This is a genomic window from Polynucleobacter sp. AP-Titi-500A-B4 (genome assembly GCF_018688095.1).
GTDB lineage: Bacteria > Pseudomonadota > Gammaproteobacteria > Burkholderiales > Burkholderiaceae > Polynucleobacter.
In genome coordinates this window covers 1,498,477-1,555,269 of record NZ_CP061311.1, presented here as the reverse complement: position 1 = coordinate 1,555,269, position 56,793 = coordinate 1,498,477, and the positions used below count along the sequence as shown (strand labels likewise).

General features: G+C 45.7%; 59 protein-coding genes and 1 other RNA gene (2 of these 60 cut by a window edge). 34 read left to right on the top strand and 26 right to left on the bottom strand.

What is annotated here, in order from left to right:
* The 6 genes in view from ccmI to FD968_RS07780 are tightly spaced (at most 48 nt apart) and all read left to right on the top strand, a layout consistent with a single transcriptional unit that may run on beyond the window.
* On the top strand, nt 1-466 hold the 3' end of the coding sequence (gene ccmI / locus FD968_RS07805; protein ID WP_215365306.1) for a c-type cytochrome biogenesis protein CcmI. It extends 725 nt beyond the left edge of the window; the window shows 466 of its 1,191 coding nt (coding positions 726-1,191); its start codon lies off the left edge, out of view; its stop codon occupies nt 464-466.
* 48 nt (nt 467-514) lie between these two features.
* Complete coding sequence (locus tag FD968_RS07800; protein WP_215365304.1) at nt 515-1,819, top strand: TAXI family TRAP transporter solute-binding subunit; 1,305 nt, start codon at nt 515-517, stop codon at nt 1,817-1,819.
* A 10-nt stretch (nt 1,820-1,829) separates the two neighbouring features.
* A complete protein-coding gene (locus FD968_RS07795) occupies nt 1,830-2,798 on the top strand; it encodes a tripartite tricarboxylate transporter substrate binding protein (protein WP_215365302.1) in 969 nt (322 codons plus the stop codon).
* A 32-nt stretch (nt 2,799-2,830) separates the two neighbouring features.
* Complete coding sequence (locus tag FD968_RS07790; RefSeq protein ID WP_215365300.1) at nt 2,831-3,586, top strand: 2OG-Fe dioxygenase family protein; 756 nt, start codon at nt 2,831-2,833, stop codon at nt 3,584-3,586.
* A 15-nt stretch (nt 3,587-3,601) separates the two neighbouring features.
* A complete protein-coding gene (locus FD968_RS07785; protein WP_215365297.1) occupies nt 3,602-4,975 on the top strand; it encodes an acyclic terpene utilization AtuA family protein in 1,374 nt (457 codons plus the stop codon).
* Nucleotides 4,972-5,295, top strand: a complete 324-nt coding sequence (locus FD968_RS07780) for a hypothetical protein (RefSeq protein WP_215365295.1) — start codon at nt 4,972-4,974, stop codon at nt 5,293-5,295. Before FD968_RS07785 ends, FD968_RS07780 begins: the two co-directional genes overlap by 4 nt.
* 5 nt (nt 5,296-5,300) lie before the next feature.
* Here FD968_RS07780 and FD968_RS07775 read toward each other — a convergent pair whose 3' ends face one another.
* The gene (locus FD968_RS07775) at nt 5,301-6,272 is read right to left on the bottom strand and encodes a tripartite tricarboxylate transporter substrate binding protein (RefSeq protein ID WP_215365294.1); all 972 of its coding nucleotides are present in this window, start codon (nt 6,270-6,272) and stop codon (nt 5,301-5,303) included.
* Between the two features lie 85 nt (nt 6,273-6,357).
* On the opposite strand from FD968_RS07775, the gene FD968_RS07770 reads away from it, so the two are divergent.
* The 10 genes from FD968_RS07770 to FD968_RS07730 all read left to right on the top strand — a co-directional run bounded on the left by FD968_RS07770 (nt 6,358) and on the right by FD968_RS07730 (nt 15,552).
* The gene (locus FD968_RS07770; RefSeq protein WP_215365292.1) at nt 6,358-7,593 is read left to right on the top strand and encodes a nitrate/nitrite transporter; all 1,236 of its coding nucleotides are present in this window, start codon (nt 6,358-6,360) and stop codon (nt 7,591-7,593) included.
* A gap of 3 nt (nt 7,594-7,596) precedes the next feature.
* Nucleotides 7,597-10,029, top strand: a complete 2,433-nt coding sequence (locus FD968_RS07765) for a heavy metal translocating P-type ATPase (protein WP_215365289.1) — start codon at nt 7,597-7,599, stop codon at nt 10,027-10,029.
* A gap of 9 nt (nt 10,030-10,038) precedes the next feature.
* Nucleotides 10,039-10,218 (top strand): cbb3-type cytochrome oxidase assembly protein CcoS, encoded by a 180-nt coding sequence (gene ccoS, locus FD968_RS07760; protein ID WP_215365287.1) that lies wholly within the window; start codon nt 10,039-10,041, stop codon nt 10,216-10,218.
* 167 nt (nt 10,219-10,385) lie between these two features.
* A complete protein-coding gene (gene ccoN, locus FD968_RS07755) occupies nt 10,386-11,828 on the top strand; it encodes a cytochrome-c oxidase, cbb3-type subunit I (RefSeq protein WP_215365285.1) in 1,443 nt (480 codons plus the stop codon).
* 10 nt (nt 11,829-11,838) lie between these two features.
* Nucleotides 11,839-12,489 (top strand): cytochrome-c oxidase, cbb3-type subunit II, encoded by a 651-nt coding sequence (ccoO, locus tag FD968_RS07750; protein ID WP_215365282.1) that lies wholly within the window; start codon nt 11,839-11,841, stop codon nt 12,487-12,489.
* A 20-nt stretch (nt 12,490-12,509) separates the two neighbouring features.
* Entirely contained in the window at nt 12,510-12,677 is a 168-nt protein-coding gene (locus tag FD968_RS10570; protein WP_071465248.1) for a cbb3-type cytochrome C oxidase subunit 3, read from the top strand.
* Nucleotides 12,674-13,600: a cytochrome-c oxidase, cbb3-type subunit III gene (ccoP, locus tag FD968_RS07745; protein WP_215365280.1), complete on the top strand. Its 927-nt coding sequence runs from the start codon at nt 12,674-12,676 to the stop codon at nt 13,598-13,600. Before FD968_RS10570 ends, ccoP begins: the two co-directional genes overlap by 4 nt.
* 3 nt (nt 13,601-13,603) lie before the next feature.
* Nucleotides 13,604-15,061, top strand: a complete 1,458-nt coding sequence (gene ccoG, locus FD968_RS07740) for a cytochrome c oxidase accessory protein CcoG (protein WP_215365277.1) — start codon at nt 13,604-13,606, stop codon at nt 15,059-15,061.
* Nucleotides 15,062-15,091: 30 nt separating this feature from the next.
* Nucleotides 15,092-15,295, top strand: a complete 204-nt coding sequence (locus FD968_RS07735; RefSeq protein ID WP_251367545.1) for a FixH family protein — start codon at nt 15,092-15,094, stop codon at nt 15,293-15,295.
* A complete protein-coding gene (locus tag FD968_RS07730; protein WP_215365273.1) occupies nt 15,292-15,552 on the top strand; it encodes a hypothetical protein in 261 nt (86 codons plus the stop codon). The genes FD968_RS07735 and FD968_RS07730 overlap by 4 nt, the downstream gene beginning before the upstream one ends.
* Before the next feature lie 2 nt (nt 15,553-15,554).
* Here FD968_RS07730 and fnr read toward each other — a convergent pair whose 3' ends face one another.
* Nucleotides 15,555-16,325 carry a fumarate/nitrate reduction transcriptional regulator Fnr gene (gene fnr, locus FD968_RS07725; RefSeq protein WP_215365270.1) on the bottom strand — a complete coding sequence of 257 codons (771 nt, stop codon included), beginning with the start codon at nt 16,323-16,325 and terminating at the stop codon, nt 15,555-15,557.
* A 74-nt stretch (nt 16,326-16,399) separates the two neighbouring features.
* Between fnr and FD968_RS07720 the strand changes: the two genes are divergently transcribed.
* Nucleotides 16,400-17,119, top strand: a complete 720-nt coding sequence (locus tag FD968_RS07720; protein ID WP_215365268.1) for a sulfite exporter TauE/SafE family protein — start codon at nt 16,400-16,402, stop codon at nt 17,117-17,119.
* On the opposite strand, the gene FD968_RS07715 is transcribed toward FD968_RS07720, so the two are convergent.
* Nucleotides 17,116-18,744: a SulP family inorganic anion transporter gene (locus FD968_RS07715; protein ID WP_215365266.1), complete on the bottom strand. Its 1,629-nt coding sequence runs from the start codon at nt 18,742-18,744 to the stop codon at nt 17,116-17,118. The genes FD968_RS07720 and FD968_RS07715 overlap by 4 nt on opposite strands.
* Before the next feature lie 7 nt (nt 18,745-18,751).
* Nucleotides 18,752-19,153: a DUF2177 family protein gene (locus FD968_RS07710; RefSeq protein WP_215365264.1), complete on the bottom strand. Its 402-nt coding sequence runs from the start codon at nt 19,151-19,153 to the stop codon at nt 18,752-18,754.
* 87 nt (nt 19,154-19,240) lie between these two features.
* Here FD968_RS07710 and FD968_RS07705 point away from each other — a divergent pair, with 87 nt between their 5' ends.
* Entirely contained in the window at nt 19,241-19,681 is a 441-nt protein-coding gene (locus FD968_RS07705) for a universal stress protein (RefSeq protein WP_215365261.1), read from the top strand.
* A 66-nt stretch (nt 19,682-19,747) separates the two neighbouring features.
* On the opposite strand, the gene FD968_RS07700 is transcribed toward FD968_RS07705, so the two are convergent.
* Nucleotides 19,748-21,196 (bottom strand): M23 family metallopeptidase, encoded by a 1,449-nt coding sequence (locus tag FD968_RS07700; protein ID WP_251367544.1) that lies wholly within the window; start codon nt 21,194-21,196, stop codon nt 19,748-19,750.
* A 130-nt stretch (nt 21,197-21,326) separates the two neighbouring features.
* Between FD968_RS07700 and FD968_RS07695 the strand changes: the two genes are divergently transcribed.
* The gene (locus FD968_RS07695) at nt 21,327-22,460 is read left to right on the top strand and encodes a mandelate racemase/muconate lactonizing enzyme family protein (protein ID WP_215365259.1); all 1,134 of its coding nucleotides are present in this window, start codon (nt 21,327-21,329) and stop codon (nt 22,458-22,460) included.
* Nucleotides 22,461-22,540: 80 nt separating this feature from the next.
* Here the strand turns inward: FD968_RS07695 and FD968_RS07690 are convergent, their stop codons facing one another.
* From FD968_RS07690 to FD968_RS07675, 4 genes are all read right to left on the bottom strand, one after another.
* Nucleotides 22,541-24,553 carry a TRAP transporter fused permease subunit gene (locus tag FD968_RS07690; protein WP_215365257.1) on the bottom strand — a complete coding sequence of 671 codons (2,013 nt, stop codon included), beginning with the start codon at nt 24,551-24,553 and terminating at the stop codon, nt 22,541-22,543.
* Nucleotides 24,554-24,625: 72 nt separating this feature from the next.
* A complete protein-coding gene (locus FD968_RS07685; RefSeq protein ID WP_215365255.1) occupies nt 24,626-25,576 on the bottom strand; it encodes a TAXI family TRAP transporter solute-binding subunit in 951 nt (316 codons plus the stop codon).
* Between the two features lie 31 nt (nt 25,577-25,607).
* Nucleotides 25,608-26,534 (bottom strand): dihydrodipicolinate synthase family protein, encoded by a 927-nt coding sequence (locus FD968_RS07680; protein WP_215365253.1) that lies wholly within the window; start codon nt 26,532-26,534, stop codon nt 25,608-25,610.
* 12 nt (nt 26,535-26,546) lie between these two features.
* Nucleotides 26,547-27,476: a 2-hydroxyacid dehydrogenase gene (locus FD968_RS07675; RefSeq protein ID WP_215365251.1), complete on the bottom strand. Its 930-nt coding sequence runs from the start codon at nt 27,474-27,476 to the stop codon at nt 26,547-26,549.
* Between the two features lie 84 nt (nt 27,477-27,560).
* On the opposite strand from FD968_RS07675, the gene FD968_RS07670 reads away from it, so the two are divergent.
* Nucleotides 27,561-28,502: a 3-hydroxyacyl-CoA dehydrogenase family protein gene (locus tag FD968_RS07670; RefSeq protein WP_215365249.1), complete on the top strand. Its 942-nt coding sequence runs from the start codon at nt 27,561-27,563 to the stop codon at nt 28,500-28,502.
* A 22-nt stretch (nt 28,503-28,524) separates the two neighbouring features.
* Here the strand turns inward: FD968_RS07670 and FD968_RS07665 are convergent, their stop codons facing one another.
* Complete coding sequence (locus FD968_RS07665; protein WP_215365247.1) at nt 28,525-29,730, bottom strand: MFS transporter; 1,206 nt, start codon at nt 29,728-29,730, stop codon at nt 28,525-28,527.
* Nucleotides 29,731-29,771: 41 nt separating this feature from the next.
* Here FD968_RS07665 and FD968_RS07660 point away from each other — a divergent pair, with 41 nt between their 5' ends.
* Nucleotides 29,772-30,452, top strand: a complete 681-nt coding sequence (locus FD968_RS07660; RefSeq protein WP_215365245.1) for a cytochrome b/b6 domain-containing protein — start codon at nt 29,772-29,774, stop codon at nt 30,450-30,452.
* Between the two features lie 5 nt (nt 30,453-30,457).
* On the opposite strand, the gene FD968_RS07655 is transcribed toward FD968_RS07660, so the two are convergent.
* The gene (locus FD968_RS07655) at nt 30,458-30,910 is read right to left on the bottom strand and encodes a cytochrome c (RefSeq protein WP_215365243.1); all 453 of its coding nucleotides are present in this window, start codon (nt 30,908-30,910) and stop codon (nt 30,458-30,460) included.
* Between the two features lie 89 nt (nt 30,911-30,999).
* A complete protein-coding gene (locus FD968_RS07650) occupies nt 31,000-31,662 on the bottom strand; it encodes a site-2 protease family protein (protein WP_215365240.1) in 663 nt (220 codons plus the stop codon).
* Nucleotides 31,663-31,690: 28 nt separating this feature from the next.
* Between FD968_RS07650 and FD968_RS07645 the strand changes: the two genes are divergently transcribed.
* The 4 genes from FD968_RS07645 to crcB are packed head-to-tail and all read left to right on the top strand — an operon-like array spanning nt 31,691 to nt 33,215.
* The gene (locus FD968_RS07645; protein ID WP_161484824.1) at nt 31,691-31,858 is read left to right on the top strand and encodes a hypothetical protein; all 168 of its coding nucleotides are present in this window, start codon (nt 31,691-31,693) and stop codon (nt 31,856-31,858) included.
* A gap of 42 nt (nt 31,859-31,900) precedes the next feature.
* Nucleotides 31,901-32,038: a hypothetical protein gene (locus FD968_RS07640; RefSeq protein ID WP_172793433.1), complete on the top strand. Its 138-nt coding sequence runs from the start codon at nt 31,901-31,903 to the stop codon at nt 32,036-32,038.
* 9 nt (nt 32,039-32,047) lie between these two features.
* Nucleotides 32,048-32,827 (top strand): 4,5-DOPA dioxygenase extradiol, encoded by a 780-nt coding sequence (gene ygiD / locus FD968_RS07635; RefSeq protein WP_215365238.1) that lies wholly within the window; start codon nt 32,048-32,050, stop codon nt 32,825-32,827.
* Between the two features lie 10 nt (nt 32,828-32,837).
* Nucleotides 32,838-33,215: a fluoride efflux transporter CrcB gene (gene crcB / locus FD968_RS07630; RefSeq protein WP_215365236.1), complete on the top strand. Its 378-nt coding sequence runs from the start codon at nt 32,838-32,840 to the stop codon at nt 33,213-33,215.
* Nucleotides 33,216-33,262: 47 nt separating this feature from the next.
* On the opposite strand, the gene FD968_RS07625 is transcribed toward crcB, so the two are convergent.
* The 7 genes from FD968_RS07625 to FD968_RS07595 form a co-directional block, all read right to left on the bottom strand.
* Nucleotides 33,263-34,240 (bottom strand): tripartite tricarboxylate transporter substrate binding protein, encoded by a 978-nt coding sequence (locus FD968_RS07625; RefSeq protein ID WP_215365234.1) that lies wholly within the window; start codon nt 34,238-34,240, stop codon nt 33,263-33,265.
* Between the two features lie 11 nt (nt 34,241-34,251).
* Entirely contained in the window at nt 34,252-34,773 is a 522-nt protein-coding gene (locus FD968_RS07620; protein WP_215365232.1) for a chromate transporter, read from the bottom strand.
* On the bottom strand, nt 34,770-35,309 hold the full coding sequence (locus FD968_RS07615) for a chromate transporter (protein ID WP_215365230.1): 540 nt from the start codon (nt 35,307-35,309) through the stop codon (nt 34,770-34,772). Before FD968_RS07615 ends, FD968_RS07620 begins: the two co-directional genes overlap by 4 nt.
* Before the next feature lie 2 nt (nt 35,310-35,311).
* The gene (locus FD968_RS07610; RefSeq protein WP_215365228.1) at nt 35,312-36,289 is read right to left on the bottom strand and encodes a D-2-hydroxyacid dehydrogenase family protein; all 978 of its coding nucleotides are present in this window, start codon (nt 36,287-36,289) and stop codon (nt 35,312-35,314) included.
* A gap of 22 nt (nt 36,290-36,311) precedes the next feature.
* Nucleotides 36,312-37,685 (bottom strand): MmgE/PrpD family protein, encoded by a 1,374-nt coding sequence (locus FD968_RS07605; protein ID WP_215365226.1) that lies wholly within the window; start codon nt 37,683-37,685, stop codon nt 36,312-36,314.
* Nucleotides 37,686-37,709: 24 nt separating this feature from the next.
* Entirely contained in the window at nt 37,710-38,705 is a 996-nt protein-coding gene (locus tag FD968_RS07600) for a tripartite tricarboxylate transporter substrate binding protein (protein WP_215365224.1), read from the bottom strand.
* An 82-nt stretch (nt 38,706-38,787) separates the two neighbouring features.
* Nucleotides 38,788-39,558: a sulfurtransferase gene (locus FD968_RS07595; RefSeq protein ID WP_215365222.1), complete on the bottom strand. Its 771-nt coding sequence runs from the start codon at nt 39,556-39,558 to the stop codon at nt 38,788-38,790.
* 88 nt (nt 39,559-39,646) lie between these two features.
* Between FD968_RS07595 and FD968_RS07590 the strand changes: the two genes are divergently transcribed.
* From FD968_RS07590 to FD968_RS07575, 4 genes are read left to right on the top strand one after another with little or no spacing between them, the layout of a single operon-like run.
* Nucleotides 39,647-40,660, top strand: coding sequence for a tripartite tricarboxylate transporter substrate binding protein (locus tag FD968_RS07590; RefSeq protein WP_215365219.1), 1,014 nt, complete (start codon nt 39,647-39,649; stop codon nt 40,658-40,660).
* Nucleotides 40,661-40,669: 9 nt separating this feature from the next.
* The gene (locus FD968_RS07585) at nt 40,670-41,221 is read left to right on the top strand and encodes a carboxymuconolactone decarboxylase family protein (RefSeq protein ID WP_215365217.1); all 552 of its coding nucleotides are present in this window, start codon (nt 40,670-40,672) and stop codon (nt 41,219-41,221) included.
* 13 nt (nt 41,222-41,234) lie between these two features.
* Nucleotides 41,235-42,089 (top strand): pirin family protein, encoded by an 855-nt coding sequence (locus FD968_RS07580; RefSeq protein ID WP_215365215.1) that lies wholly within the window; start codon nt 41,235-41,237, stop codon nt 42,087-42,089.
* A gap of 14 nt (nt 42,090-42,103) precedes the next feature.
* The gene (locus tag FD968_RS07575) at nt 42,104-43,261 is read left to right on the top strand and encodes a class I SAM-dependent methyltransferase (protein WP_215368108.1); all 1,158 of its coding nucleotides are present in this window, start codon (nt 42,104-42,106) and stop codon (nt 43,259-43,261) included.
* A gap of 5 nt (nt 43,262-43,266) precedes the next feature.
* Here the strand turns inward: FD968_RS07575 and FD968_RS07570 are convergent, their stop codons facing one another.
* The 3 genes from FD968_RS07570 to FD968_RS07560 are packed head-to-tail and all read right to left on the bottom strand — an operon-like array spanning nt 43,267 to nt 46,637.
* Entirely contained in the window at nt 43,267-44,964 is a 1,698-nt protein-coding gene (locus tag FD968_RS07570; RefSeq protein WP_215365213.1) for a thiamine pyrophosphate-binding protein, read from the bottom strand.
* Between the two features lies 1 nt (nt 44,965).
* The gene (locus FD968_RS07565) at nt 44,966-45,943 is read right to left on the bottom strand and encodes a tripartite tricarboxylate transporter substrate binding protein (protein WP_215365211.1); all 978 of its coding nucleotides are present in this window, start codon (nt 45,941-45,943) and stop codon (nt 44,966-44,968) included.
* A 10-nt stretch (nt 45,944-45,953) separates the two neighbouring features.
* Nucleotides 45,954-46,637: a VOC family protein gene (locus tag FD968_RS07560; protein ID WP_215365209.1), complete on the bottom strand. Its 684-nt coding sequence runs from the start codon at nt 46,635-46,637 to the stop codon at nt 45,954-45,956.
* A gap of 144 nt (nt 46,638-46,781) precedes the next feature.
* Here FD968_RS07560 and FD968_RS07555 point away from each other — a divergent pair, with 144 nt between their 5' ends.
* Nucleotides 46,782-48,431: a gamma-glutamyltransferase family protein gene (locus FD968_RS07555; RefSeq protein ID WP_215365207.1), complete on the top strand. Its 1,650-nt coding sequence runs from the start codon at nt 46,782-46,784 to the stop codon at nt 48,429-48,431.
* A gap of 140 nt (nt 48,432-48,571) precedes the next feature.
* On the opposite strand, the gene ssrA is transcribed toward FD968_RS07555, so the two are convergent.
* The 4 genes from ssrA to ompA all read right to left on the bottom strand — a co-directional run bounded on the left by ssrA (nt 48,572) and on the right by ompA (nt 51,050).
* Nucleotides 48,572-48,930: a transfer-messenger RNA gene (gene ssrA, locus FD968_RS07550) on the bottom strand.
* Between the two features lie 65 nt (nt 48,931-48,995).
* Nucleotides 48,996-49,676: an HAD family hydrolase gene (locus FD968_RS07545; protein ID WP_215365205.1), complete on the bottom strand. Its 681-nt coding sequence runs from the start codon at nt 49,674-49,676 to the stop codon at nt 48,996-48,998.
* 8 nt (nt 49,677-49,684) lie between these two features.
* Entirely contained in the window at nt 49,685-50,374 is a 690-nt protein-coding gene (ubiG, locus tag FD968_RS07540; protein WP_215365203.1) for a bifunctional 2-polyprenyl-6-hydroxyphenol methylase/3-demethylubiquinol 3-O-methyltransferase UbiG, read from the bottom strand.
* A gap of 97 nt (nt 50,375-50,471) precedes the next feature.
* A complete protein-coding gene (gene ompA / locus FD968_RS07535) occupies nt 50,472-51,050 on the bottom strand; it encodes an outer membrane protein OmpA (RefSeq protein ID WP_215365201.1) in 579 nt (192 codons plus the stop codon).
* Nucleotides 51,051-51,210: 160 nt separating this feature from the next.
* On the opposite strand from ompA, the gene gyrA reads away from it, so the two are divergent.
* The 4 genes in view from gyrA to hisC are tightly spaced (at most 41 nt apart) and all read left to right on the top strand, a layout consistent with a single transcriptional unit that may run on beyond the window.
* Nucleotides 51,211-53,922 carry a DNA gyrase subunit A gene (gene gyrA, locus FD968_RS07530; protein WP_215365199.1) on the top strand — a complete coding sequence of 904 codons (2,712 nt, stop codon included), beginning with the start codon at nt 51,211-51,213 and terminating at the stop codon, nt 53,920-53,922.
* 26 nt (nt 53,923-53,948) lie between these two features.
* Nucleotides 53,949-55,046, top strand: coding sequence for a 3-phosphoserine/phosphohydroxythreonine transaminase (gene serC / locus FD968_RS07525; RefSeq protein WP_215365196.1), 1,098 nt, complete (start codon nt 53,949-53,951; stop codon nt 55,044-55,046).
* The gene (pheA, locus tag FD968_RS07520) at nt 55,046-56,125 is read left to right on the top strand and encodes a prephenate dehydratase (protein ID WP_215365194.1); all 1,080 of its coding nucleotides are present in this window, start codon (nt 55,046-55,048) and stop codon (nt 56,123-56,125) included. Before serC ends, pheA begins: the two co-directional genes overlap by 1 nt.
* A gap of 41 nt (nt 56,126-56,166) precedes the next feature.
* Nucleotides 56,167-56,793, top strand: the 5' portion of a protein-coding gene (gene hisC, locus FD968_RS07515) for a histidinol-phosphate transaminase (protein ID WP_215365192.1). It continues 492 nt past the right edge of the window; the window shows 627 of its 1,119 coding nt (coding positions 1-627); it begins with the start codon at nt 56,167-56,169; its stop codon lies beyond the right edge, outside the window.

The following is a 56,793-nucleotide window of genomic DNA, read 5'->3' as shown; positions in this document are numbered from 1 at the left end:
AACTTGGGAAAGACTCGCCCAACAATTACCCCCAGGTTCTGAAGAGTCCCGTGCTATTGAGGCTTCAATTACCGAGGCGCGGACTAAGGGTGGGTTAACTAGTGCTAACACTGGTATTGCTGCTGGCAAAGGTGTCAGCGGCAGGATTGATATTGCACCTGAGCTGAAGGCTAAAGTGAAGTCGGGTGACGTGGTGATGGTGATTGCACGTCAACCGGGCGAGCGTATGCCGGTAGCTGTTCTCAAAACTCCAGTCGCTGAGTTTCCGATGAGTTTTGCTTTGACTGATGCATTGGCAATGAATCCTAGTGCACCTATCTCAAAACTTTCCGAGGTTTCTGTTGAAGTGCGGATTTCTAAAACCGGAATGGCTAAGGCCGAAGTAGGAGATTTGATCTCGGTAGCCCAAACGATTAAAGTCGGATCAAGTCAGGTCAAGTTATTGATTGATCAAGTTCGGCAGTAAATGAATAACATGGCTTGAGTAGCCAAAGCAATTAACTATAGAGGCCTCATGAATTCTCTAAAAAAACACATTTACAACCCCTTCGCAATTGCCCTTGGCTTCTGCTTATTGTTACTTTCCATTTTTACTATTTTGTGGATTTTGGTGCCTCCTCCACCTAAGGCAATTGAGATGGCAACTGGATTCCCAACCGGTCTTTATTACCAGTTTGGTGAGCGCTTGAAGAAAGAAGTCGCAACTGATGGCGTCAATTTGGAGGTCAAAGCTACTGGTGGAACGATTGATAATTTGGCGCTACTGAACGATCCTAAGTCTGGTGTTAACTTTGCAATGATCCAGGGTGGCGTTGCGGATGTTAGCAAGTATCCTAATTTGGTTTCTATTGCAGGAATGTTTTATGAGCCCGTGTGGGTTTGGTATCGTGAGCCAGCGTTTAAAAATGAGGGTGGAAAGCTTCAGGTTTTAGGTCAGCTTAGAGGTAAGCGGGTCGCCATTGGTAATGAGGGTAGCGGAACCTTGGCATTGAGTGCCGCATTGTTAAAAATTAGTGGCATTGCTGAAAATGAAATTCATGCTGAAAAATTAAAACCAGATCAAGCGCTTGCCAAACTTAATAGTGGTGACTTAGATGCGGTATTTATTGTGGCCGCTGCTGAGGCTCCCATCTTAGAAAAGTTTTACAAAATTCCTGGTATTCGCTTAATGAGTTTTGATCAAGCAGATGCTTATACCCGTAACATGCCATATTTATCGAAGGTGAATGTTCCTCGCGGTCTATTAAGTATTGAGTATGACCTTCCACGGCAAGATATCCAGGTGATTGCACCTACTGCCACTTTAGTAACGCATGACAATGTGAGTCCCGCTATGATTTCTTTATTGTTAAGCGCTTCTTACGATATTCTGAAGTCATACTCCCGCCTGCAAAAGCCAGGAGAGTTTCCTTCTGCTGCTGGCATGGACTTTCCCTTGCATGTGGATGCTGAGATTTACTTAAAAGATGGCCCATCCTTCTTGCATCGCCACCTCCCTTTCTGGACAGCGGTATGGGTAGGGCGTTTTGTGAAAATCGTTATCCCGCTATTGGTGATCTTGATCCCTTTGTTTACTTATATCCCCTCGGCTAAAAACTTTATGCTACGTCTCAAGCTTGCGCAAGTGTATTCTGAGCTAAGGGATCTTGAGAGAAATGCTTTTAACCCGGAACTCAAAGAAAAAAATCTAAAAGATTTAGAGGTCATTGAAAAACGCGTAAATAACATCAAAGTTTCAATGATGGATTCTAAGGAGCTCTATGACCTTAAAGGTCACGTAGGAGATGTGCGTGCCCGCTTAAAGCATCTGTATTCTTAAGGAAGACAATATGTATAAAAAAATGACTGCTGTTGCAGGATTACTGCTTGGCCTTTTGCTCTCATCATCAGTGATGGCACAGCCTTATCCCAATAAACCTATCTCGATGGTGGTTCCTCAGGCTGCTGGCGGCACAAATGACATTGTGGCTCGCCTCATTGCACCCTCTTTTGGGGATGCTATTGGTGCGTCTGTAGTGGTCGAGAATAGACCTGGTGCTGGTGGCAATATTGGCACGCAGAGTGTGGCACGCTCAGCAAAAGATGGGTATACACTCCTGTTGACCATTAATAGCGCACAAGCAATTAATCCAGCGCTATATAAAAATCCCGGATTTGATCCGGTGAATGATTTTGTTCCGCTGTATTACATTGGCGCAACACCCTATGTTCTAGTATCGCCACCAGGCTCACCGTATAAAACTCTAGCTGATGTGATTGCTGCTGCCAAAAAGAAACCAGGTGAACTTTCATATGCATCTGCTGGTAATGGAACAATTAGCCACTTACTAGGAGCAATGCTCAATACTAGTGCTGGTGTGGATATGCAGCATATTCCCTATAAAGGTGTAGCGCCAGCGATTAATGATGTTTTGGGGGGTCAAGTGCCATTGGCATTTGCTAGTCTTCCATCTGCTTTAAATTACATCAAGGCAGGAAAGCTTCAAGCAATTGCAATTAGTTCGGCTAAGCGCTCTAGTGCTGCCCCAGAAATTCCGACTATTGCCGAGACTTATCCTGATTGTGTGGGCGAAGTATGGGTGGCTTTATTTGCTCCGATTGGTACCCCAGCTGATGCGGTAAAGAAAATTCAAGCGGCGATGGATAAGATGATGGCAAAGCCTGATGTTCGCGAGAAGTTAATTGCACAAGGCTTGGATTTAAGTCCTGTGCCACCTGCAAAGCTGGGCGGCTTGCTCAAGGATGAGTTAGCTAAATGGGCGAAAATCGTCAAGGCATCTGGCGCGCAGCTGGATTAAACCATTTTGGCTGATTGCCATAAAATGAAATAATGACATCAGCTAATCTCGCTCCTGCCTTAACTTCAGCAAGAGACATCCCGCAAGCTTTGCGGGATGATGGCTTTGCAGTTGCCTCAGCCGAAACAGTTGCCGAGATTAGTAAAGTCCCTTTAGCGAATTTGCAGAACTTGATCCAATGTTGGGAGGGGTTGCCAAGAGATCCTTATCTAAAAGATGGTGGGCGTTATCGCTTTCGTCGCCATGCTAGTTATGAGATCAAAAATAATGCGCTGACTTTAGTCCCGCATCGCGCACATTGGCAGTCTGTAAATTACAACGCATTGCATGGTGGAATTGAGCGTTGGTTTGAACCCGTTCAGGCAAATGTCATTAATGACTCAGCATGGCAAGCGGTACTCTTGGGCCTGGCAAATGTCTTAAGTGGATTAAAGCCAGTCACAACCTGGTTTGTAGAGGCCCATCAGTTTCGGATTGATACTACTGATGGTATTGGTAGACCAACACCAGAGGGCGCACATCGTGATGGCGTTGATTTTGTGGCAGTGTTTTTGCTTGATCGAGTTGGCATCAAGGGCGGTGAGACTAGAATATTTGATGCCAAAGGCTCTGCTGGCTTACGATTTACCTTGACTCAACCATGGTCGTTGTTGCTCATGAATGATGAGCGCATGATCCATGAATCTACTCCTATTCAGCCGTTGGCAGACTATGGATATCGCGATACTCTGGTGCTAACCTTCAGGTCGAACGGTTTTCAAGATTCTCCAAATCGTAGCCAACAATAACTCTAGTCGACTGCTGTGTCTGATCTATATCGTATAGCCTGTGCCGCTGGATTTTCAGGCGATCGGCTAGGTGTTGCCAAGCCTTTGGTCAAAGAACTTTTAAGACTGGGTGGGCCAAGCTGTTTGATTTTTGAAAGTTTAGCCGAAAGAACATTAGCGCTTGCACAATTAGAACGCCTTCAAAATGAACGGTTAGGCTATGAACCCTTATTAGAAGAAATGATTAAGCCGATATTGCTTGATTGTGTGCATGGCGGTATACCTATTGTGGGAAATTTTGGAGCGGCAAATCCAAAGGCAGCGGCACAATTGATTGCTCGCTTAGCAAAAGAGCAGGGTATTTCTGATTTAAGGATTGCTATTGTGAAGGGCGATGATATTTCATCGCCGCAATTTAGAGAAAAATTAGAAGCCTCTCTGTCTGCTAACGATAGAAAAATCTTATCTACTAGTCAGTTAGTCAGCGCAAATATTTACTTGGGTGCCAAAGAAATTGCTGATGCCTTAAGCGCAGGCGCTCAGATAGTGGTGACGGGGCGTGTAGCTGATCCTGCGTTAACTGTTGGTCCTTTAATGGCGTATTTCAAGAAAGACTGGAGTGATTGGGATTTTTTAGCGTCAGCCACTATGGCTGGACACCTTCTTGAATGTGGTGCTCAGGTTACCGGTGGTTATTTTGCAGACCCAGGCTACAAGGATGTTCCTGATCTCAGTAATGTGGGATTTCCGATTGTTGAGTTTGATCAAGCAGGAAATATTTGCGTTACAAAACCAATGAATACTGGTGGTTTAGTAAACCGCATGACTGTGACAGAACAGTTGCTATATGAGCTGCATGATCCCGCTCAGTATTTAACGCCAGATGTGATTGCTGATATTACTCAAGCCCATATAAATGACCTGGGCAGCAGTCGAGTGCAAGTCACTGGCATAAAAGGTCATCCAAGACCAGGTACCTTAAAAGCCAACATCTGTATTGATGGAGGTTGGCTGGCTGAAGCAGAAATTTCTTATGCAGGTCATCATGCCTATCAACGGGCACAGCTAGCAGCACAAATCATTCGTGACCGTCTCGGCAAGCAATTAGATTTGAGGGTGGATTTTATTGGCTCATCCAGTATATTTTCTAGCGACTCAGGACATGGTCCAGTTCAAGCAGCGAATCATCAGTTTGAAGATATTCGCTTACGTGTTGCAGCGGCCCATCAAGATCGCTCAGTGGTCATGCAGGTTTGCCGAGAGGTTACTGCCTTATATACCTGTGGTCCTGCTGGTGGAGGCGGCGTTCGGACTAGCTTGAAACCTCGACTCAATACCTTGGTTGGTTTTATTCCCAGGGAGGACATTAATGCCTCTTATGGGTTTTACAAAGGGGAAGCCAATAGATGAAGAGGTCTTTCGTTCCCCTTTATGAATTAGCCCATGCACGTACTGGTGATAAAGGATCTCGTTCAAATATCAGTGTGATCGCTTATCAGCAAAAAGATTTTGCAATCTTACAAAGAGAATTAACTGCTGAAAAAGTCAAAGCACACTTTAGCTTTCGAAATCCAACCTCAGTAAGACGTTATGATTTGCCAAATTTAACGGCTTTGAATTTTGTTATTGATGATTTATTAGATGGAGGAGTTAATCTCTCCCTTAATCTCGACTCTCATGGAAAGAGCCTTTCTTATTGGCTCTTGTCCATGGAGGTCAATATTGAGTAGTGCGCTTACTCGGCTTCCATCCCAGCAGCTTTGATGGCTTGAGCCCATTTAGCAGTTTCAAACTTAATTTTTTGTCCCAGCGCTTCAGGCGAACCAGGTTGAGTTTCAAAACCCAGAGATGCAAATCGTTCAGTCAAATCTTTAGATTTGGCTGCATCATTAATCGCCTTATTCAATTTCATGACGGCGTCTTTGGGCATGCCAGCAGGACCAAAGGCTGCGAAGAATGCAATCAATTCATAATTCTTGATGCCTAATGCTTCATTCACAGTCGGCAGCTCAGGGATAGCGGGCGAACGTTTGAGCGAGGTAACCGCTAGACCACGAATTTTTCCTGCTTGTACTTGTGGCAAGGTCACTGCAAAGTCAGCTGTAAACATATTGACTTGGCCGCCAATTAAATCTGTCATTGCATTGGGACCGCTCTTATAAGAAACGCCAGTCATTTTGATGCCCGCGGCGTTTGCTAGCATCTCTGAAGAAACACGTTGTGATGTGCTGGCATATGCAAAGGTAATTTTTCCAGGGTCTGCTTTTGCCAAGGAGACAAAGCCATTCAGGGATTTCACAGGCAAATCATTATTAACTGCCACGATCAAAGGCACTGAACCAAAGTAGCCAATCGGAGTAAACGCTGTGTCTTGGTTGTAGGGCAAATTCTTCACCAAGCTTTTGAGGGCAGCATTGGTGCTGTTTGTGCCAAATAAAAGGGTGTATCCATCTGCTGGAGATTTAGCTACAACGTCTGCACCGATCATGCCATTTGCTCCAGGGCGATTTTCAATAACAACAGGTTGACCAAGTATCTCAGTCATTTTGGCTGCGAAGGCCCGTCCAATTTGGTCAGTTGCGCTTCCAGGTGCAAATGGAACAATGGCTTTAATGGGTTTTATGGGGTAGTTGTCTGCTAATGCTAGTGTGCTTGTGAGGCCAAGGACGAGGCTGGTGCAGTAGCTCAGAAAGTGTATTTTTTTCATATTGTCTCCATCGTATTTTCATTAGTGTAGCGGGTCTTTGTTTGCTTGGGCGAGTAGAATAGATTCACGTTTTTACTGATACCTTATGCGCTTTAGATCAACTGGTTACACCCCTCTCATGCTGATGGCGCAAACCTGTGCTTTATTGGGTTTCGCTTGCTATGCTGTTGTCCTGACTCCTTTGCAGGAAGAGTGGCATTTAAGTAATCTTCAATCTGGCCTAATAGCTAGCGCTTTCTTTTTCGGCTATATGCTCGCGGTTCCTTTGGCCACTGCATTGACTGATCGTGTAGATGCACGCAAGGTTTATCTCGTTGGAGGGCTTTCCGCTACTTTTGGCCTACTAGGAATGAGTTTGTTCGCTACAAATTTTTGGACAGCGATGTTCTTTATGGCAATCAATGGGACAGGTCTTGCGGGTACCTATATGCCAGGCCTCAAAATTTTATCTGACCGAATTAAGTCAGGTGAGTTAACGCGCCACATTGCTTTTTATACTGCCTTCTTTGGAATTGGTACGGGGTTTTCTTATTTATGTTCCGGTTGGATATTAAGTGCATTGGGTTGGCACTATGTATTTGGAATCATTGCATTGGGACCATTTACTGCCTTTCTGATTGTGTTGATTTTCATACCTCCGTTAGCGCATGAGCAGTGGAAAGGTCCGATAGAGATACGTTTGCGTGACATATTTCCGGTTGATAAATGGAAATTAGTGCTACAAAACAAAAAGGCATCTGGATTTATTTTTGGCTATACCGCTCACTCTCTTGAGCTATTTGCCTCTCGCAGTTGGATTGTGGCTTTCTTTGCATTCTGTGCGGCCGCATCTGGCGAGTCCTTTTTTCTAGCTGCTACTACCTTGGCTGGAGTAATTAATTTCTTCGGTGTTCCTTCATCCATTTTGGGCAACGAGATTGCCTTGAGAGTAGGGCGTCAAAAGTGGGTTTGCATTGTGATGCTGACAAGCGCTGTGATGGGGATTGCGCTTGCCAGTTCTACAGGCCATTCCTGGTGGCTCATTGTGGCCTTAGCGGTTGGTCATGCCATCTTCATCATGGCTGACTCAGCAACGCTTACTGCAGGCTTGGTCATTAATGCCCAAGAAAATATCAAGGGTGCTGCCATGGGATTGCATTCGCTGATGGGATTTGGCGGTGGTTTGATGGGCCCCGCTATTTTTGGTTTTGTATTAGATATTGCAGGTTCACGCTCTTCCCAGATTGCATGGGTATGGGCTTATATTGCAGTTGTAATGTGGGGCGTCCTCTTTGTAATTTACGAGCGTCGCAATGGCTGGGTAGATAAAACAAGCGCATGAGCAATGACCAATAGTATCAAAGCGACTTGTTATCACTGCTCAAGCAGTATTTTGCCTGGGGAACTGATTGAGGCAGAGCTCAGTGGGGTGCAGCGATCATTTTGTTGTCCTGGATGTATGGCGATTGCACAGACTATTCATGGCGAAGGCTTAGAAGTTTTCTATGCACGTCGTGCTCAGACGGGTGATAAGCCTGCAGCCTATCTGGCGAGCAATGAGATTCCTGAAAAACTTAAGCCGTATGACGATCCTTCTTTGAGTCGACGTTTTACGAGACCGCATGGGAATGAAGGCGACTTAGAAACCACTTTACGTCTCGAAAAAATACGCTGTGCAGCTTGCGTATGGTTATGTGAGCAACATTTACGACGCATTTCAGGTGTTAAAGATGTGCAAATAAACTATGTGACACAAAAGGTAATGGTGCGGTTTGCTCCAGATAAAACTAGCTTGGCTAGATTACTTTTTGAAATCGAGCGTATTGGTTATGAAGCTTGGCCATTTGAGCCTTCACTCTCTTTAGATAGAGCAAAAAAAGAAAAACGGCAATTGCTCACACGTCTTGGCGTAGCAATGCTCGGCATGATGCAAGTGATGATGTATGCGTGGCCCACCTATGTAGGCGCAGACATCACTCCTGAGTTTGAAATCTTATTGGGCTGGACGAGTTGGGCATTGACAGTGCCGGTGATGTTGTACTCCGCAGGGCCGATCTTTCAGGCAGCATGGCGCAGTATTCAATCTTTTAAGCAAACTCATATGTTGGGAATGGATGTGCCGATTGCCTTAGCTTTGGCTTTAGCTTTCGTTGCTGGCACGATCAATCTCATTGCAGGATCTGGCCAAAGTTATTTTGACTCGATCACGATGTTTGTGGCGTTCATCTTGGCTGCACGCTATGTTGAATTATTGGCAAGACAAGATGCTCAGGGCGGAGCAGAGGCTTTGGCAAAACAATTACCGGCGACTTGCGAGCGTATTTTGAATTACCCAAGCTCACAGGATGTTCAGGTGGTTCCAGTAGTTAATTGCAATCCAGGTGAAGTATTACGTGTCTCACCAGGTGAGGTAGTTCCGGCTGATGGTATTTTGATTGAGAACGTCACTGCGCTTGATGAGGCATTGCTAACTGGCGAATCTAAACCGGTTGAGAAAAAAATAGGTGACCGCGTTTATGCGGGGACGCATAACATTCTCAATCCACTCATCATGAGAATTGATGCAGTAGGCCAATCGACTCGCATTGCTGGTATTGCCTCATTGCTAGATCAAGCTCTGCTTGCAAAGCCAGTGATGGTCAGTCTCGCAGAAAAGTGGGCAGCCTATTTTGTTGCTTTCTTATTGCTGAGTGCGTTTATATCGTCTGCAATTTGGTTGTACTTTGATCCCAGTCAGGCATGGACCGTTCTGGTTTCGGTATTGGTAGCGAGTTGTCCTTGTGCTTTATCCCTTGCAGTACCTACTGCAATGGCAGCAGCACAGGGTGCCGTAACAAAATTGGGTTTACTGATTGTTCGTGGGCATGTCTTGGAGGGTTTGGCTAAAGCAACCGATCTTGTGCTTGATAAAACTGGCACACTCACTATGGGTCAGCCTGAACTTCAAGAAATCACTCATCTGCGGGCAGACTATTGTCGTGAAGATGTTTTAGCGCTTGCAGCAGCCTTAGAGTCTGGCCAAAAACATCCTTTAGCACTTTCCATCTTGCGTGCCACCGAATTAGAAAACCTTCCTCCTGTAAAGTTGGATGCCCCCGTCATTAATCAGCTTGGTAAAGGCTTAAGCTCAGGCCCTTACCGCCTTGGGAGCTCAGCTTGGTTGGGTTTGGAGATCAATGCGCAACAGGGCCAATATGGACAGGTCCACCTCGCAGATGATGAAGGACTCATTGCTAGCTTTGTGTTTTTGGATACTCCAAGACCAGGCTTACAAAATCTATTGCGAACTGCGAAGTCTAGAAACATTGCCGTACATTTAGTGTCTGGAGATGATCCGGCGACAGTTACTTGGTGGGCCAATCATGTTGGTATAGAAAGTTACTTAGGTGGTTGTATGCCAGAAGACAAGTATGACTATATTGAGCGCCTACAAAATGCAAAACGTTTTGTGTGGGCGATTGGTGATGGCGTCAATGATGCACCCTTGCTCGCACGCGCTGATATCTCGATTGCAGTTGGAGCGGGAGCACCACTCGCTGCTGCAGGTGCTGATGCCATTCTCACGGCAGTCTCATTGGAGCCACTAGCAAAGACCTTAACTTTGGCAGATAAGACGCAGGCCATCATTAAGGAAAATTTATTATGGGCGTTGGTTTACAACTTGATAGCAATTCCTGCGGCAATGATGGGTTTAGTCAATCCTTGGGTGGCCGGCATTGGAATGTCGCTTTCTTCACTTGCTGTGACCTTAAATGCTTGGCGTTTACGAAAAGCTTAGACTATAGGGATGGAAAGTCTTTATATTTTGATTCCACTATCACTGCTTTTGGTAGGCCTATTGGCGTGGATTTTGCACTGGTCAGTTAAAAGTGGTCAGTTCGATGATTTGAATGGTCCAGGTGAGTCCATTTTGATGGATGATGATGCTCCAGCGCCAAAAAAAGTTAGTGAACACTCTCAAAATTAGCCATATATTTAATAGCCCTTTCTAGTCTTAAGGTTTATCTTTTTAGCGGGCTTTAATTTTGCCCCTACCTTTTTGATATAGATCAAAACCCCCTTTAGATCCCAATTCGATAATCCATTCAGTCTATTTGGATTATGTCGCTGTTTGGTCACAAAAAAGGAGAAACCATGGGACTTACCGTGGGGGGTAATCAAGATACCTTCAATTACAAGGTAGTCAGCCAATTTGCCATCGTTACTGTACTTTGGGGAATCGTCGGCATGCTCGTCGGGGTTATCCTCGCAGCGCAGTTAATTTGGCCTGAAATCACTTTTAATATTCCTTGGCTGAGCTATGGTCGTTTACGTCCATTACATACCAATGCAGTGATTTTTGCCTTTGGCGGTTCAGCCTTATTTGCAACGTCTTATTACATTGTCCAAAGAACCTGCCAGGTAAGACTGTTCTGTGACAAGTTAGCGGCATTCACTTTCTGGGGTTGGCAAGCGGTGATTGTTTCCGCTGCGATCACTTTGCCATTGGGCATTACAACTTCTAAAGAGTATGCAGAGCTAGAGTGGCCTATCGATTTATTGATCACCGTTGTCTGGGTTGCCTATGCAATTGTTTTCTTCGGCACTGTGATCAAGCGCAAAACAAAACACATCTACGTTTCTAATTGGTTCTTTGGAGCTTATATTTTGACGATTGCAGTTCTGCACATCGTGAACAATATTGAAATGCCAGCGAGTCTCTTCAAGTCTTACTCCGCGTATTCTGGTGCGCAAGATGCGATGATTCAGTGGTGGTATGGACATAATGCAGTGGGCTTCTTCTTGACCACTAGCTTCTTAGGCATGATGTATTACTTCATTCCAAAACAGGCTGAGCGTCCAATCTACTCTTATCGTTTGTCGATTGTTCACTTTTGGGCCTTGAACTTCACATATATGTGGGCAGGCCCTCACCACTTGCAACACACTTCATTGCCTGACTGGACCCAGTCCTTGGGCATGGTTTTCTCATTGATCTTATTAGCGCCTTCATGGGGCGGCATGATCAACGGCATCATGACTTTATCTGGCGCATGGCATAAATTACGGCGCGATCCAATCTTGAAGTTTTTAGTGGTGGCATTGTCTTTTTACGGCATGTCTACTTTTGAAGGCTCCATGATGTCCATTAAGGCTGTGAACAGCTTGTCTCACTATACAGACTGGACTATTGGGCACGTTCACTCAGGCGCATTGGGCTGGGTTGCGATGATTACCATTGGTTCTTTGTACTACCTGATTCCACGTTTAGTGGGTCAAAGAGATATGTACAGCACTAAATTAATTGAATTGCATTTCTGGATTGCAACTATTGGTGTAGTGATTTATATCGCCGCCATGTGGATTGCTGGGGTAATGCAAGGTTTGATGTGGAGAGCATTCGAACCGGATGGTACGTTGACTTACAGTTTCGTGGAGTCAGTAAAAGCTACCTATCCTTTCTATGTCATTCGTTTATTGGGCGGCCTATGCTATTTAGGCGGTATGTTGTTGATGGCTTTCAACGTCTATAAAACAGTGATTAACAAAAAATTCGTAGACGCTCCTATTCCACAAGCGTCGATCGCCGCTCATTAAGGAAAAGAACATGTCAGAACAACGTCGATTTTTCTCCCACGAAACACTTGAGCGCAATGCTGGTTGGTTGATTATTGCTACCATTGCTGCAATTTCGATTGCAGGCTTGGTGCAGATCGTACCTTTGTTTTTCCAGCACTCTACAACTGAGCCTAGCCCAGGAGTAGTGCCTTACTCAGCGCTTCGCTTAGCTGGTCGCGATATCTATCAGCGTGAAGGTTGCTTGGGTTGTCATTCACAACAGATTCGTACGCTACGTTCCGAAGTGGAGCGTTATGGTCCTTACTCTTTGGCAGGTGAGTCTGTATATGACCATCCATTCCTTTGGGGCAGCAAGCGTACTGGCCCGGATTTGGCTCGTGTAGGAGGTCGTTACTCAGATGCATGGCATCAGATTCACCTAAACAATCCCCGTGATGTAGTGCCTGAGTCCAATATGCCTGCATATCCATATTTGAATAAGAATGCTGCCGATGCAAGCACTATTCAATCGCATATGGTTGCAATGCGTCGTTTAGGTGTTCCTTACACTGATGAGGATATTGCAAATGCACCAAAAGAGTTAGAAGGCAAAACGGAAATGGATGCATTAGTTGCCTATCTTCAAGGTCTTGGTATTAATCGTAGATACATCATTGTTGATGAGGTGGTTGCTAAGTAAGGCTTAGCGACTGAGAAACTATGCAAAATATCGCACCCTACCTCTCAGCAATTTCTACCGTGCTTGGTTTGGTAGTTTTTTTAGGAATCGTTTGGTGGGCTTGGTCTGCAAAAAGACAGCCAGCCAATCAAGAATCCGCCGAACTCCCGTTCGATCTACCCGATGAATTCAGTAAGGATAAATCATGAGTGACTTTCTTGGTGCTGGTTGGAGTGCCTACATCGCCTTAGTAACATTGGTCGGCATTGTTTGGTGCGTCTGGTTATTATTTTCTCAACGCAAGGCTAAGGTTATCCATACACCCGATGGTGCGGTTGCTGATACTGGTCATGTTTGGGATGATGACTTGCGCGAGTTGAATAATCCACTGCCTCGTTGGTGGATGTGGATGTTCTTACTCTCTTGTATTTTTGCTTTGGTTTATTTGGTTCTTTATCCAGGGTTAGGTTCATATCCAGGTATCTTGGGATACAGTACTGATGGTGCATTAATGCAATCCATGACCACGGCTAATGATGAGTTGAAGCCTGTCTACGCCAAATACGTGAAGATGGATATTGAGCAGGTTGCTGCTGATCCTAAAGCCCGTGAAATGGGTCAACGTTTATTCTTAAATTCTTGCGCACAATGTCATGGCTCTGATGCTGGTGGTGCAAAAGGCTTCCCGAATTTAACGGATGGTGACTGGCTATATGGCGGTTCACCAGAGAATATCAAAACAACTATCGTCAATGGTCGTGGCGGTGTGATGCCTCCATTCCCACAATTAGATAGTAAGCAAATTGTGGATGTTGCGAATTATGTTCGTAGCTTGTCTGGCTTGCCAGCTGACGATCTTAAAGTGGCTCGTGGTGCAGAAGTCTTCAAATCAAATTGTGCCGCATGTCATGGTCCCGATGGTAAGGGCAACATCGTGCTTGGTGCACCGAACTTGACTGATAAAACTTGGCTGTATGGAGGCTCTGAAGCAACCGTCATCGAGACGGTGACCAAAGGTCGCATGGCAATGATGCCTGCTCAAGACAAAGTGTTAAGTCCTGAGAAGATTCAGTTATTAACCGCTTATGTTTGGGGCTTGTCTAATAACAAGCAACCCGCAGCAGCTAAGTAAGCAGTGCCAAGCAATACGCCGGGTGGGAAACCTGTTCCGATAGAGGTTATCGAGGAATCTCTTTACGAGGTCCGGCGAAAGATTCACCCGCGCTCAGTCTCAGGACTCTTTGCCCGCTGGCGATTAATTCTCGTTTTTGCCACTCAGCTACTGTTCTATGGTTTGCCATGGGTTAGTTGGAATGGTCGTCAAGCGGTTCTCTTTGATTTAATACAACGTAAGTTTTACATTTTCGGTCTTGTGCTCTGGCCGCAGGACGTGATCTATCTCACGCTGCTACTCATTCTTTCAGCCTTAGCGCTATTTCTCTTTACTGCTGTAGCAGGACGCCTCTTTTGTGGATATGCCTGCCCACAAACGGTTTATACCGAGATCTTTATGTGGATCGAGCGCAAGGTTGAAGGGGATCGTTTTGCACGAATTCGTTTAGATGGTGAAGAGTGGCCATGGAGTATTCGTAAGTGGCGTCTCAAGATCACCAAACACTTCCTTTGGCTATTGATTGCATTCTGGACGGGCTTTACTTTTATTGGGTATTTCACGCCAATCACAACTTTAGGTTCAGCGCTGATTCATCTATCCCTTGGGCCATGGCAAACCTTCTGGCTTTGCTTTTATAGCTTTGCTACTTGGGGTAATGCAGGTTTTATGCGTGAGCAGGTTTGCAAATACATGTGTCCTTATGCGCGCTTTCAAAGCGTGATGGTGGATAAAGATACATTCTTAGTTACCTATGACAAAGTGCGAGGTGAGCCAAGAGGTAGCCGCAGTAAGTCCGTCGATCACAGTTCATTGGGATTAGGTGATTGCGTTGATTGCAGTATTTGCGTGCAGGTCTGCCCTACGGGCATTGATATTCGTGATGGCATGCAGTATATGTGCATTGGGTGTGGCGCTTGTATTGATGCTTGCGATCAGGTGATGGAGAAGGTGGATTATCCAAAAGGATTGATTCGTTACACGACAGAACGTGCAGTTGAGGATCGTGAATCCAATCAAAGCGCCATTCGCCACATCCTACGTCCTCGAGTATTGATTTATACAGCCTTCATTACTGTGCTTGCGGCCGCTTTCTTGATATCTTTGGCAACTCGTAATCCATTGCGTGTCGATGTCATGCGGGATCGTGGTGCTCTGGCTCGCGAGGTTGAGGGTGTTCGAATTGAGAATATTTATCGCATTCAAGTTATGAATGCTTCTGAACATAAGATGAAGGTTGAACTTACTGCCAGTGGTTTAGAAGAGCTAAAGATTCTGAACTCACAGGGGCAAGTCGTTTCTGAAATTGAAGTAGGTCCTGCAAGTAACTTATTAATACCGATTAAAGTGAGTACTGAAATTGGCATTAATCAGCCAGGGAACTACCCGATTCATTTTGATGTGATTGCTCAGGAACTCTCTGGAAATGAAGTGATCACCAGAAAGCGCGATGAGAAATCAACCTTTATTATTCCCCGTTAAGCCAGCGAGTAAAAGATGGAGAGGATGCAGATGACTAAACAGCAAACTATCAAACCTTGGTGGAAGCAGTTATGGCCTTGGCTACTCATTAGTGGTCCAGCCGTTGCAATGATTGGCTGCATCATTACTATTTGGTTAGCATTAAATATGCATGTGGATAAGCCTCTGCGAGATGGCGTAGTGAAACAGGGTCTGAAAGTAGAGCAGTTGAAAGATCCGCAGGCTCAAAAATGAAATACCGTCTGCTCATCTGGATCTTATGGCCCTCCTTCTTAGTAGCCGGTATGGCAGAAGGCTTGTTATTTACTGTGATACACCCACAAGACCTGTTATTTTTTGGGCATCATCCAGAAATCTCTGATGAAGGGATTTACACCATTGGATTTTTTGCGATTTGGACTTTCTGTGCAGTCTCAAGTGCATTGACGGCCTATATTTTGCCTGGCATCGAGGCGCCAGAAGGTAAAGAAATCGACCGCGGCCTTTTGTAGTTTTAAGCGTGTTTGATTGGAATATCAGTGCTGAGGCAGGCAGATCTATCTGGGTTGGGAATGCCTGCTAACTCATACAAACCATCCATATCAATTAACTTAATATGGCGCTGCTTAATTTGAATCAGGCCGGATTCTGCAAAGCGTGAAAGCATACGGCTCACTGTTTCAATCTGAATTCCAAGGTAGCTGCCAATCTCAACGCGACTCATGCGTAGATCAAATTCATGATTGAGATAACCGCGTGCAGCTAAGCGTTGTGAAAGACTTAGCAAGAATGCTGCCAATCTTTCTTCAGCACGCATGGTCCCTAGCGACAGTAGATGGCGTTGATCTTGTGTGAGCTCACGGCTCATGATCTTATGAAACTGATTTTGCAGAACCGGAATCTGACGTGCGAGATCTTCAAAGGCATCATAGCGAATGATGCAGACTTCACTTTCTTCTAGGGCGATCGCATCTGATTGATAGTGGCCTTCCCCAATACCATCTAAGCCAAGGATTTCCCCCGGTAGATGAAAGCCAATTACTTGCTGGCGACCATCTTGGAGGCAGTATTCTGTTTTAAAGGTACCAAAGCGAACGCTGTAGACAGAGCTAAGAGGATCGCCATGGCGATACAGACTTTCCCCTTTTTGTAGGTGCACCCGTTCTTTCACCAGGGTGTCTACTCTAGTAATATCACTGGCGTTTAGGCCAACTGGTAGACAAAATTGCCCTAGTACGCAGACTGAGCATTTGCTGGTAGGAGTGTCGGTTGGCTTGTAATTCATCTTGGTACTAATTATCAAGCAGTTTATTCTATAAGTATGAAAATCAGCACTTTCCCTCATTCTTTACTCAAGAAATGCTAACCACCAGTCTTCTTTTAGCAGTCTTCCTAGGTGCTCTGGTGAGCGGCTGGCATTGCGCTTTGATGTGTGGTGGCATCGCAGCTGCCATAGAGCGTCCCAGCACCTTAGAGAGCCCATTAAGAGCCAAATCAGAGCTCTTTTACCTTCAGCTTGTCATGCATTTGGGTCGTGTCACAACATATGTTTTATTGGGCGCTTTGGCGGCTTGGATAGGAGTAGTTGTTTGGCAACAGAATTTACTGCCCATTCAAAGATCACTTTTTATTTTGACTTCTTTGCTCTTGATTTACATGGGCTTTCGTTTATTGGGTTTAGGTAAATCAGAGGGGCGAATCGGCGGTAGATGGTTGAATACTCAAATCGCTAGTTATTGGGCTAAATATTTAGGCCGTTTTGCTAGCGGACCATCACGTTGGTTTAGTGGCATGCTTTGGGGTTTGGTGCCCTGTGGTTTGGTGTACAGCGTATTGCCTTTGGCTTTTTTATCTGGAGATGTTTTCACAGGCGCTGCATTAATGCTGGCATTTGGTTTGGGTACCTTGCCGAACTTGTTGTTGATTTCTAAATTCTCGGCTGCCTTGACACAGTTTGGGCAATACCAATGGGTGCGCTACTTGGCAGTGTTGCTGCTTTTTACCGCAGGCGGATTTGGTTTATATCGTGCTTGGGTCTTGCCAGAAGCTTTGCTAAAAGGCGGCTTCTGTATTTCTTAGTGCCCAGTTGTAGCAGCAATGCCAGAGAGCAAATCTGGGTATAGGCAATCTGGGGGCAGGCTTTGCAAGAATCCACTGCGTTGTGCCATCTCATAAGGCTGATGATCTAAACCGCAAATGATGAGTTTGATATTACGGATTTTGCATAGATGAGCCAATTCTGCAATCGTTTCCATTCCAGAGGTGTCTACGTAAATTACATTTTTCAAGTCAATTAATAAAACTTGAGAAGGTAACTTTTCTTCAATCTTTTCTAGCAGCTTTACCGCGCCAAAAAAGATGGCACCATAAATTCGGTAGGCATCAATCCGGCCTTGTTGATTTTCTAGTTGCGGAAAGTGCTCACTATCAGCTAACTCACAGCGAGATAGGCTGGAGATGCGGTAGATAAAGGTGATAAAGGCAAAGAGTAGGCCTACCTGTACCGCGATGGTGAGATCTAAGATGACTGTGAGTAAAAATACGCTCATGATGGTGAGTTGGTAGGGCAAACGGAATTGCTTTAAATCGATAAACTTTTTCCACTCACCCATATTCCAGGCTACATACATCAAGATTGCAGCCAAACTAGCCAAAGGAATATCTTTTGCTAGGGGTGCTGCAAATAAAACTACTAACAATAAAGTGATGGCGTGAACTATGCCTGATAGCGGGGTTGTACCGCCACTTTCGATGTTGGTGACAGTACGGGCAATCGTACCTGTTGCAGGCATGCCGCCAAAAAATGGCGTTACTAGGTTGGCAACGCCTTGCGCCATAAGTTCTTGATTTGAATCATGACGTTGATGCGTTAAGCCATCCGCAATGCGGGCGCAGAGTAAAGATTCAATAGCACCCAATAAGGCTAAAGTTAGGGCAGGGATCACCATAAATTGGGCTGTACCTAAGCCAATAGGAATCCATTCAAAATGCGGCAAGCTAGACGGGATTCCACCGAATCGACTACCTATCGTGTCAACTGGTAAGTTCAAGAGTGCAGTGATAATGGTGGCTAGAACCATGGCTATCACCGTACCTGGCAGGTGACTAAGCCAACCCAAATGCTTCCGAAGCATTTTCCAGGCAATAATGATGGCCAAACTTCCACAGGCCAAACTGAGTGCCGCAGGATTGACTGTATCTGCTGCGTTATATAAAGCTTGTACCGCCTGAAAAAATTGAGCAGGCATTTTCTCAATCGTTAGGCCAAAGAAATCCTTAATTTGTGACAGGCCAATTAATACTGCAATACCATTGGTAAATCCGATGATGACAGCGATTGGAATAAATCTCACCAGCGTTCCAAGTCTGAACGCTCCCATCAGCAACAGAAACACACCAGACATCGCAGTAGCAAGCAATAAATTAGGTACGCCATAACGCTCCACAATGCCGTACACAATGACAATAAATGCACCAGCGGGGCCACCGATTTGAACGCGACTTCCACCCAATAGAGAAATCAAGCCCCCGGCAATAATGGCAGTGAAAATACCAGCCTCGGGTTTTAATCCACTGGCAATTGCAAAGGCCATTGCTAAGGGGAGTGCGACAACTCCGACAGTAAGACCTGCTAAGACGTCCTTGGTAAATAGGGTGCTGTTATAGCCCTTAAAGGAGTCAAGAATTTTCGGATGAAAAAACATTATCTGCTTAAGAAATTCGATTACCTACCCAGTAGGTCATTCCTGCAGAAAACGCTGTCACAACTGACCCCCAGGCAATATCAATAAATGCCAGTCTAGTTGGAAAGTCGCGAATGATTGCTAGATTGGTGAGGTCGTAAGTCATGTAGCAAAAGAAGCCAAATAGCGCACCGTATTGCAGTGCATAAATGAGGGACTGTTTTGATAGAGCAGGCGCAACGACAAAAATACAAACTCCCAGGGCATACAGAAGGTAAAACGCTAAGCCTGCAATGAGCTTAGGTTCGCTGGCCATTAAATCGCCCATTTCCTCTCGATAGAGGTTTTTTGCTATTCCCAAGAGCCAGATCAAATCCACCGCAATAAGGGTGATGAAAAACGTGAAGTAAATTCCTAAATACTTGAGCAATTCAGTTCCCCTTTGAGCTTTGATGGGTCAATAATAAGCATTATGATGGAAAGAGTAGATAAGTAGTTCAATTTAAAGGGGGTAAATATGTTTAAGCATTTATTGGTGCCGGTTGACGGTTCAGATGTCAGTAAAAAGTCTTTAAAAAAAGTCGCTGAACTTGCTAAGGCGGACGGCGCTGCTGTGACTTTGGTATACGTTTCCGATCCCTTGCCTCCTTTAGTGTATTCCGACAGTACGATGGGTTACGGGGTGTCTGCAAAAGAACATAAAAGTGTTTGTGAAGCCTATGCAAAAGACGTCTTTAAAAAAGCGGCTACTGCTCTTGGCGCCAGCATCAAAGCAAAATCTATGCATATTTCCAATACAAATCTTGCTGAAGGTATTTTGGATGGCGCTAAAAAGGCAAAAGCCGATGTCATCGTGATGGCTTCCCATAAACGCACTGGCATCAAAAGTGTTTTGTTGGGTAGCGAAACACATGAGGTTATCGTGCACTCTAAGCTTCCGGTACTCGTGCTCGGATAAATTATTTTGAGTGTTGCAAAAAACATAGGGTCCAATCGGACCCTATTTATTTATGACGGTTTGTCATTATTTATATTGCTGACTTAGTGGGCTACCGAGTAGCAAAATTTCTCTTGTGAGCTGGCCACTCTCGTTATCTCGCATTGACCATAGGTCAAGTTGTGTTTTGGCTGCATAGGGATCGACGTAGATGCCATCTTTTCTGAGTTCGAAATGGAGATGGGGTCCAGTAGAGCGACCAGTCGATCCAACATAACCAATTTCAAGGCCACGACGCACTTCATTGCCAACTTCAAGTTCGGGATTGTAGGCACTTAGATGAGCGTAGTAAGTGTGATAACTGCCTGGATGCTCAAGCACAATCAAATTACCAAATGCGCCGCTATAGCCAAGGTGTACCACTCTGCCATTGGCTACACTAAAGATGGGCGTGCCTACTGGCGCAGCATAATCAATCCCCATATGAGCGCGGTAACGTTGTTTGGCTTGTACGGGTTGAGTCACGGCTGCATTATTTTTTGGGCGCTTAGGAGCACCGGCTCGTACCATGCCCACGCCACGTGAGATACGTCGATAGCTTAATGGGTTGGTCCAGAAGGAGCGCTCAAGGGACTCTCCACCACCGGTGAAGAAGCCACCTGGAATATCGTTCCGTTCGACCCAAAATGCGCTAGCAAATACTTCTTTATTAGCTGGGTCGATGATCTCTACTGCCCAAATTTGTGCCCATCTTTCTCGGTCACCAAAGTCAACAATGAGCCTAACGATGCTATTGGTGTTTTCAAGAGAGTTATTGTCTTCAGGATAAATTTGTTTGATGATGGAATTCAGTTCCCAGACTAATTCCACTGGGAGCTTGTCACCCAATTTGCGTGGATCATATAAAACTTCTTTTAAGGGCACGCGAATTTCTGTGAGATTTTTAGACTCATTCCTAAGAAGATCTTGCTGCACTAAGAATCCACCAAAGGCTGAAGGTGTAAATGTCCACACTTCTGTTTTACTGTCTTGAATGGGACCATTCATGATGCTCAGTGAGTCAAAACGATTACGTGTAGTGAATGCAACGGCATAAGGAATACATTCCCCTCGCATCTTGTCAAAAAATCCCTTGGTCTGGTTTTTGAAGAAGTCAGAAAACTGGCGGTTATCGATACCAACACTAGAGGGTAGATTGTCCTCATTAAAATTCCGTCGCAGACAGCCTTGCATCACCCGATAGTCCAAGTTGGCATCACTATCCAGCATGAGCTCGCTCGGATCCTTTTTCTGAAAGAGTGATGGGTTCAGACTCATGCCATTGGTCTTCGACCCAGCCCCTGCAGATTTGTCCTTAAACCCTACTTGCTTGGAGTTCTGCACGTAGACTTTGGTGCGACTTTGATTGGGCTTTTGAGTCTGAGTGGTCTGTGCTTGAGCTCCAGAACTCAACCCGATCAGCAGGCTGAGCAACCCACATCCCAGTAGGAGCATCCCTTTTGTGAGCTGGTTGGAAGAAGTTGCTTTTCTATTCACTTGGTAATTATCTAATAATGTGACCTATACCCCAGATAATTATGTTGTACTGCAATAAATTAACCCTACAAAAGGCGCAAACCCAGTATTTCATTACTAGATACAATATTTTTTTCATTAAGGAGTTCAGATGCCGATCATCGAATCTGTGCAAGTCGCTTCAGTAGCTGTACCTTTGGATAAGGTCACTTCTTTTTCAACCCGTACCGTATCAGAACGTCACTATTGCTTGGTTAAAGTCCGCGGTAAGGATGGTAATGAGGGAATTGGCTTTTGCTACGTCGGCAGCGCTGGTGGTGATATCGCCAAAATTGCCGTTGAGCAATTGCTTGCACCAAAGCTCATTGGCCAAAATAGCCATCGTAGTGAAGGTCTTTGGATGGATATGTATAACGAATCCATTTTGCAAGGGCGTACTGGCGCTGTGATGCGAGGCATCTCAATTTTGGATACGGCGCTTTGGGATCTCAACGCGCGCGCTGCAGGTTTACCTTTGCATCACTATCTTGGTTCAGTAGTTGACGATCGTGTGCCAGCTTATGCTAGCGGTGGCTATTATTTGGAAGGTAAAACTCCTGCCAAACTTGGTAAGGAGATGGAGTCCTATGTCAAGCAGGGCTTTAAGGCGGTCAAGATGAAAGTAGGGCGCTTGTCTCCTGCAGAAGAAGAGGCGCGAGTTAATGCTGCCCGCAAAGCTATTGGTGATGACATCCTTTTGACGCTGGATGCAAATAATGCCTGGCGCGATTTACCTACGGCGCTCGAGTATGTCAGACGCTTTGAGGCGTACAACCCGTACTGGATTGAAGAACCTTTTTCTCCTGATGCAATAGATTTGCATGCTGCCTTGGCGCGTCAAACAAAGATCAACGTTGCTACGGGTGAGATGGAGGCGGGTCGTTGGCGGTTTAGAGAATTAATTGATGCCGGTGGCGCAGCAATCTTGCAATCGGATGCTGCGGTATGTGGCGGTATTACGGAGTGGCGCCGTATCTCTGCTTATGCGGATGCTAAGGGTATTATTGTTTGCCCACACTGGATGCATGATTTACATGCTCCCCTAGTAGCGGCAACCCCGAATGCCCGCTTTGTAGAATTTTTCTTAGATGATCAAGTGCTTAACTTCCGTAGATTAATTAACAAGCAATTAACCTTTAAGAATGGCGATTTGATTTTGCATAAGACCCCAGGATTGGGCTTTGAGTTCGATGAAGCTGCCATAAAGAAATATGCAGGCAAAACACCTTGGACCAAAATTGCCTAAGTGAAAATGTTCTTATTAAAAATAAAGCCCGCAACTGCGGGCTTTATTTATTGAGACTTACCAGCTTGATTTGGAAAGTCTTAGGTCGACTTTCGATTGAGCTTGTAGTGAGTCATCATTTGAGTCACTAAGACTAAGCCAAAGCCAATAAAGCCAATGAGATCGGCCTCGGTAGATGGATAAGCTAGAGCCACACCAGAGATCACCATGATGATGCGTTCAAAGGATTTGGTTTTCTCAATAAACCAGCCTTGCAAGCCACCCGCTAAACAAATGATGCCAACAACTGCAGTAAAGGAGATCCAAGCAATCTGCATCCAGTCTGCTTGCTCAAGAGCGCTGCTAGAACCCATCAAGAGCAAGCTCACACCAGATTTATCCAAAACAAACATGAACGGCACCAAGATGGCTGGAGCAACATATTTCCAAGTTTGTAAGGTTGTCTTATATGGATTGCCCTTGCAAATCGCAGCAGCAGCAAATGGTGACAATGCAGTTGGAGGGGATACTTCAGATAGAACTGCGTAATAGAAGATGAACATATGGGCTGCAAATGCTGGAACACCCAAATTGATTAAAGCTGGAGCTGCAATCACTGCGCAAATAATATAAGAGGCAGTTACTGGAACAGCGAGACCCACAATCCAAACAATTAAGGCTGTGAAGATTGCCGTGAGCAATAAAGAGCCGCCCGCATACTGAATCACGATCGAGCTAAATTTAAGGCCTAGACCAGTTAAAGTCACTGTGCCCACAATTAGGCCGGCGCCAGCACAGGTAGCTGCAATGGCTAATACACCAGTGGAGCCTGAAGCCAGGGCTTTAGTTAGGTTGGAGTTATAAAGCCCAGAAAGAATCGGTTCCTTGCCTTTAAACCAAGCCCAGGGAATGATGGCCGTATCTTCACGCAACATACTGGAGAAGGCGGATACGACAGTGGCCCAGAATACCGACATGACTGGCGAGAAACCGAACATCATAAATACGACAATCGAAATCAGCGAGAAGAAATGAAACCAATATTTTTTGGTGAGACTCCATGCAGATTCAGCGGATTCAAAGTGAATGTTCTTCATGCCATATTTACGAACATCAATCTCGACCATCACAAACAAACCGAGATAAAACAGAATGGTTGGAATGGTTGCCATTAGTAAGACATCTAAATACGAGATCTTGAGGAAGTCTGCAATCAAAAAGGCAGCGGCGCCTAAAACTGGCGGCGAGATGATAGCGCCAAGACCGCCAGCAGCCAGCAGTCCGCCAGCAGCATTTTTTTCGTAACCCACCTTATCGAGCATAGGTGCTGCGACAGAGCCTACGGTAACGGTAGTGGCAACACCAGAGCCTGATGGCCCACCCATTAAAAAGGAAGAAAGAACAATCGTTCTGCCTACGCCAGAGGATTTACCGCCCATGGCAGCAAAAGAGAAGTCAATAAAGAATTTACCGGCACCAGTAAATTGCAAGAAGGCGCCAAAAATCGTAAAGAGAATAATCAGGGTTGCGGATACATCGACCGCTGTTCCATAGATGCCCTCTAGGCTCATATACATATAACCAACGAGGCGATCTAAACCATAACCCTTATGCGTCCATGGCGCTGGCAAATAATTACCAAACAAAGCGTAGAGCAGGAATAAGACGGTGACGCTCACTAAGACCATGCCATTGGTTCTGCGCACACTCTCCAGAATCAGCAGAATGAGGCCAATACCAATCATGACATCGGTTGGGTTGGGTGCGGTATTGCGATCCATAAAGTCATCGCCGCCACTCAAGATGTAATAAGCGATGGCAACTGAGCCTATAGCAAATAAAACATCCCAAAACATTAACTTATTTTTAAAGCGAGCTGCAATCGGAAAACTTAAGAACACCAGAAACAATACTAAGGCAACGTGAATGACGCGTAACTGCTGAGTGGGAACAATAGAATAGGCGGCGTAGAGATGAAACAAAGACATGCCTACAGCTACGAGGGTAATGAACTTGGCTAATAAGCCCTTGTAGTCATTAGAGTCACCTTCCTCTTGCTTAATAAAGGCGTCTAATTTTTCTTGGGTTTCATTATCGATGACGTTCTGATTCATGCTTCTACCTATTTTGATATTGATGCACTACTTAAAAGCAGAAGGGGTGAGATTAACTCACCCCGAGATGGCTTAGTTTACCTTGACACCTTTTTCTTTTAGGTACTTTAAGGCGCCTGGATGATAGGCAATGGGTGTTGCATTAGATTTTTGAGTTTCTAATTTGATGTTTCTGAACTCCGCATGTGAACGGACTAACTCAAGTTGATTATCAAAAATAGCTTTGACGATCTTATATGCCTCTGCATCAGGCATAGATGAGTTTACAACTAGTAGATTTGCAACTGCTGCAACATTGTTATCTTTTGCCATACCACTATAGGTTTGTTTAGTGATTACGGCTGGGAAGTAAAGATTGCCATATTTTTTATTCATAGCAGGAACTTCAGCAGCCGTATCTACCATCACAATTTTCATGCCTGGGCTATTGGCTAAATCAGTCACGGCTGCAGTAGGAAGACCGCCGACCCAGAAGAAAGCATCAATCTTTCGATCTTTTACTGCGTTGACAGATTCGGCAACACTCAAGCGCTCGCGTTTTACATCCTTATCTTTATCTAGACCTGCAGCCTCTAGTAAGCGGAAGGCCATCACTTCCGTAGCGCTTCCGGGTGCGCCTGTACTAACACGCTTGCCTTTTAAATCTTTCATTGATTTAATGCCGGTAGATTCTACTGTGGCAACGTGCATGAGGTTTGGATACAGGATGAGTAAGGTCCGCAAATCTACTGGCTTATCTTTGAATTTATCTTCACCAACGGAAGCGTCTTTGGCTGCATCAGCCATTGAGAAGGCAACATAAGGTTTGCCGGTACCAACTAGCTTTAAGTTATCTACAGAACCGCCCGTGACTTCGGCTGTTGCTGACATTCCTGGCACTTTACTGGAAAGCATGGCAGCCAGACCACCACCCATTGGGTAGTAAACGCCACCTGTACCACCAGTTGCAATCGAAATATTTTGTGCGTAAGCGTTAGCCCATAAAAAACTGAGTGATAACGCAATGATTTTTAATAATTTCATGGTTGTCTCCTATTGGTCTTATCTAAATGGATTAAAGGCCTGGCATGCTGAAGTTAATTTGCTTTAACTCGCTGAGAAGCTGAGCTTGTTGATCGGCTGTTAACTGCATGAGTGGTGGACGTACACGGAGCCACTCTGGATCGTTGCTGTAATGTGCCACGGCTGTTTTCATACCCGCAATCATTTGATATTTAGCAAAGACGCTACGCACTTTATCTAGCTCTGCTTGACGTTCGTCAGCATTGGATTCTCTCCAATGGGCAGCAAGATCTGCAATGGCATGTGGGTTGACGTTTGCTGTAGCAGAGATACAACCAACACCGCCGGCACGTAATGTACGCATCAAGAAAACTTCGCTACCCGCATATACGCGGAAGCCTGATGGAGCTAAGAGCTTAATCACAGACTCTGTATAGGCCCAATCACCCGAACTATCTTTCATACCAACGATAGTCTTTGGATATTCTTTTGCCAGGCGCTCAAGCAATGACAGGCTTAAGTTAATTTTTGTTACTGGCGGAATGTTGTAAATGTAAATTTGCAGTGCGGAGCTACCCATCTTTTGAATCACTTCGGAAAAGTAGGCAAACAATCCATCATCGGTAATGTCTTTGTAGTAGAAGGGCGGCAACATTAATACGCCTGCGCATTTATGGCTTAAGGCATGGGCAGTCATCCGATAAGTACTCTCGATCGAAGTAGACCCAGTACCCGGCATCATGTGTTCAGGGTTTAAGCCACCCTCAATCAATGCAGTCAGCGTATTCATCTTTTGAGTGGCAGACATGGAGTTTGCTTCGGAGTTGGTGCCAAAGATCGCTTGACCTACACCATTGGACTCTAGCCATTTACATTGCTTCAGTAATTTTTGGGCATCAGGATGTCCGTCTGCTTTAAAAGGTGTTAAGACTGGTGAAAGCACAGCTGGCAGGGTGGATGGATGCAAAGAGATGGTCATGCTGACTCCGTTTTAATAATGAACTTCAGTAAGAAGTGGTTGTTGTTTAAAGAAAGCTTCTAAATTATCTACGGCTAAATTTGTCATGGCTATCCGCGTTTCCAAGGTAGCACTTCCAATATGGGGTGTTAGTAAAACATTATCTAGCTTCAGAAAGGCAGGATTTGGATTGGGTTCATTATTGAACACGTCTAGGGCTGCCCCAGCAATTTGTTTATGCTGCAGCGCATATAAAAGATCGGATTCGTTAACAACGCTACCGCGAGCGATATTAATAAGGAAGGACGAAGGCCCTAACGCTTTTAATACGGACGTATCAACCAAGTTATCTGTATCTGGGGTGGCCGGACAAGCCAGAAATAAAACATCGCAGGCTTCCGCCAAGTCTTTGATTTCTTTGTAATAGGTGTAAGGGACGGGCTTAGGGTTTGGGCCTGAGTAAGCAATCTCGACCTTAAACGGTTCTAGACGCTTGGCAAGGTCCTGACCAATACGGCCCATGCCCGCAATACCAACCTGTTTGCCTGCCAGAGTGGTGGTTAACTGAAAGAGGCCTTTAGACCAGGCGCCGCTTTTAACGTGCTCCTGGGACTCCGGAAGGCGCCGCATCAGACCCAGCATCATCCCAATGGCCAGTTCGCAGACGGCATCATTTAGAACGCCCGGTGTGTTGCTAGCCTTGATCCCTTTTTCCTTCAGGTAAGCCAAAGGGAGATTGTCGTAGCCCACGCCGCAGGTGGATACCAATTTAATGCTCGGAATCTGTTTCACAAGAGCTTCGGGCAATTTCGTATTGGAGCGGACCAAGATCGCCTCAAAATTGCCGGCAGGTGGGGGAGCGCTTACATCAAGGTGACGGGTCGGCGTAAAGCGGCGATCGATTTCCGCCTGCATAATCTCAGGAAAATGGCCGACCTGCAGCACCGAATTGACGGGGATCATGTCTGTCTCTATTTTTTATTGGAATAATGCTTCCATTGTATGAGGATTTTCGAAAAAAAGTCCTCCCCTCCAGGAGAATATGTCATGTTGTTTACCCCAGCAGAAACCAAGGTAGTCGTTGTCGGTGGCGGTACCATGGGCGCCGATGTCGCCGCGGTTTGCGCACGTGGCGGTTGCGCTGTTCAGGTGGTTGAACCAACGACTGAGCGTCGTGCACTTTTGCCGGACTATTTTGTGAACACCATGACCGAGTTAGGTTATGAAAATCGTATCCACCTATTATCTGTAGCAGGATCACTGGAGGAAGTAGATTGGGCTGATATCGATTTGGTCATTGAGTGCGTGCCAGAGCGCTTAGACATTAAGCGTGAACTATTTGCAAAGCTAGAAAAGTATGCAAAGCCTGAGGCAGTATTGGCTAGCAATAGCACCAGTTTTCCAATTAGCGAAATTGCCAACGGCTTAAAAACGGCTGCGCGCATGATTGGCTTACATTTCTTTATGCCGGCACATTTGATTCCTTGTGTTGAAGTAGTCTACGGAGCAAAAACATCGCCGATGGTTGGCGACAGTCTGACTCGATTGATGACTGCATGCGGTATGGTGCCTGTGACAGTGAAAAAAGACTTACCTGGATTCTTGGCAAATCGTTTGCAGCATGCTTTATCGCGTGAAGCGTTCTCCATGGTTGATGAAGGCATTTGTACTGTGGAAGATATTGATAAGGCGGTGCGCTTTGGTTTCGGCTTCCGCTATATCGCTGCTGGCCCTGCTATGCAACGGGATCACGCAGGGCTAGAGATCCATGCTGCTGGTGGTGCAACGATTTATCCATCACTCAATAATTCACAAACGATTGCGAAGTGTTTGAGTGAGCGTGTTGAGAGTGGAAAATTTGGCATGAAGACAGGTGAAGGCTTTTATTCATGGACAAAAGAGTCAATTAAAGCTGAGCGCGAACGCTATCAAGATGCCTTACGTGAAGGTCTCAAGATTATCCAAAAAGAGTTGCCAGAAATTAAATAGTTTTTAAACTCTGCAACCATTTCTAAGAAATATCTTTGAGATGGAGTTTACTCAGATGAGGTGCGAGTCGATAGGTGATCAAGACGATTGCAATGGTGGCGACTCCACCAAACACAATAGAGGGCACTAAGCCCAGCATGCTAGCCGCTATTCCAGACTCTAGTGCGCCTAGTTCATTCGAAGAGCCAATAAAGATTCCGTTGATGGCGCTGATTCTGCCGCGCATGTGATCTGGGGTGGTCAGTTGCATGATGCTACCCCGAATCACCACCGACACTGAGTCGCAACATCCCGAAATAAACAAGAAGAATGCGCAAACCCACAGATGGCTAGAGAGACCAAAAGCAATGATCGCCACACCAAATCCTGCTACCGATAGAAATAAGTGCTTACCGGAATCAGTTAGCAATGGCCGCTTAGCCAAATAGATGCCAGTAATCACTGCGCCCGCTGCTGGTGCTGCACGCAGAATGCCTAATGCTTCTGGCCCAGCATCTAACACTTCTTTAACAAATGCAGGAAGGATAGAAACGGCGCCGCCAAACAAAACGGCAAACATATCTAAAGCCATGATGCCTAGAATGAGCTCATGCTTTCGAACATAATCAAAGCCCTCTAAAAAACTTTTGAAGAAATGCCCTGAGAGTTGACTGATTTTTTCTTGTGGTGCATTTAGGAAGGTAACGCCATATAGGCCTATAGCACCACTGAGCCCAGCGAGAAGATAAGTCCACTCTAGTCCAGCAAAGCCAATCATCAGGCCGCCCAGGCCAGGGCCAGCGACAACGCAAATTTGAAATGCTGAAGATGCATATGCCGTATAACGTGGCAAATACTCTCTGGGAATAATTTGTCCAAAGATGGCGGTATAAGAAGGTCTTAATAAGGCGCGGCCCGCTCCAATAAAGGCAATGGCGATGTAAATCAAAGGGACTGGTGGCATTAGCCAGCCCAATGCAATCGCTGTTAGAAATAAAGCCACCCCAATATGAATGACGCAGGCAATCGCAGCAATCAGTTTGCGAGAGTAATGATCCACCGCATGACCTGCATAGAGTGCCAGCAGAAAGTAGGGCACCAGCTCGGCTAAACCAATCAAACCCAATGAAACTACGCTATTGGTAATTTCGTAGATATGCCAGCCAACTGCCACCATCGTAATTTGGTAGCTAAGCGTCGCGCCAATGCGATAAAGCAATAGAGTTTTAAAGGCTTTGCTGGGGTTCATTTTTAGTGAGTTTAAGGGAGTTTCTGCTTTATTCTTAAGGTATGAAGAAAACGATTCGTGTCTGGGACTTGCCAATTCGCCTATTTCATTGGTTCTTGGTGTTTTGTATTGTTGGCAGCCTGATTAGTGTCAACTTGGGGGGCAATGCCATTGCGTGGCATGCTTACTTTGGCTACAGCATTTTGACCTTGTTGATTTTTAGAATCGTCTGGGGATTTGTTGGCTCAAGGCACGCTCGCTTTATCACTTTCTTCCCTAATCGTGCAGCGATTTTGGCCTACCTTCAAGGAAGGTCTCCGCGCTTTTTGGGACACAACCCCATCGGCGCTCTCTCAGTATTTGCTTTGCTCTTTGTTTTAAGTGTTCAAGTATTGACGGGATTATTTGTAGATGATGAGATTGCATTTCAGGGCCCCTTAGCTAAATATGTACCCAATGTAGTTGTCTCCTTTTTGTCTGAGATTCATGAAGGCAATCAAGTCGTAATCTATACCTTGATTACGATTCATATCGCTGCAATTTGGTTTTATCGAAAATACAAAGGCGAAGACTTAATCAAGCCGATGCTGAGCGGCGACAAAGAAATCGACCCAAGCGAAGAAGCAAAATATTTGCCTTCTGACTTGGGTCAACCCTCCAAGGATGGAGGCCTACAACGCGCGCTGGCCTTAATAATCTTAAGTGCTATTGCCGTGGTGGTTGGTTACTTCATTACTAAATAAACAGATTATTTTTTTCTGAAATCATCGTGGCAACCTTTGCAGCTTGCACCTGCCGCACCGAATGCTTTCTTAATGCTATCTAGGTCGCCAGACTGAGCTGCCTTGTTGAGATCGACCACTGCTAATTGCATTTTTTCAGAAGCTGCCTTGAACTTAGCGTTATCAGACCAAATATCAGATTGTGCTTTACCACCTTCTGTGCCAGGACCAAATGCTTGCCATGGCAATGGAGAGAGAGTTGCAACAATTGCAGCATTCTTAGCAACATCATCTTTGTTGTAAGGTGCTTCACCTTTAACAACTGCACCAATTTTGCTAAATGAGTTTGCCATCACAGTGAAAACACTTTGGCGATACTTGATCGCATCTTCTGGTTTTTGAAATTGCGCCATCGCGGCGCCAGCACCAATGGCTAGAGTTGCCGCTGTGCTCGCTAAAATGATTTTGTGTAGTTTCATGGGAACCTCTTTAGATTTTTTTGTTAATGAAGACCGCCTTCTGTGAAATCAGCATACTCCCAAATGATGACTTTTGTTTGACGGCGGCATTAGAAAATCATCTGCACCGGGATGGTGAATAGATACACAACCCACTTAAAAAAGGCCATCAAGGGGTCCATCCAAAGGCTGCCGATAATTCCAGTAAAGACTAGTCCCAGGACAATAAAAAAGCCCCAAGGCTCTAGCTTGCCCAAGGCAATCGATTGGCGAGCAGGCAATAAGCTGGACAGAATGCGCCCACCATCTAAAGGCGGCAACGGAAAAAGATTAAAAACCAGTAGACCTAAGTTCCAAGTAATGCCGGCTTGGGCCATGGAGATAAAGAACTTTTCATTCATGCCAAAACCCAACAGTAGGATCAGCAAGATGGCCCAAATCAGGGCTTGGAAGAAGTTTGAGCCTGGGCCTGCTAAGGCGACCCAGATCGAGTCAATTCTGGGGTTGCGCAGGCGCCCAAAATTTACTGGTACGGGTTTGGCATAGCCAACCAAAAAGGGGGATCCCGTTAAAAGAAGTACCAATGGAATCAAGATAGTTCCGACGGGGTCTATATGTTTGGCGGGATTGAGACTCACCCGACCCAGCATATAGGCGGTGTTATCCCCAAATTTACGGGCTGCGTAGCCGTGGGCTGCCTCATGGATAGTGATGGCAAAAATTAGGGGAATCGCATTAATAGCGACGGCTTGGATAGAATAGTCAGTAATCATGGCAATATGATATCCATAGGAGCTAAAAGTGACTGATGACAAGAAAACAGACCCCAAAACCCCAGCAAAGCCTGTAGTAGCTAAGCCCCCAGCTCGCCCACCAGCACCAAAAGGCCCATCTGGACCGGCTGGTAGGCCTCAGGCTGGCTTTGGCGGCGGAAAAGGCATGATGCGCAAGGCTGGCCGCGGTCGATAGTGGATAATTACGCATTATTAATGTGTTTACAGAGGATTTAGCATGAACGAATGGCACAACGAATCTAAAGAAGAAGTTAACAAAAAGATCATTACTTTGATCGTGATGTTGGCTGCTGCAACTAGCTTGGCGATTTTGTTTGCATTGGTGGCTGCTCATACTGGTTACGTATTCGGTTAATCAGTCTTAATGACTAGCCGTCGCCAACCTGCTGTATTTGCTGGCCATGGCAGTCCGATGTATGCCTTAGAGCCCAACCGCTTTACAGCTGCATGGGCATCTTTAGGAAAATCCCTCAAACGTCCAGACGCCATTTTGGTGATCTCAGCGCATTGGGTAACTCGAGGTACTTGGGTTACCGCGATGGAAAAACCCAAAACCATTCATGACTTCGGTGGGTTTCCGCAAGCACTGTTTGATATTCAATATCCTGCATTAGGCAGTCCTGCTTTAGCGGATCGGGTTCAAGAGTTATTGAATGTTCCTGTAGTGCTGGAAGAAAACGAGTGGGGTATTGATCATGGCGCTTGGTCTGTTCTCAAGTACCTCTATCCCAATGCGGATGTTCCTGTAGTGCAGCTGAGCTTGGATGGATCTATGTCGACACGCGAGCATTATGAGCTCGCTAAACAATTAAGACCCTTGCGGGATGAAAATATTTTGATTTTGTCTAGCGGCAACGTAGTGCATAACTTGCGTACGATTCATTGGCAAGATGATGCACAGCCGTATCCATGGGCAAAAGACTTTAATGATTTTTTTGCCTCTGAGATTCAGGTCAATCATCATGAGCCGTTGATTGATTGGGAAAAGTATGGCGATGCTGCTCATCTATCCATTCCAACTGCTGAGCACTATTGGCCTGCTTTATATACCTTAGCTTTACAACAAGACGGCGAGCATGCCAAAGTATTTGTTGATGGTATCGAAATGAGTTCGATCAGTATGCTGAGTTTTTCTATTCAATAAAGAAAAGATTATGTGGCTCTCTATTTTCGCAATCTTCTTTGGTGCCGGCCTTGGTGCTTTATTAAGAGCAGGCTTTAATGTATTGACCGTAGGCGCAGCTGCGGTCATTCCTTTGGGAACGCTGATTTCAAATTTAGTAGGTGGCTATCTCGTAGGTTTGGCAGTAGCGTTCTTTGGTAACAATCCCCAGCTATCACCAGAATGGCGCCTTCTAGTAGTGACTGGCTTTCTAGGGGGTCTGACAACTTTCTCTAGTTTCTCGGCTGAGGTGATTGCATTTATTCAGCGCGGAGAATTTACTTGGGCCTTGGGCACGGCCTTGCTGCACCTCATCGGCTCATTAGTGTTGACCTTCTTAGGTATTTTGACCTACCAAGCGCTAAAGTAAGGCACAGGGGTAAATCAGAGGGCGATTAATTCTCTGATTTGTATTTCTTACTCAGGCTTAATTTTTGCAATCCTGACAACTGCACCCCATTTAATTGATTCTGAGCGAATGAGTGCCGCAAAATCTGCTGGGGTTCCTCCACCAATTTCATTTCCCTGTGAAAGCATCAACTCTCTTAGTTGAGGATCTTTTAAGGCCTCGTTGGCCGCCGCATTTAACTTATCAATAATCTCTTTTGGAGTTCCCTTTGGCGCAATCAAGCCTTGCCAATTGAGCACTTCAACTTTTGGGTATCCAAGTTCAGTGAAGCTTGGTACGTTTGGAAGTAATGGAGAACGTTTCTTGCTGGTAATGGCAATCGGACGCAACTTATCGGCCTTAATGCTCGGCAGGGCTGAATACATTTGATCAAACATCATCGTGACATTGCCTGCCATGAGGTCTGTTAAGCCAGCTGAGCCACTTTTATAGGGCACATGAATCATATCGATTCCAGCACTTTGTTTAAAGATCTCTGCGGAGAGTTGATGGCTTCCACCGATGCCCCCAGATGAAAAAGTGAGAGTGCCAGGCTTGGCCTTAGCAGCATTAATAATGTCCTGAAGAGTTTTGTATGGTGAATTGGGATTAACAACCAATACCAATGGCCCTTTTTCAATCAATACAATGGGCGTGATATCGGTTTCAGGGTCGTAACGCAGATTGCCAAACAATGTTTTATTGACAGCCATTGGAGCAAAGTTGCCCATACCGATGGTGTAACCATCTGGAGCTGCGCGAGAAATAAATTCAGTACCAATATTTCCGCCGGCACCAGGTTTGTTATCAACGATGATGGGTTGCTTCAAAATCACACTCATCTTTTGTGCAATTTGACGACTGCGCGAATCCGCTCCACCACCGGCACCATATGGAACCACAAAGTTGATAGGCTTATTCGGGTAGCTGGCTTGAGCTTTTACAGGACCAACAGTGAAAACGCTAATGAAGCCAATCCATATCAGAAAGCAACGAGCAAGTTTCATTTTGATCCTTATTAGATAAGACCTAGCAAGCCTAGTGCAGCCCCGAGGGCAATCAAATACAAAGGGTGCCAACGTGTAAACAAGGTAATCGCAATCGTACCGATCGTCAACAGGTAGGCTGCAACACTTTGATTAATCTGCAAAGCAATTTGCCATGCTGAAGAGAGAACCAGGCCAATTGCAAGCGCAGCGGCAGCATATTGAATGGCTTGTTTTTTTAGGGGATCTTTCATGCCCAGGATCAGGCGCTGTAAATAAAAGATCAAGATTGAAGACGGCCATGCAATTGCTAGTGTGGCAACGAGCGCACCGATAACTCCATGGACATGCCAGCCCAATAGGGTGACGGTCATGAAATTCGGGCCTGGTGCTGCTTGTGCTATTGCGAAGTAGTCTGAGAAGGTTTGGACATCAATCCAATGCTCTTGATTTACGGCTAAGTTAAAAAGCACTGGAAGCAGGGCATTTACACCGCCAAATGCAATTAAGGAGAAAGCAGAAAGTTTTAGAAAGAGGCTAAGAAGAATACTCATTCAGAGTGCGCTTTCTTCCAAGCCAAGACTAATGCCAATGGTGAGGAGATGAGTACCACCCAGCCCAAGCCGAGATGAAAATAACTAGCGCTGAGTATGGTGACGATAACCACAATGAACATCGCTGGATAGCGAAACTCATCCTTCAGCATTTTGAATCCTGTGGAGGCAATTAAGCCGACACCCACGGCAGATATTCCGCGGAGCACGCCTTTGACAGAATCAAGATAGCTATAGTGCTCGTACAAAACTGCTAAAAGCATGACAATGGAGATTGGCCCGAGAGTCAAGCCTAGTACAGCAGCAGCAGCACCCCAAGCACCACCAAAACGGGAGCCAATACACACGGCAAGGTTGACGATATTGGGTCCTGGAACAATTTGGCAGATACCTAGAATGGCGCTAAATTCTTCAGAGGTCAAAATCTTGTCACGCTCTACCAAGGTTCTTCGAGCCCAAGGTAAGACGCCGCCAAACCCAGACATTCCAATTTTGCTAAAGCTGATAAATAGCTCTAGTGGCGTGAGTGTTTTCAAGATTACTGTGGCTTAAATGGGTGTGGAGCCGGTTTGTGATCTAACCAAGCCTCTAGGGTATCAGTAATGCCTTTAGAGAAGGCAGCAAAGATTGGTTCGGCAATAAAACCTAAGTGGGGTGTTACTAAAAGATTTGCTGTATTACGCAAAGGATCTTTTTCTGGGAGCGGCTCAATATCAAATACATCTACCGCTGCCTGGCCAGGTCTGCCTGCTGCCAATGCTGCTTGCAGATCATTCATGTTAATGAGGGCAGATCGTGAAGTATTTACCAAGATTGAGTCAGGGCGCATCAGGGCTAATTGATCTGCGCTAATAAGACCTTTGGTCCCTGGTCCCGCAACTAGATGCATTGAGACAATTTTGGATGTGGCGAGCAACTCTTCCAAGCTAATGGCTTTTGCATTTTCTGCAGCAGCACGTTCAGGAGTCATACGTGGACTCCAAGTAACCACTTCCATGCCAAAGGCAGCTCCAACACGTGCCACGCGACTACCAATTGCACCAAGGCCCATGATGCCTAAGCGCTCGCCTGAAAGCATTGGTAGCACAGATAGTTGATCACGCCAGCCACCCGTAGCCATCAGCTTATTTTCTTCAATCAAACGCTTGGATGCACCAAGAATGAGGGCCCATGTGAGTTCGGCAGTAGTTTCTTTAGAAGGACCGCCGGGTGAACACGCAATTGGAATATTGCGAGCCATTAATGCCGCAGCATCTAGCGTGCCATTACGTTCACCTGTGAACATGAGAAATTTAAGTTTAGGTAAACGCGCAATCATGGCTTCATTGAAAGGGGCGCGATCCCGCACGATGGCAATTGCATCTGCATCCTTGACTACCTCATAGAGCGCCTCATCGCGAAGTGGCTCGTGATGAAAGGTGAGGTTTGCTTGCTTCTCAAGCTTTTCCCAGTTAGAGAAGCGACGTAAGGCGCGTTCGTAGTCACCAAGAATGACAATGTTTGGTAATGAAGCCATGGATCCGTACTCTCTTTTAAATTTATTCAGGCGTGCACAGGCTCAAGATTTGCTTGAGGTCTGATGCTTGGCCTAATTTCCATAATGCAGAAATCAGTTGACGGGTTTTTTCTTTGCCGATGATCGGTTCAGCCAAACTTGTAAATTTTTGCTCTAAGTTAGCATCGCTCATTGGGTTTTCAACGGAGCCAATTGCGTTCTTCACAAATACATGGACTTCTTTGCCGTTTTTCAAGAAGGCCTTGACATCTACTGAGGCTTCGCTAATAGAGGTATCGGTAGTTGCATTAACCTTGGCGCGCAATGCCACGACATCAGCACGATTCACAATGTCATCAGCATATTCACCTTCACCCGCTTGGCCAAAAATCAAGCCCACAGCACAGCCGTGATACACGCTAAATTTACCTTCGAGACCATCTTTTGGAGTTTTCTTACCAGTGAGCTCTAAAACGAGTGGGTGAACACGTAATTCGATGCGCTCCACATCCTCAGCCTTAACTCCCTGGGCGCGTAATTGTGCACAAGCATCAATCGCTGGGTGAATCACAATGCCGCAGGCAAACGGTTTGTAAGTATTTAAAGAAATCTCGAAGGATTTTCCGAGGGCGCGATCAATTTCTGACCAGTCACACTTGGTTGAGACAGTTTGCATATAACCACGACCGGCTTCTAATGCTTTTGGGCTTGCTGTGAAGCCATGTTTAGCGAGTAATGCGGAGAGTTGCCCAGCACGTGCAGCACCGCCTGGATGAAAAGGTTTCGTCATCGTGCCAAATTGCTCGCGCATTCCAACGGGTTGTGAAGCCGCAATACCCAATGCCATGGTTGTCTTTTGGAGATCAAGACCCATCAAGCGTGAGCATGCTGCTGCAGATCCCAGCATGCCAGTTGAGCCAGTGATATGCCAACCACGGTGGTAGTGATCTGGATACATTGCATTACCAACACGGCAAGCAACATCGATGCCCAGAATTAATGAATCAATCATTTGGCGACCATTAGCATTGGTGTGTTCGCCCAATGCCAAGATTGCGGAGGCAACTGGTCCCGCAGGGTGAATGACGGTCTTGAGGTGAGTGTCATCAAAGTCAAAGGTATGTGAGCTGATGCCATTGATTAAGGCGGCACCACCCATGTCAACTTTATCTTTACGCCCCAAGATACTAGCTTGTGGAGCTGGCTGAAATTCACGAATAGCAGCCAAAGAAGATTCAACGCTTTCATGATTCGCGGCACCAATAGCGCAACCGAGCCAGTTTAAAAAGGTGCGGTGGGCTTCGTGCTCCACCTCTGGTGTCCAGCCTTGACTAGGGTGGGAAGTAACAAATTCCGCCAGAATCTTGGTAACTGGGGGTGCATTTAAATCAGCTGCTGCAGCGATAGCATGAGACATAAGATTTCCTATGATTGTTTTTAGTTATTCGATTTCAATATTGCGATCTTTGGCAACTTTGGCCCAGCGTGCAATATCTTCTTTAATGTAGTTCGCAAATTGTGGCGGCGTCATTGGCATCAGTGTCATTGCCTCGCTCGTCATCTTTTCAGAGAAGTCCGGTAGAGCGAGAACTTTATTTAATTCTGCATTGAGTTTCGTAACAATTGCTGGTGGCAAATTTGCAGGACCTACTAAGCCGTACCATTGCTGTCCATCAAAACCGTTCAAGCCTAACTCTTTAAAAGTCGGAATATTGGGGGCGGCTGAACTACGTTTGGCACCAGTCACTGCAAGCCCGCGGACACGATTGGTATTGATATAAGGTAGTGCTGCAAATAGGGTTGGGAACATGGCTTGAGTCTGACCTGCAAGTAAGTCGGTATAGGCAGGACCCACTCCACGATAAGGAATGTGAACCATATAGATACCAGCAGCGAGTTTGAGTTGCTCCATTCCAAGGTGAGTCAAGGTTCCTGGGCCGGCAGATCCATAACTTAATTTAGCAGGATTCTTTTTGGCGTAGTCTACGAATTCTTTAAAGTTTTTGATCGGTAACTCAGAATTAATGACAAGGACGTTTGGTGTGGCACCAATCATACCAATGGGCGTGAAGTCTTTAATGGCGTCATAAGGTAGACGACGCACTGCAGGGTTGGTGCCATGCGTACCAACATAGGCAATCATGAGCATATAGCCATCAGCAGGCGCTTTTGCAGTAGCTTGAGAAGCGATGGCGCCACCACCACCACCCATGTTTTCAACTACAACCGTTTGACCAAGGGAGCGAGACAATTTTTCTGCAACGGCGCGAGCAATATTATCGAGTCCGCCGCCAGCAGCAACGGGCGCAATTAATTTGATCGGCTTAGTCGGATAAGTTGGAGTCTGCGCAGAGCTATTAAGGCTAGTTGTTAGTCCCAGCAAGGCGAATACAAAAGATAAAAAAATCGGCTTTTGCCGATCATTCAATTTAGACATGTCTCAAGTCCAGATTATTGTTGTGTATTAATGTAATGCGGTCTGTTGATTTTACTATTGATGGCCCCTATTGGGTATCCATCTAGCCAGTCTTGAGCTTTTTGCGAATAGAGTGCTCTACGGGTATGGAATCCAGATTGGGCTCTAGCGCCTCACGCTCATCAAATACAAAGCAACTACCTTGGTAATGGGCAGAGCCTACCTCTTCAAAGTATTTGAGGATGCCACCTTCAAGTTGATAGCTATGCTCCATGCCGATCTCGCGCATGTAGAGCCCAGATTTTTCACAACGAATACCACCGGTGCAAAAACTCACCAGCGTTTTATCGGCCAAGGCTTCTTTATGTGCTGAGATTGCTGCTGGAAACTCAGTAAACTTTTCAATATTGAAGTGCAAGGCATTTTCAAAGGTGCCATAGTCCACTTCAAAGGCATTACGTGTGTCCACCATGACTACAGGACGACCTAGATCATCGGTACCTCGATCTAACCATTCTTGTAATTTTTTAGGCGAAATAAAATTCGCGCGACTTTTTTCTGGCTGAATCGTTGGGTGATTCATGCGAATAATTTCATTCTTGAGTTTGATCAGCATCTTTTTGAACGGCTGCTCATCTGACCAACTTTCTTTGGCTTGCAAAGGAGCGAAGCGAGGATCGGTGCGGAGCCAATCTAAGAATCCACGTAAAGCATCTGTTTTACCTGCGAGAAACATATTGATACCTTCCCCTGTCAGCAAAATCGTGCCTTTGAGTTCCCGGGCGTGGCATTCGTCGAGCATTTTTGCGCGCAACTCTGGCAGCTCATCAAGGCTGACAAATAAATAGGCGGCAATATTCAAAATCGACTTCATTTTTTCTCTCTTTGAGCTACCCTCGCATTATCGAGCAAATGGGGCTTGGGGGTGGTAATCTTGAGGTCTTATTCAAAGGAGACAATCCATGCTGGATTTAGTAAAAATGGCCAAAGAAACCACCTATAAAGCCTTATTAGGGGCTTTCCTGGCTCTTGGTGCAAGCAGCATTGCTTTTGGGCAAACTGCAGGGGTGGGCTCTTGGCCGACTCAAAAACCCATTCGTTTTATTGCCGTTTTTCCACCCGGTGGATCTGTTGATCAGGTTGCGCGTATTTTGGCTCCCGCTCTTCAAGCTGAGCTCAAGCAAAATGTGATCGTAGAAAACATCGGCGGTGCTTCCGGTGTGATCGGCACATCTGCAATGACGCGTTCCGATCCAGATGGCTATACCTTTGCGGTGGTCTTTGATACTCATGGCGTTAACCCAAGCCTCAAAGATAAGCTCCCCTACGACACAATTAAAGATATCGCGCCGGTGATTTTGGTGGGTACTTCGCCGATGGTTTTGGTAGCCAGTAAAAATTCTGGAATCACGAGCTTCAAGCAGCTAGCAGAAATGTCTAAGGCCGGTAAACCATTTAGCTATGGCTCTATCGGCATAGGAAGCCTTGGGCACTTAGCCATGGCGCGTCTAGCAAAGCAAGCAGGATTTGATTGGAATCACATTCCTTATCGTGGCGGCGGCCCTTTAATGCAAGATGCTTTGGGCGGTCAAGTTCAACTGGCCGTGGGTTCGGAGTTTTTGGTCAAGCCCCATATTGATAGTGGTGGCGTGATCCCTTTGGTCATCACTACTGCAAAAAGATCTCCTGCGTTGCCCAACGTACCAACGATTTCTGAAAGTGGTTTCCCTGGCTTTAGTGCGCCAGCATGGTGGGCAGTATTAGCGCCCGGCAAAACGCCGCCCGCAATCGTAGATGCCATGAATAAGGCTTTAAATAAAGCTTTGAAAACGCCTGCCGTCTCTGAGAAATTTAAATCTCAAGGGATTGAAATTGTTGGTGGTACCCCTGAGACTGCTCGAGAATTTATTGGCAAGCAAATTGGCATCTGGGGTAAGTTCGTGATTGAAAACAATATTAAAGAAACAGCTCAATAGAAAGCTTTTATGTCAGAACGTTTAATACCGTATCAGCCAATGGACTTGGCTGAACCTGCTGAGTTAGTGGCCGCGATTCGCAAGCGTCGTGGCGGCCAATTTATCAATTTAGATCGTATGTTGTTGCATAGTGTACCGATTGCTGAGGGCTGGAATCACTTCATTGGCGAGATTCGTAACAATCTTTCTTTAGATCCCAAGTTACGTGAATTGGCCATGTGTGGCGTCGCCGTACTCAATGGCGCGGAGTATGAGTTCTTTCATCATGCGCCTCCTTTTAAGAAAGCTGGCGGTACTGAAGAGCAAGTGCAAGCTTTGCGCTTGATTGGGCAAACCAGTTTCCCTAGAAATTTATTCTCGCAAGTTGAGAATGATGCTGCGGATCTAACCTTTCAGATGACGCGCAATATCAAAGTGGATCCTGAGTTGATGAAGCGTTTGCAAAAAGCCCTGGGTAGCACCGATACGGTGGAATTAGTAACCGTCATTGCTGCTTACAACATGGTGTCACGCTTCTTAATTGCCCTTGATGTGAATCCAGAAGATCATCCACCAGCTTGATAAAAAACCATAGATGATCCGCAACATTAAAGCCATTATTCCAGGCATCGCCACTTCAGATGGCGCAGGCGTCAAGCTACATCGCAGTCTAGGTGGTCAGCAGCAAGTGAGGTTAGATCCTTTCTTGATGCTGGATGAGTTTTCATCGAACGATCCAAATGATTATGTCGCAGGATTTCCGGCGCATCCCCATCGGGGGTTTGAGACGGTGACCTATATGCTTGAGGGTCATATGTTGCATGAGGACCATTTGGGTAATCAAGGGCACCTTAAGACTGGCGGTGTGCAATGGATGACTGCAGGGCGCGGCATTATTCATTCGGAGATGCCACAGCAAGCGCGTGGCGCGATGCGCGGCTTTCAGTTGTGGATAAATTTGCCTGCCAAAGAAAAGATGAAGCCAGCGGGTTATCAAGATATTCAGGCGGAAGAGATTCCAAAGACATCTTTGGCGAATGGCGGATCAGTGAAGGTGATTGCAGGCTCTTATGAAGATAGGGATAAAAGAGTTGCTGGCCCCATTCAGGGAATCACCACCACGCCAGTATTTTTAGATGTGCATTTGCCTCCCAATACAGAGTTTGAGTATTGCATTGCCAAGGAGCTCAATGCATTTGTGTATATCTATGAGGGTGGACTAGAGATTGGCGACCCAATGAGAGCAGTTCCCAAGCAGGCTGCGATTGTCTTGGGCGATGGCGATCTCTTCAAGGCAAAAGCGGGTGCTGAGGGTGCTCAGTTCATTGTGCTAGCAGCCTTGCCTTTGCATGAGCCTATCGTGCAATACGGTCCTTTTGTGATGAATACTCGCGCTGAGATAGAGCAAGCTATTGATGATTATCAAAACAATCGTTTTGTGGTTTCTTGAATGACTACTTCACAATGATTCATTGGGAAGAGAGCGGGCAAACTTGCTCCGCAAAATGGCATTCAGAAAATGGGATTGCGCCACATAAAAAAATTCAAATTGGCGACGATACCTTAACTGCAGATATTGCCTATCGCTTAGCTTGCGAGGGCACTGCAATCCTCTATCGAGGAGATTTTCAGAATGCACGCCAGTTGTTACAAGCTTTAGTGAGAAGGGTCGATAAGCCCTCCAAGAAATCAGCTCTAGCTGATCGAGTAGCAAAAGAGAAAAGACAAAGTCCTTTAGATATCTTTCATCTGCATCGCTTATCTCAATCACAACGTGCTCGTATTCTAGGTATGGTGTTGATTGAAGTAAATGTAGATCACACTATTTCACTTAGACGAGCTCCTGATGTAACGCAGGCCTGTCTTGAGGCTTATGGAAAGCAGAATGAGTCTTACGTGATCTCTCTGCGTGAATTGCTCGGCGTCATCAGTGCACATGAATGGCGCAAGAAGGGTGTGCCTATTTTGGCAAGGGATGATGAGGAGATTCGTATTCATCCTCACTATGGAGTGTTCTCACCCATGCGTGGCGAATATATTGAGCTTGTTCTCAAAGCACCGCTACCGATTGCTCTGAAGCAAAACCCTGTCGCTTTTGATATCGGCGTCGGAACAGGCGTCCTATCAGTAGTACTGGCAATACGAGAGATTCAAAAGATCATTGGTACAGATCAAGATGATCGCGCCATTGCTTGCGCCAAAGAAAATATCAAGCGCCTCCATCTAGAATCTCAGATAGAGATCCAGAAAACCGATTTATATCCCGAGGGTAAAGCTGCGTTGGTTGTTTGCAACCCACCTTGGCTACCAGCTAGACCAAGCTCATCTTTAGAGCATGCGGTATATGACCCAGATAGTCGGATGCTCAAGGGCTTCTTGAGTCAGCTGAAGGATCATTTATCCTCAGGTGGAGAGGGCTGGTTAATTCTTTCTGATTTAGCTGAACATTTAGGTTTGCGTACCAGGGAAGAGTTGCTCTTATGGATTGAGGCCGCCACACTAAAAGTCATCGCGCGTCTAGATACCAAACCACAACATCCAAAAGCATTTGATAAAACAGATGCACTGCATATTGCGAGATCTAAAGAAATCACCTCACTCTGGCGCTTGGCCAGCAAGTAAGCTTTTTAGCCCATCCATTGGCTGACTGGAGCAGCAGCATCCTGAAGGGGTTGGGAAATAATGTCTACTAGAGCCGGTTCCCCGCTCTCAATAGCGGCTTTAATGACAGCGTCTAGCTTTGTTGGGTCGTCTACCGTCCAAGAGCGCACTCCATAGGCCTCAGCTACTTTGGCATGATTCGTACGATTGAAGTCTACGGAGAAATAGCGTTTATCGTAACCCGATTTTTGGCTTGCCTTGATCCAGCCGTATACAGAATTGGATATCACAATCATGAGTAATGGAAGCTTGTAACGCGTAATAGTTTCAAGCTCGCCAACAGTAAAGCCAAAACTTCCATCTCCCATAACAGCAACACATAAAGAGTTTGGTCTACCGACCGCCGCACCTATTGCTGCTGACATTGCAAAGCCTAAAGCCCCGTGGGCGCGATTGGTGATGAAATGTCTTCCTGAAACATCGCTCATAAAATATGCTGAGAAGTAAGGGCATGGAGTCCCGGGGTCAGCACAAACAATCGCATCTTTAGGTAAAAGTCGATTTAGTGTATGAACAATTCTTTCTGGAAGGATGGGAGTCTCATTGCTATTAGCAAGCTCAAGAAAAGATTCAAACTTTAATAACTTTGCTTTGGCAACAACTGCTTTGCCATCCACGAAATTATGAGTACGCGCTTGAATATTGCTAACTAAATAATCATATATTTGTTCGAGTGTTAATTTTGCATCACCGACTAATCCAACTGCAGTTGGATAGTTTGCGCCGATAGTTTCGGGATTGATATCAAGGTGAATAATTGGTATTGATTTATTAGGGTAGCGCCAGTTTTCTGTTGTGGTAGATCCTGCTCTGCAGGTGATAAAAAAGACAAGATCGGCACTATTGACTAGATCTCTAGTAGCCATGACTCCACCATTTGCACCTACTACGCCAGCATTCAAGGGGTGATTTCCGGCGAGACTGCCTTGTCCGCTGACAGTCGTACAAACTGGAATATTGAGAAGTTGCGCAATCTTTTCAAGTACTTGTTCCGCTCCAGAGTTGATGACGCCACCGCCGCAAATGAGCACTGGAAATTTTGCTTGTAGCAGCATCTGAGCAGCTTTTTCAATATCTGCGTTGTTGGCGATATATCGTTGTGCTGGATACTGGCAGTGTTCTTTTTGTGCCCAGATATCACTTTGTAATACGGAATGCTTTTGAACATCATGAGGAAGGCAGATATGGGCGCTACCAGGTTTTCCTGTGGTCATCGCCTTAAATGCGGTTCTGATGGCAGATGGAATCTGTTCAGCTAAGTCAATGGTGGTATTCCATTTTGTCAGCGGTTTATAAAGTGCTTGTTGATCAAGTTCAGTCAGTGGATATTTCCCGCGGGAAGTGACGGGAACATCTGATGTGATTCCTAGAACGGGGATAGAGGATTCATTGGCTTCTACTAAGCCAGGCAAAAGGTAAGTTGCGCCACCGCCACTCGGACCTTCGCACACACCAACCTTGTGGGTTACTCGCGCATATGCATCCGCCATATAGCCAGCACTTCGTTCATCCCTTGTTAAGATGTGTTGCATGCCGTGATTTAGTCTTGCTAATGCATCATAAAAAGGAAGGCTAGTGTCGCCACATAACCCAAAGATATGCTTTACCTCATACTTTTCTAGCATTCGTACTAGAGCTTCTGCACCATTTAAGGTATCACCCATATTAATCATCCAAATTTAATTGAGTGGCTTTAACAAATTGCTGCCAGCGTTCAAATTCACGCTTTGCATATTTATCGAGAGTGGGGCCATCGCTAGCTTGAACATCAAATCCACCTTGCGTTAATTTGGTTTTAATTTCTGGGTCATTGAGGACTGCTTGAAAATCTGCTGTAAGTTTTTTAACGGTTGCTGCGGGTGTATCAGCCGGAGCAAATGCGCCGATCCACGAGTAGGCTTCATATCCTGGAAAACCTGACTCAGCAACAGTGGGGGTCTTTGGTAATTCAGGAAGGCGTTGAGCGCCCGTTACCGCAAGTGGCTTGAGTTTATCTGCCTGAATTTGTCCTTTGACCGCAGCGTAACTTAGTAAAGTCATGCTAGCGGTATTTCCTACAACTGCAGCAATTGCAGGGCCACCACCGCTGTATGGTACATGCAAAACAAAAATACTAGCCTTGCGTTTAATGTCTTCCATAGCCAGTTGGTTTAATGACCCCATTCCTGTAGACGCATAACTATAGAGCCCGGGATTTTTTTTAGCTGCAGCAATAAACTCCGCTAGGTTATTACCTGGCACTGAAGGATTTGCAGCAATAACCAATGGGAAGCGAACCAAGAGGCTAACGCCTACAAAATCTTTAAAGGTGTCGTAAGGTAATTTGGACTTAACAATTGGATTGATAGAGTGATTATCAAAGCTAATCAGGAGCGTATTTCCATCAGGTGATGATCTCGCTACATGTTGCGTGGCAATTTGACTAGCAGCTCCGGGACGATTTTCGATGACAACTGGTCTACCAATTCTTTCAGAAAGTTTGCTCTGAATGGTTCTCGCAGTGATATCGGTGCTGCCACCCGGAGGGAAGGGAACAACTAGCGTTAAAGGCTTATCACTTTGTGCAAAAACAATGCTTGAAGTAATAAGAAGTATCAGGGATAGAAAAAGGGGCTTGGCAAGGAAATGGGTAGAGATTTTCATAGGTGATTTTCTAAATGTCAGCAAGAAACGGTTTGTTGATGATGAAGTCTACAGGATCTGGGGGGTTTTTCACTAGACAGGCCGAAAGGATTTGACTCAATTTGCTCTGAGTATCTGATAGCAAACTAAGGGTAAGGTTCGGGAGTTGTATTTCGATTGAATCATCCTTGGGGTTGATATCGCCTGAATTGCTATTTAACACTTTTGCAAAAATGTTCGATGTAGCTAAAGCGTTTGGCGTAGTGACAGTAATTTTCTTTAAACGATTTAACTGATTCCCGTGATTTAGCCAATTCGACTGCCAAACGTATTCTGGATTAAGGTGCTCGCAAAAATAAATTCGCAAACCTTCAATAGGTTGTTTTGTGAACCTGACCGTTTTAAATTGGACCAGTACTTTGGTTCCCATAAATTCAGATTCACGGGATAAATCTTGCACAGGGTTAACATCAAATCCCTGTTGCTTGAGTTGCTCATAGCAGGTATCCGCATCCTCAGTTCGAAATACTAGAGCATCTAGACCAATTTGTTGGTTGGCAATTTCAGCCCTTTGAGGTTTCGTGCCAGGCTCCCAGCCGAGTAGTTCGATATAGGTAGTATCTAGCATGATGAGCTGATTGCTAGAGCCAAGATTGTGCCTCGCTAAAGGAGTTAGGGTAAATCCACTGTTTGCAAAGAGGTTTCCAAGGTTCATTAGCCGGTCTCTGCCAATTATCACCAAGTGATCAAACAAGTAATTAGTAGTGTGGTTTTGGCTCACGTTCGATGATTGGGGTTTATTCAAAAATATCATATACGATATTGGCAAGAGTGAAATAAATCCTGAATAAGAAAATATATGAAATTTAATTGGAATAATCCATATCCAACTATTCGATTACCTGTAATGGGGCGGAATGTAGTTTCAACTTCACATCCCTATGCTGCACAGGCAGGTTTAAAAATTATTCAACAAGGTGGTAATGCAATTGATGCTGCTATCGCAGCAGCAGCAGCGTTAATGATTGTTGAGCCGGTCTCAAATGGGTTGGGTAGTGATTGCTTTGCAATTGTCTGGGATGGTCAACAGTTGCATGGCTTAAATTCTTCGGGAACTGCCCCGCAAGCTTGGAGCCCAGAATATTTTGGCGACAAATATGGCCTCAATCATCTGGGCTTAGCCAATAACCCTAAGCGTGGTTGGGATTCGGTAACTGTTCCAGGGGCGCTGGCAGGATGGGAGCAGTTACATTCTCGCTTTGGGTCGCTTCCATTGGCAGACCTTTTGCAGCCGGCAATTGAGATTGCAGAGAGAGGCTACGCAATGGCGCCCGTGGTGGCGCATAAGTGGGCTGCTGCAATCCCTGAGCTTCATCATCAACCTGGTTTCGCTCAGGCATTTATGCCTTATGGGCGAGCCCCTGATATTGGTGAAATGTTTCGCTTTGACGCTGCTGCAAAGACACTTAAAGCAATCGCAAAAAATGGCATTCGCGATTTTTATGAGGGTGAAATAGCTCAGGCAATCGTTGATCATGCAGGAAGTCATGGTGGGTCAATGTCGCTGAATGACCTTGCAGACTATCGTCCTGATTGGGTGGGCACTATTGAGCAATCTATGAAAGGGGCAGATGGGAAAATTTATTCTATGCATGAGATTCCTCCTAACGGCCAGGGAATTGGCGCTTTAATCGCTTTGGGAATTTTGCAAAATTTTGATCTTACAAACTACCCTGTGGATAGTGTAGAAAGCCAGCATTTGCAAATAGAGGCAATGAAGCTGGCATTTGCTGATGTATATCAGTATGTTGCTGACCCACGATCCATGGACGTTACACCAGAGCAGATGTTGGATTCTTCCTATCTAGCTGAGCGGGCTAAACTTATCAATCCAAATCGCGCGACTCACTTTAAATTTGGTTTACCGCAATCTGGCGGAACGATTTACTTGAGTGCAACTGATGAGCAGGGTCGAATGATTTCCTTTATTCAGAGTAACTACATGGGATTTGGTTCTGGTGTAGTGATTCCGGATTGGGGTGTCAGCTTGCAAAACAGAGGATTTGGTTTTTCAATGGACCCAAAATCAGCAAATGTGGTTGCTGGTGGGAAGCGACCATTTCACACCATTATTCCAGCATTCCTAACGCGACAAGAAGACGGTCAAACTTTGCCGCAAATGAGTTTTGGTTTGATGGGTGGTGATATGCAGCCACAAGGACACTTGCAAACGATATTGCGCATGATTAGCTACAGACAGCAACCTCAAGCAGCATGTGATGCTCCTCGTTGGAAGGTGAATCGTGATTTCACTTTAGATGTGGAGTCCAATATGAATCCATCAACGATACAAGGTTTATCAAAACTTGGACATGAATTGAAAAAAGTGGATGATCCATATATGGATTTTGGCTCAGGTCAATTTATCTGGAGATTGTCTGATGACATTCGAGATGGCTATGTAGCTGCAAGCGATCCCCGTCGTGATGGACAGGCAGCAGTGTATTAACCCCCTGTTTATTTTTTACCTTGAACAAAGATTCTCGCTGAAGTTTTTTGTGATGGGGCGTTTCGAAGACTAATATCTACAATGAAATATTTAACAAGGAAGTAGAAAAGGGCTCGAAGGCCCTTTTCTACTTGACAAAATGGTGGAGTCGGCGGGAATCGAACCCGCGTCCGCAAATCCTCCACAACAAGCTCTACATACTTAGTCATATCGTTTAATTTAATCAGTTAGGCACGGATTGACACGTTCCTTGCTGACGATTCACTAAGTTTTCGTACTATTCTTCGTGACACAAAATAGTCTTATCTCTTGTATATGACCCTGATGTAGCTTGCGCTACCTGACCCAAGAGAGAATCAGTTCAGGGGCAACCGCAATTAAGCGGCTAGTGCGTAACGTTCGTCGTTAGCAGTTATTACATTCCCATTGATTTACGAGATAACGGGTCCTCGGTATGCCCTTGATGCTTTGTAATCCACGTCGAAACCATGTCGACCCCCGGAGTTCATGCATAGGAACTCACATTTTAAAGCCGCTAGCCTTAAATTGTTGAATATCTTTGGCTTATCCCTTGCTAGGGAAGATGATTTTGAGTAATTCGAGTGGGGTATTGATAATGAAATCTGCACCCCAGGCCTCAGGAGGCTCTTTACAGCCACAATAGCCATAGGCGGCAGCAACGGTCTGCATCCCAGCTGCTTTGCCTGCTAGAACGTCTCTAATGTCGTCGCCCACATAAAGTGATTTTGTAGGATCGATATTGGCTGTTCTGGCTGCATGCAAGATGGGCTCAGGATGTGGTTTTGAATACGGCGTGGTATCGCCTGAAACGGTTGACACTGATCTCTGACTCAATCCCATCAACTCAACTAATGGATTGGTAAAGCGCTGACTTTTATTGGTCACAATACCCCAGGGCAGTTTGGCCTGATCCATTTGATCGAGTAAGTGATGCATATCATCAAATAACTTACTCTCTACCAACAATGCTTTTTCATAGTTTGCAAAAAACTCATCTCGCAAGGCGTGGAAGTCTGGGTGCTCTGTATTAATTCCAAAAGCGCCTTCTAGCAAGCCTCGGGCACCGGCGGATGCATAAGGCCTGAGCAATTCATAAGGTTTTGGTGCTAGCTTACGTGCGATGAGTAATTTATTGGTAGCTGCCACTAAATCAGGTGCAGTATCTGCGAGTGTGCCATCGAGATCAAAAAAGACTCCCGCATAAGGGCTTGATAAATTACTCATGCTTTGAATCACTTGCGTACTGCAATCATGTAATTCACATCCACATCATCATTTAAGCTGTATACCTGCGTTATGGGGTTGTAGCCCATCCCTTTCATCCCCAGCATTTCCAATCCCGCTTGGCGGGTAAATGCTACCAACTCAGAGGGTTTGATGAATTTTGCGTATTCGTGGGTACCCTTAGGTAGTAATTTGAGGATGTACTCTGCGCCAATAATGGCAAATAAGTAGGACTTCGGATTACGATTTAGGGTGCTAAAAAATAAAGTGCCACCAGGTTTGCAGAGTTTTGCGCAAGCGCGTACTACTGAAGCAGGATCTGGAACGTGCTCTAGCATTTCCATGCAAGTAACAACGTCGTATTGTTCTGGCTGTTCTTCAGCCAATGCTTCTGCCGAGATCGAACGATAGGTGAGCTTGGCACCTACTTCTAATGCATGGAGCTCGGCAACTTTTAAAGCTTTTTCAGATAAATCGATACCAGTGGTATCAGCACCTGATTGAGAAATAGATTCTGCAAGGATGCCACCACCACAACCAATGTCGACCACTTTTTTGCCATCAAGACTTACAAAAGATTTAATCCAATTAAGGCGCAATGGATTGATAGCATGCAATGGTTTGAATTCGCTATTGGGATCCCACCAGCGATGGGCGAGGGCACTAAATTTAGCGATTTCGGATTGATCGACGTTCATATTGGGTTGCTTAAGCAAGAATCTATTGGGGAAGACTATGAATATAGCGGAAATAAAAAAGCCCGCTAGAAGCGGGCTTTTTTACAAGTAAAAAGAATTACTTAGCTGCTGTACCAACAACTTCGATATCGGTACGGCGGTTCTTAGCGCGGCCTTCAGCAGTTGCATTGCTTGCAACTGGATTGCTCTTGCCTTTTGATTCTGTGTAGATACGGCTACCGTCAACACCCTTGCTTACCAAGTATGCTTTAACGGATTGCGCACGACGCTGACCGAGGGCCATGTTGTATGCATCTGTACCAACGCTGTCAGTGTTACCAACAGCAATAATTACTTCTAACTTGATTTTCTTCAAGTCAGCAGCGATTTTGTCCAATGTAGCCATTCCTTCTGGCTTCAATGTAGCTTTGTCGAAGTCATAAAGTGTGTCAGCTTGCAAAGTGATCTTGCTTTGGCTAACGCCAGAAGCAGCAGGAGCACCTGCAACCAATGCACCATCACAACCTTTTGCTGCAGTAGCTGGAGTCCAGCTGCTATCACGCCAGCACAATGTGCCGTCGCCGTTTTTCCAGGCTGTACCAGTGGAGTTGACCCAGTTGTCAACCTTTTGAGCAGAAGCAGCAGTAGCAGCAACAGTAATTACGCCAGCAAGTACCAGTTTTAGGGTTTTGTTCATTTTTAGTCCTCAAAAATCTCTTTTTTAATTAAAGTCAAACTTAAATGTAATTCGCCCTACTTTGAAGCAAAAAACCGCAAAGCGACACATCTCAATTTCGTACAAACTGACAGAATCTTAGCATAGCGCCCCTCTGTCATCAAAATGATATTATTTCTAGATGGAACAAGCCGCTAAAGAAACACTACCAATATCCCTCGAAGACGAAATGCGGCGGTCCTATTTGGACTACGCAATGAGCGTCATCGTCGGCAGAGCCCTGCCAGACGTGCGTGATGGCCTCAAACCGGTTCACCGCCGGGTCTTATTCGCGATGTATGAATTAAACAACGATTGGAACCGAGCTTACAAAAAATCTGCCCGTATAGTTGGCGATGTCATCGGTAAATACCATCCGCATGGCGATTCTGCGGTGTATGACACCATTGTTCGGATGGCCCAGGACTTCTCTCTGCGCTATATGTTGATTGACGGGCAGGGTAACTTTGGCTCTGTGGACGGCGATAACGCTGCTGCAATGCGGTATACCGAGATCCGCCTCCGGAAGATAGCCCATGAGCTTTTGGCCGATTTAGACAAGGAAACCGTCGATTTTGGGCCAAATTACGATGGTAGCGAGAAAGAGCCCCTGATTTTGCCGGCCAAAGTGCCGAATTTGCTGATTAATGGCAGTTCTGGCATCGCTGTGGGCATGGCGACCAACATCCCTCCCCATAACCTGGATGAGGTGATTTCAGCCTGTTTACACGTACTGCACAACCCAGAATGCTCTATTGATGAACTGATTGAGATCATTCCAGCCCCTGATTTCCCGACCGCCGGCATTATCTACGGCGTTCAAGGGGTCCGTGAAGGCTATCGCACTGGCCGTGGCCGTGTAGTGATGCGAGCAAAGACTCACTTCGAAGATTTGGATAAGGGCGCGCGCCAAGCGATCATCGTTGATGAGTTGCCATACCAGGTAAATAAAAAGAACTTGCTCGAGCGCATCGCTGAGTTAGTCAATGAGAAAAAAGTTGAAGGCATTTCTGATTTGCGTGATGAATCAGATAAATCCGGCATGCGCGTTGTGATTGAACTCAAGCGCGGTGAAGTGCCTGAAGTTGTTCTCAATAATTTGTATAAGAGCACTCAGCTACAAGATAACTTCGGCATGAACATGGTGGCATTGGTGGATAACCAGCCACGTTTGTTGAACTTGAAGCAAATGCTGGAATACTTCTTACAACATCGTCGCGAAGTGGTTACGCGTCGCACTATTTTTGAATTGCGCAAAGCACGCGAGCGTGGCCATGTATTAGAAGGTCTTGCTGTTGCATTAGCAAACATCGACGAGTTCATTGCAATTATTAAAGCTGCTGCAAACCCAGTGATTGCGAAGCAAGAGCTGATGGGTAAAGCTTGGGATTCTTCGATGGTGCGTGAGATGTTGGCGCGTGCTGAAACAGATACTCCAGGCGGCCGTAACGCTTATCGCCCAGAGGGTTTGTTGCCTGAGTACGGTATGCAAACGACCGGCTTGTATCGACTTTCTGACAGTCAAGCGCAAGAAATTTTGCAGATGCGTTTACAACGTTTGACTGGTCTTGAGCAAGACAAGATTGTTAACGAATACAAAGAAGTGATGGCAGAGATTTCTGACTTGCTCGATTTGTTGGCCAAGCCAGAGCGTGTTACTTCTGTAATTGAAAGCGAACTCAAAGAAGTTCAGTCTGAATTTGGTGCTGCTGGTAGTGATAACGGTCGTCGTTCATTTATTGAAATGAATGCTACCGAACTCTTCACGGAAGATTTGATTACGCCACAAGATATGGTAGTCACACTTTCTCATACTGGTTACATGAAGAGTCAGCCACTTAGTGAATACCGCGCACAAAAACGTGGTGGACGAGGCAAACAAGCTGCTGCAACGAAAGATGAAGACTGGATTGATACCTTGTTCGTAGCGAATACGCACGACACAATTCTGTGCTTCTCTGATCGTGGTCGCATGTACTGGCTTAAGGTGTGGGAAGTGCCGCAAGGTAGTCGCACATCGCGCGGCAAGCCAATCGTCAATATGTTCCCGCTGATTGAGGGCGAAAAGATCACTGTGATCCTCCCAATCAAGGGCTATCAAGATGATCAGTACGTTTTCATGGCAACGAGCTTGGGTACTGTGAAGAAGACACGTTTGTCTGACTTCTCTAACCCGCGTAAGGCTGGAATCATTGCGGTTGACTTAAATGAAAATGACTTCTTAGTTGGTGCAGCGATTACTGATGGACAACACGATGTGATGTTGTTCTCGGATGCTGGTAAAGCAGTACGCTTTGATGAAAACGATGTTCGCCCAATGGGTCGTACAGCTCGTGGTGTACGCGGTATGAATCTAGGTGAAGGTCATCAAGTGATTGCGATGTTGGTTGCTCCTGCAGAAGCTGCTGAGGGCGCGGAAGCTGCGGTTGTTGATGCCAATGGCATTGCAGTTCCAAGTAGCGTCTTGACTGCTACTGAGAACGGTTACGGTAAACGTACACCAATCGCCGAATACACTCGTCATGGTCGTGGTACGAAGGGTATGATTGCAATACAAACAACTGAGCGTAACGGTAAGGTTGTTGCAGCCGCCTTGGTATCACCCGAGGATCAAATTATGTTGATCACTACAGGTGGCGTCTTAGTACGTACTCGTGTATCTGAAATCCGTGAGATGGGTCGTGCTACTCAAGGCGTCACTTTGATTAACGTGGATGAGGGCACTCGTTTGTCTGGCTTGCAACGCATTGCTGAAAGCGATTCAGATGACGAAGGTGCTGATGACGCGGAAGACGGTGATGTATCTGCAGAGCCAGCAGCTGACTCCAATTCTGATGCGGCAGGTGACGCTTAAGGCGTCAACGCAAGACCAGTAACGCCATGACTTTTGACCGCCGCATCTTTAATTTCGCTGCGGGGCCTGCTACTTTGCCTGAAGAGGTGCTGAAACAGGCTGCCGAAGAAATGCTAAATTGGCGCGGGCTTGGTACTAGTGTGATGGAGATCAGTCACCGCAGTAAAGAGTTCATGGAAGTATATGAAGAGGTACTCCGGGATTTACGCACCTTGATGAATATTCCAGACGCTTACGAAATCTTGTTATTGCAAGGTGGCGGACTTGGTCAAAACGCAGCCATTCCAATGAACCTCATGCCGCTCGCTAAAAATGGGCCTAAGGCGGATTTCATTGTGACCGGTGTTTGGTCTGAGAAATCATTTAAAGAAGCGCAGAAGTACGGCACCGCAAATTTAGCAGCATCCTCTGCTGCAGAAAAATTCAATACGATCCCTGCAAGATCCTCTTGGAAGCTATCAAGCGATGCCGCTTACGTTCACTATTGCGCGAATGAAACCATCGGAGGCGTTGAGTTTCCGGATGTGCCTGACGTTGGCAGCATTCCATTAGTTGCGGATATTTCTAGCAACATTCTTTCGAAGGAGATGGATGTGAACCAGTGTGCCGTGTGGTTTGCTGGCGCACAAAAGAACATTGGCCCTTCTGGTGTCACGATTGTCATTATCCGCAAGGATTTGATCGGTCACAGTATGAGTATTACTCCAACGATCTGGGATTGGGCGATTCAGGCCAATACTCAATCTATGATTAATACTCCACCCACATTTTCGATCTATATGGCCGGCCTAGGCTTTAAGTGGTTGCTCAAGCATGGCGGAGTAAAGGCGATTGAAAAGCGTAATCAAGAAAAAGCCGATTTGCTCTACAACTTCTTGGATCAAAGCAGTTTGTATGAAAATCGCGTCACTAAGGAATATCGTTCGCGCATGAACGTGACTTTTTTCTTAAAAGATGAGAACCTGAATGCAGAGTTTCTGGCGCAATCTAATGCTGCAGGTTTAGTTGCCTTACGCGGCCACAAGGCTGCTGGCGGTATGCGCGCTAGTATCTACAACGCAATGCCTATTGAAGGTGTCAAAGCCTTGGTTGAATTTATGCGCGACTTTGAAAGGCGGGCTTAATGAGTACTGAAGAACAGCGCTTAGCTCCTCTACGAGAAAAGATTGACGCGCTTGATGCGCAGATTTTAGATTTGCTCACTCAACGTGCAAAAGCTGCGCAGGATGTTGGTCATGTCAAAGGCGGCTTCTCATCGCCAGTCTTTCGTCCTGAGCGCGAGCGTCAGGTTGTCACTCGCTTGCAAGAAATTAATCAAGGCCCCTTACTTCCCGATGGCATCGCTGCTATTTGGCGGGAAGTGATGTCTGCATGCAGAGCTCTAGAGGCGCGCCAAACGATTGCTTATCTTGGACCTGTTGGCACATTTTCAGAGCAGGCTGCACAAACCTATTTTGGCCACTCTATTGCTGGCTTACCATGTGCAAGCTTAGATGAAGTATTTAAAGCAGTAGAGAAGGGTGCAGCACAGTTTGGGGTTGTTCCGGTAGAGAACTCTAGTGAAGGCGCTATCTCTCGCACACTTGATTTGTTGTTAGATTCTTCCATGCGCATTAGTGGTGAGGTGGTGCTACCTATTCGCCATCATTTACTCACTCAGAGTGGTAATTTGGATGGCGTCACAACCGTTTGTGCTCACGCACAAGCATTGGCTCAGTGCCAACAATGGTTAAGCGTGCATGCGCCACAATTGAAACGTCAAGCTGTGAGTAGTAATGCTGAAGCAGCGCGTTTGGCAGCAAGCGATCCAACACTAGCTGCTATTGCTGGTGATCCTGCACAAGAAGCATATGGCTTGCAAGCGGTGGCTACGCAAATTCAGGATGATCCACATAACCGTACTCGTTTCGTGGTGGTTGGTAATTATGAGTGCCAGCCTACCGGCAAAGATCAAACTTCTTTGGTGCTCTCAGTAGATAACCAGCCAGGCGCTGTGCATCGTTTACTTGCACCATTGGCAAAGCATGGCGTTTCCATGAATCGCTTTGAATCTCGTCCTGCACGTAAGGGTACTTGGGAGTATCACTTCTACATCGATATTGCTGGCCATGCGGATGACGAGAAGGTTGTGAAAGCGCTTGAAGAACTGAAGGGTGTAGCTGCTTTCTATAAGAACCTTGGCTCTTATCCGCACTCGGCTTAATCAGAAACATCTGCAGTTAACTACAACATTAGTAAATCCAAATGACTTCTAAGATTGGCCTAAAACATATTCATGCGATTGCCCCTTATGTTGGTGGGCGACCCATTAGTGAAGTTGCTCGTGAGTATGGTTTGGATGAAAACAAGATTGTGAAGCTGGCTTCCAATGAAAATCCATTGGGTATGCCTAAGTCTGCGCAGGATGCGATGCTCAAGGCCGCAAGTGATTTAGGACGTTACCCAGATTCCAATGGGTTTGAGCTCAAGAATGTATTGGCTGATCAATTAGGCGTGCCAACAGACTGGATTACGCTAGGGAATGGCAGTAACGATATTCTGGAATTAGCTGCGCGTGCTGTTGCACAAGCTGGCGACGAAGTGATTTTCTCAAAACATGCTTTCGCTGTTTATCCCTTGGCTACACAGGCTGTTGGCGCTAAAGCTGTTGAGGTTGCCGCAACCGATATTTATGGCCATGACTTGCCAGCAATGTTGTCGGCAATCAAAGCATCGGGTGACAAAGCAAAACTCGTGTTTGTGGCCAACCCAAATAATCCAACTGGTAGTTATTTAACGGCCAAAGAGATTGAAGATTTTTTGACAGCAGTGCCATCGAATGTGGTGGTGGTGCTTGATGAGGCCTATAACGAATACCTCACCTCTGATCAG

Bases quoted from the DNA above. Each gene is read 5' to 3' on its own strand.
- FD968_RS07800 (WP_215365304.1), top strand. From the start codon at position 515: ATGAATTCTCTAAAAAAACACATTTACAACCCCTTCGCAATTGCCCTT.
- FD968_RS07795 (WP_215365302.1), top strand. From the start codon at position 1,830: ATGTATAAAAAAATGACTGCTGTTGCAGGATTACTGCTTGGCCTTTTG.
- FD968_RS07790 (WP_215365300.1), top strand. From the start codon at position 2,831: ATGACATCAGCTAATCTCGCTCCTGCCTTAACTTCAGCAAGAGACATC.
- FD968_RS07780 (WP_215365295.1), top strand. From the start codon at position 4,972: ATGAAGAGGTCTTTCGTTCCCCTTTATGAATTAGCCCATGCACGTACT.
- FD968_RS07775 (WP_215365294.1), bottom strand. From the start codon at position 6,272: ATGAAAAAAATACACTTTCTGAGCTACTGCACCAGCCTCGTCCTTGGC.
- FD968_RS07770 (WP_215365292.1), top strand. From the start codon at position 6,358: ATGCGCTTTAGATCAACTGGTTACACCCCTCTCATGCTGATGGCGCAA.
- FD968_RS07765 (WP_215365289.1), top strand. From the start codon at position 7,597: ATGACCAATAGTATCAAAGCGACTTGTTATCACTGCTCAAGCAGTATT.
- ccoS (WP_215365287.1), top strand. From the start codon at position 10,039: ATGGAAAGTCTTTATATTTTGATTCCACTATCACTGCTTTTGGTAGGC.
- ccoN (WP_215365285.1), top strand. From the start codon at position 10,386: ATGGGACTTACCGTGGGGGGTAATCAAGATACCTTCAATTACAAGGTA.
- ccoO (WP_215365282.1), top strand. From the start codon at position 11,839: ATGTCAGAACAACGTCGATTTTTCTCCCACGAAACACTTGAGCGCAAT.
- FD968_RS10570 (WP_071465248.1), top strand. From the start codon at position 12,510: ATGCAAAATATCGCACCCTACCTCTCAGCAATTTCTACCGTGCTTGGT.
- ccoP (WP_215365280.1), top strand. From the start codon at position 12,674: ATGAGTGACTTTCTTGGTGCTGGTTGGAGTGCCTACATCGCCTTAGTA.
- FD968_RS07735 (WP_251367545.1), top strand. From the start codon at position 15,092: ATGACTAAACAGCAAACTATCAAACCTTGGTGGAAGCAGTTATGGCCT.
- FD968_RS07730 (WP_215365273.1), top strand. From the start codon at position 15,292: ATGAAATACCGTCTGCTCATCTGGATCTTATGGCCCTCCTTCTTAGTA.
- fnr (WP_215365270.1), bottom strand. From the start codon at position 16,325: ATGAATTACAAGCCAACCGACACTCCTACCAGCAAATGCTCAGTCTGC.
- FD968_RS07720 (WP_215365268.1), top strand. From the start codon at position 16,400: ATGCTAACCACCAGTCTTCTTTTAGCAGTCTTCCTAGGTGCTCTGGTG.
- FD968_RS07715 (WP_215365266.1), bottom strand. From the start codon at position 18,744: ATGTTTTTTCATCCGAAAATTCTTGACTCCTTTAAGGGCTATAACAGC.
- FD968_RS07705 (WP_215365261.1), top strand. From the start codon at position 19,241: ATGTTTAAGCATTTATTGGTGCCGGTTGACGGTTCAGATGTCAGTAAA.
- FD968_RS07695 (WP_215365259.1), top strand. From the start codon at position 21,327: ATGCCGATCATCGAATCTGTGCAAGTCGCTTCAGTAGCTGTACCTTTG.
- FD968_RS07690 (WP_215365257.1), bottom strand. From the start codon at position 24,553: ATGAATCAGAACGTCATCGATAATGAAACCCAAGAAAAATTAGACGCC.
- FD968_RS07685 (WP_215365255.1), bottom strand. From the start codon at position 25,576: ATGAAATTATTAAAAATCATTGCGTTATCACTCAGTTTTTTATGGGCT.
- FD968_RS07680 (WP_215365253.1), bottom strand. From the start codon at position 26,534: ATGACCATCTCTTTGCATCCATCCACCCTGCCAGCTGTGCTTTCACCA.
- FD968_RS07675 (WP_215365251.1), bottom strand. From the start codon at position 27,476: ATGATCCCCGTCAATTCGGTGCTGCAGGTCGGCCATTTTCCTGAGATT.
- FD968_RS07670 (WP_215365249.1), top strand. From the start codon at position 27,561: ATGTTGTTTACCCCAGCAGAAACCAAGGTAGTCGTTGTCGGTGGCGGT.
- FD968_RS07665 (WP_215365247.1), bottom strand. From the start codon at position 29,730: ATGAACCCCAGCAAAGCCTTTAAAACTCTATTGCTTTATCGCATTGGC.
- FD968_RS07660 (WP_215365245.1), top strand. From the start codon at position 29,772: ATGAAGAAAACGATTCGTGTCTGGGACTTGCCAATTCGCCTATTTCAT.
- FD968_RS07655 (WP_215365243.1), bottom strand. From the start codon at position 30,910: ATGAAACTACACAAAATCATTTTAGCGAGCACAGCGGCAACTCTAGCC.
- FD968_RS07650 (WP_215365240.1), bottom strand. From the start codon at position 31,662: ATGATTACTGACTATTCTATCCAAGCCGTCGCTATTAATGCGATTCCC.
- FD968_RS07640 (WP_172793433.1), top strand. From the start codon at position 31,901: ATGAACGAATGGCACAACGAATCTAAAGAAGAAGTTAACAAAAAGATC.
- ygiD (WP_215365238.1), top strand. From the start codon at position 32,048: ATGACTAGCCGTCGCCAACCTGCTGTATTTGCTGGCCATGGCAGTCCG.
- crcB (WP_215365236.1), top strand. From the start codon at position 32,838: ATGTGGCTCTCTATTTTCGCAATCTTCTTTGGTGCCGGCCTTGGTGCT.
- FD968_RS07625 (WP_215365234.1), bottom strand. From the start codon at position 34,240: ATGAAACTTGCTCGTTGCTTTCTGATATGGATTGGCTTCATTAGCGTT.
- FD968_RS07620 (WP_215365232.1), bottom strand. From the start codon at position 34,773: ATGAGTATTCTTCTTAGCCTCTTTCTAAAACTTTCTGCTTTCTCCTTA.
- FD968_RS07610 (WP_215365228.1), bottom strand. From the start codon at position 36,289: ATGGCTTCATTACCAAACATTGTCATTCTTGGTGACTACGAACGCGCC.
- FD968_RS07605 (WP_215365226.1), bottom strand. From the start codon at position 37,685: ATGTCTCATGCTATCGCTGCAGCAGCTGATTTAAATGCACCCCCAGTT.
- FD968_RS07600 (WP_215365224.1), bottom strand. From the start codon at position 38,705: ATGTCTAAATTGAATGATCGGCAAAAGCCGATTTTTTTATCTTTTGTA.
- FD968_RS07595 (WP_215365222.1), bottom strand. From the start codon at position 39,558: ATGAAGTCGATTTTGAATATTGCCGCCTATTTATTTGTCAGCCTTGAT.
- FD968_RS07590 (WP_215365219.1), top strand. From the start codon at position 39,647: ATGCTGGATTTAGTAAAAATGGCCAAAGAAACCACCTATAAAGCCTTA.
- FD968_RS07585 (WP_215365217.1), top strand. From the start codon at position 40,670: ATGTCAGAACGTTTAATACCGTATCAGCCAATGGACTTGGCTGAACCT.
- FD968_RS07580 (WP_215365215.1), top strand. From the start codon at position 41,235: ATGATCCGCAACATTAAAGCCATTATTCCAGGCATCGCCACTTCAGAT.
- FD968_RS07575 (WP_215368108.1), top strand. From the start codon at position 42,104: ATGATTCATTGGGAAGAGAGCGGGCAAACTTGCTCCGCAAAATGGCAT.
- FD968_RS07570 (WP_215365213.1), bottom strand. From the start codon at position 44,964: ATGGGTGATACCTTAAATGGTGCAGAAGCTCTAGTACGAATGCTAGAA.
- FD968_RS07565 (WP_215365211.1), bottom strand. From the start codon at position 45,943: ATGAAAATCTCTACCCATTTCCTTGCCAAGCCCCTTTTTCTATCCCTG.
- FD968_RS07560 (WP_215365209.1), bottom strand. From the start codon at position 46,637: ATGAACCTTGGAAACCTCTTTGCAAACAGTGGATTTACCCTAACTCCT.
- FD968_RS07555 (WP_215365207.1), top strand. From the start codon at position 46,782: ATGAAATTTAATTGGAATAATCCATATCCAACTATTCGATTACCTGTA.
- FD968_RS07545 (WP_215365205.1), bottom strand. From the start codon at position 49,676: ATGAGTAATTTATCAAGCCCTTATGCGGGAGTCTTTTTTGATCTCGAT.
- ubiG (WP_215365203.1), bottom strand. From the start codon at position 50,374: ATGAACGTCGATCAATCCGAAATCGCTAAATTTAGTGCCCTCGCCCAT.
- ompA (WP_215365201.1), bottom strand. From the start codon at position 51,050: ATGAACAAAACCCTAAAACTGGTACTTGCTGGCGTAATTACTGTTGCT.
- gyrA (WP_215365199.1), top strand. From the start codon at position 51,211: ATGGAACAAGCCGCTAAAGAAACACTACCAATATCCCTCGAAGACGAA.
- serC (WP_215365196.1), top strand. From the start codon at position 53,949: ATGACTTTTGACCGCCGCATCTTTAATTTCGCTGCGGGGCCTGCTACT.
- pheA (WP_215365194.1), top strand. From the start codon at position 55,046: ATGAGTACTGAAGAACAGCGCTTAGCTCCTCTACGAGAAAAGATTGAC.